We start from the raw sequence: 55,420 nt of genomic DNA, 5'->3' as shown, positions 1-55,420 counted from the left end.
TCCAGGAGGTGGGCGCCTGCCGCAAGAGCGGAATCCTGATCAACACCTTCATGCTGGCGCGCGACCCCGCGCTGGTGGCGTTCGTGAACCAGGTAAGCCAGATCGCGCGCGGCAAGGCCTACTTCACCAGCACCATGACCCTGGGCCAGTACATCATGCGCGACTTCCTCCGCCGCCGGACCAAGCGCGCGGGGTGATCGTGCCGCGAGTCACACAGGTTGACGTCTCGGACGCCGCCCTCACGGTCGAGTTGCTGGACGGGCGAACTGTGGCGGTTCCGCTGCTCTGGTTCCCCCGGCTGGCACACGCCTCACCCACCGAGCGAAACCACTGGCGTTTGATTGGTGGGGGAGAGGGCATTCATTGGCCTGACCTGGACGAGGATATCAGCGTTGCCGGCCTGCTGGCTGGCATGGCGTCGGGGGAGAGCCAGCGATCGCTCAAGCGGTGGCTGGAACTTCGCAGCAGTGCGGCCTGAACATTCGGGCCGGATTCAGAGACGGGTGACAAATGCCCTACGATGATCACGCGGTGGACCGTCTTGTCACGTATTCCGTGGAGTACGAAGGGCGGATCATCATCGTCGAAAACGTACCGGCGAGAGTCGATCCGAAACCGGGGAGCGGTTTTACTCGCCGGAAACCGTAGAGCAGTTGCAGGCGCTCGTCTGGAGCGGCCGCCAGCCGGACCGTGTGGCACAGACGCCGGTATTTCAGTTCGCCGCCTAGTCCAACATCCATCCCGCCGGTTTATCCGCATCTAACGGAACATATCCGCGCCCCGAGCGTTTCATCTCGCCGCGCAGGCCCTCGCCACGCGCAGAACCCTCTTTCATCCTCCATACTCCACTTCATGGAGCCCACGATGGAGCAGCCCCATACCTTCGACAGCATCTGGTATCGCGAAAAGCCGGCGACCGAATCCAGCAAGGCCGATCCGTTCGTCCGCGAGCGGGGGCGGCTGGTGGTGGAAGGGGATGCGCTGCGGTTCGAGGGGCGGACGGCGAACCTCGTGCTGCGCAACGTGGAGGCGGTGGAGTACGGGGTGTACGGGACGATGACGAACCCGTCCGTCCAGGTGCGCTACCGCGAGGGCGACCAGGTGCGCCACGCGTGGTTCACCGACGGGCGGCTGGGTGGCTACTCCGGGGTGTTCGGCGGCACGCGGCAGCTGGCGCAGGCGATGAGCCACGTGGGCCCCACCACCTTCCAGGACGAGGCGCCCCGGGCCAGCCAGCGGCGCCTGGCCTGGATTCTGGTGGGGCTCGTGCTGGTCTTCATCGCGCGGGCGCTGCGGGCAGGCTGACCCCGCTCCACTCATTCCACCAATTCAAAGGTGCCGATGGACATCGCGACTTCATTCCGCCGCGGATGGATGCTCGCCCTCCTGCTCTCTCTCGCGGCGCCGGCCGTGGCGCTGGCGCAGCCGCGGGAGGTGATCGGGACCAGCATCACCCTGGAGCCGCCGGCGGGGTTCACGCAGGCGGAGCGGTTCCCGGGCTTCGGGCAGGAAGCGACGCTCGCGTCCATCATGGTGACGGAGCTTCCGGGGCCCTTCAGCGAGATGGACGCACGGCTCACACCGGAGGCGCTTGCGGGGGGCGGGATGACGGTGCGCAGCGCCGACTCGCTGACGGTGGGCGGCCGGCCGGGACGCCTGTTCGCGCTGACGCAGCAGGTGGACGGCGTCGCCTTCGAGAAGTGGGTGCTGGTCTTTGGCGATGACGAGGGCACCGCCTTCGTGACCGGCGCCTACCCGCAGGCATCCGCCGCGTCGCTCAGTGAGCCCATCCGGCTGGCTGTGCTCTCCGCCCGCCGCAGCGGACGCCCCGTGGGAGATCCGTTCGAGGGCATCGGCTTCTGGGTCGATCCCGGCTCGCGCCTGCAGATCGCGGAGCGGATGGGGAACGTGCTCGCGATCAACGACACCGGCACGCTGCCCAACGTCGACGCGGGCGCGCCGTTCCTGGTGGTGGGCTCGTCCATCAGCGAGGTGGAGCTGGATGACGTCGAGGCCTTTTCGCGCACCCGCGCGGCGCGGCTGGGCGACAAGGTGCGGCTTTCCGCCATCACCGGCGGCGGCCCCGTCACCATCGACGGCGGCGCGGGGTGGGAGCTCTTCGCCGACGTCGTCCAGATCGATGACGAGATGCCGATCAGGATGTACCAGGTGGTGATTCCCGAGGGAAACCACTACATCCTGGTGCAGGCCTTCGTGGACGACGCCCGGGCCGCCGAGTTCATCCCCGAGTTCCAGTCCATCGCCCGCACCCTGCGCCGGACCCGGTAAATCCCCAACCCTGAAAAAGAATAATCGTACAGAGGAACAGAGTCAGACAGAGGAAGCGAGATCATGCCTCCACTCGCTTTCTCTGTCTGACTCTGTTCCTCTGTACCCAAAAGATGTTTGTTTTTCCGGATCTGGGCACTCACTCCCGCACTCCCGCACTCCCGCACTTCCGCACTTCCGCACTCCTACCGCTCCACCTCCACGCCCTTCCAGAACGCCACGTGGCCGCGGATGTTGGCGGCGGCGTCCATGGGCTCGGGATAGTACCAGGCGGCGTCGGCGTTCTGCCGGCCGTCCACCACCACGTCGTAGTAGCTGGCGGTGCCCTTCCACCCGCAGACGGTGTGCGTGGCGCTTTCCCGCAGGTAATCGCGGTTCACGGCCTCCGCCGGAAAGTACACGTTGCCCTCCACCACCTCGCAGCGGTCGCTCTCGGCGATCACGGCGCCGTTCCACGTTGCACGGGCCATCGGCTCCTCCCGGTTTTCGGTTCAAAGGGGTTGATGATGATGATCAGCGCCGCAGGATCTGGCCCGCGCGCGCGGCGGCCGAATCCAGCGCGGCGTACGGCGAAAGCCGGCCGGACGCCACGTCGTAGATGAACGCGCGCTGCCGCATGCGGTCTTCCTCCACCTCCGCGCCGGCCGGGGGCTCCAGGGCGTACACCAGCATTCGCCCGGCGTCCAGCACATGGTGCGATTCGTAGCGCAGCGGGGGCCTGAGCACGGGGCGGAGGTTCTTTCCATCCAGATCGGAGACGTACAGCGCGGAGGCGTCGCGCTCGTCCAGACGGCCGTTGCGGTTGGCGTCGTCCAGCGACAGCACGTACGAGATCCACGGAGGACCGGCGGGCAACTCCATCCCCGGCGCTGGATCCGGCTGTGGATAGGACACGCGGTGGATGAACGCCGGCCGGTCCAGCAGCAGCCGCGCGCCTGCCGCATCCAGGAACATCACGTTCACCTCGGCGCCGGGACGCCGGCCCTCGTCGTCGTAGTCGCCGCTCAGACCCGGGCCGTAGGTGTGCCCGGTTCCGTACCCCACCATCACGATGCGCGTGGCGGTCCCGCGGATGGGCATCGGCGGCCCGTAGCGCACCGCCCGCGGCTCCTCGCGCGGCGCGCGGTTCTCGCTGGCAACTTGCACCGCCGCGTCGCCCGCGCCCCGGTTGCCGATCCACTGCGCCAGGATCATCACGCCCCCGGCAGCCAGGAGCGTCAGCAGCAGGACGCCGATGGCCAGCCAGAGCAGCTTGAGGGTGCGGTCCAGCGACGGCTTCATCATGGGATAACGAGGAGGGATGTGGGAGCCGCCGAAAGGTGAGCGGGGCGCGGCACCCCGGCAAGGAGGGCCGCGCCCCGCACGTCGTTCATCGGCCAGCCTTCATCGCGAGGCGGCGGGGGTGACGAAGCGGGCCAGGTACGGCTCCGCCAGGACCAGGTCCAGGTCCGGTGAATCGTCCACGAACTCGCGCAGCAGGGGGCCGTGGCCGCTGCCCATGATCACCAGCACCCGCTCGCCCGGCTGCGCCACCCGGGCGATGTTGGCGAAGATGTACAGGTTGCGCGCGTACCAGTTGGCCACTTCTTCCGCGCCCTTGTACGCGGTGTCGCGTCCAACCGTCGCCATCACCATGTACCAGCCGTGCATGCTGTCCGCGCGCGCCCCGTTCGCCTCGGCCAGGATGCCGCCCATGGGCGTGGTGGCCATGCGCGCGTTCATCTCGGCGATCACGCGCTGCACGGTCGCGCCCATGCGCTGCGCCATCTCGCCCTGCCCGTTCTGCGCGGCAAACTGCATCACCCCGCCCACGTCCATGTCCATCCGGTAGTCCACCGGGTACACGCGCTCGTGCCCCAGCATGCCGGCCAGCCGGTAGCCCAGCTGGTCGATCTCGTTTCGCCTCAGCGTGTAGCTCCCCGCACGGTAGGCACGGTACTGCGCGTTGACCGCCGAGTCGCGGCTGGGCGGCACCTCGATGGCGATGCGGGTGGGCCGGAACTCCGCCAGCGCCTGCGCCACCGCGGCGATCTCGGCCTGCCGGTGCGGGGCCAGCACGTCGTCCACGGCGGGGTTGGCGTAGTCCAGGCCGGGGTTGTCCATGTGGTGCGTGCCCAGGATCATCACCTGCGCCCGCGGCGGGGCGGATTGCGCGTGCGCCGGCGCGGCGGCGGAAAACAGCAGAACGGCAAGAACGGCAGCCCTGGTCGGCATCGGATCGGCTCCGCAAACGTGAGGTTGGATGATGAGATGCGCCGCGGCCCTCCCGGCGTGACGCGGCGTACGGGCGAGGCGCGCGGCGGGTTTCGGACCCTCCCCGCGGACGCTGGTGTGCTTCGGCAGGATGCGGCGCGTTCGGCGGGCGTGCCGTCCAGCACGCCTCATCCTCGGGCGGGTAAACCCGCGGCTGGAAAAGCGGGAAGCCCCGCAAACTGCGCGGGGCTGCGCGAGAAGCCGGGATTGGAGCGGCTGGAATCTCCCTGTCGCTAACGGATGCGGCATATCCTTCACCCCTTCACCCCTTCACCCCTTCACCCCTTCACCCCATCACCCCTTCACCCCATCACCGCACGAACACGTACAGCCCGCGATACACGGCCATGTTGCGCGTGAGAATCTTCACGTAATCGCGCGTCTCGGTGAAGGGAATGCGCTCCGTGAACAATTCCTCGTCGCGGTACTCGGGGTACTGGCTCCAGGTGCGGATGCGCCCCGGTCCCGCGTTGTACGCCGCGAACACGCTGGGGAGCGAGCCGTCGTACGCGCGCATCTGGTCCGCAAGAAAGCGCGTGCCCAGCGCCACGTTGATCTCGGGGTTGAAGAGCAGGTCCGCGTCCCAGTCGCGGATGCCGGCGCCCGACGCCAGCCCGCGACCCGTTTCCGGCATCACCTGCATCAGCCCGCGCGCGCCGGGGCCGGAGACGGCCGTGGCGTTGAACCACGACTCCTGGCGGATCATCGCCGCCACCTGCGCCGGATCCAGCCCGCGCAGCTTCGCCTCGCCCTGGATGATCCCGCGGTAGGGAAGGGGATACAGGATGCGCAGGAAGCGCGCGCCCACCGGCTCGTCGCGCTTCTGCATCTCCAGCGCGATGCGGATGCCCTGCGAGGTGTAGCCGCGCTCGTTGATGGACTCGGCCAGCGGGTACAGCAGCGCGCGGTTCTCGCCCGCCTCGCGGACGCGCCGCTCCACCTCGGCCTTCGCTTCCGCGTCCAGCCCCGCCGCGCGGAGAAGGTCCACCGCGTACATCCACTGCGCCACCGTCCGCCGCGACGCCGCGTCGTCCGGCACGGAATCGCGCAGGGGGATGGGCCAGAACGCCTGCTTCAGCCGCTCCGCCGAGCGCAGCGCGTAGTACGACAGCGGCTCGCGCTGGCGCACTTCGCGATAGAGCGCGGCGGCCCCGGCGGTGTCGCCCCGGGCGGCGCGGGCGCGGGCGGCCCAGTACGTCGCCTGCGGCCAGTACGCCTCGACCGAGCGCCCGCGGTCGAACGCGGCCTGCGCGCCGGCGTAGTCGCGCGCGTTCATCTGCATCCCGCCCAGCCGCATCAGCGCCAGCCCCGCGCGCTCCGTTCCCGGCGCGAGGTCCGCCGTGCGCTGGTAGCCCGCGCGCGCGCCGGCCGCGTCGCGCGCGTCGTGCGCCATGTCGGCCACCAGGAACAGCGCCTCCGCCGCGCCGCTGGTCCCCGGATAGCGGTCCGCCGTGCGCAGGAACGTCGCCCGCGCCTGCGCCCGGGCATCGCGGCGGTACTGCGCGCGCCCCGTCAGGAACATCGCCTCGGCGCCCACGGCCGGCGCGGCGGCGTACAGCGGCGCCGCGGCCGCATCCACCTCGGCGTAGCGCCCGGCGGCGAACAGCGCGCGCACCATCCGCAGCCGCACGTCCTGGTTCCCCGGGTTCGCCGCCAGAAAGGCGCGGTAGCCCTCGAGGGCGCGCGGCTTGTTCCCCGCGCGGTCGTACACCGTGGCGATGGCCAGGCGGTCGTTGACGCCCAGCCCGCCCAGCCCGTTCAGCAGCCGCGCGGCGTCCACCGACGGCGACGCGGCGAGGGCGGCGCGGAGCGCCTGGCGGGCGGCCGCCGTGTCGCGCAGCTGCAGCATGGCCTGCGCGGCGGCCACGTCCAGCGCGGCCCGCTCCGCCGGCACGTCCGTCTCCCGCGCGAACTCGACCGCCAGCGCGCGTGCGCCGGCCACGTCGCGCGCGGCCAGGTGCGCGCGCAGGCGGGCGGCGCGGGCGCGGGCGGGGACCGGCAGCTCGTCCTCTTCCGCCGCCAGGAAGGCGCGGACGCGGGCGGTGTCGCCCCGCTCCGCCAGCGCCTCGGCCGCCAGCGTCGCCACCCAGCCGGCGACGGCGGGGATCTGCCCGCGGGCCTGGTCCAGCGCGCGCACGCCCTCGTCCTCGCGCCCGGCGCGCATCAGCGCCAGCGCGTGGCGCAGCTGGCCCACGGCCCGCTCGCCGCGCAGCTGGGCGTTCCCGGTGTCCGGCCGCAGCGAGACGTACTTGCCGTACGCCTGCGCCGCGCGGTCCCACTGGCCGGCCTGCTCCCAGGCGCGGCCCAGCAGGTACCAGCCGTCGCCGCCGCCGGTGCGGTCCAGCCAGGGCTTGTCGCGCAGCAGGTCGAACACGTTCTCCCAGCCGCCCCACGCCGCCTCGGCCTTGGCGGCCACCAGCAGCAGCTCGGGGTCGCTCTGCGGCGTGGTGAGCTCGCGCAGGCGGCGGGCGGCGCGCCAGTTACGCTCCTGCGCCAGCAGGCCGGCGACGTCGGCCGGCAGCTCGGGGCCGCGCACCAGCGCGGTGGCGGCCGCCGCGGGCGCGCGGGGGCGCTCGGCGGGCGGGTCGGGATCACCCAGGCGGGTGGCGGCCCACACCAGTACGGGCACCAGCACGACCCCGGCCGCGGCGATGATCTGGTTGCGTTGCGTCATCATTGCCGCGCGCAGGCTGCGAATCGTGTGCCTTGAGGGGCAGGGAATAGGGAACAGGGAATAGGGAATAGCGGGAAACGGCACCGGGGTTGCCGTTTGGGACGGCGGGATCAAGGGTGGGATGACGCCGGATTCAGGAGCAGGGGATGATCCAGGCCGCGCAGAAGCCGGAGATGGTGGAGCAGGCGGTGCACGCCATCGCCCTGGCGGTGGAAATCGGCGGGGTACTGATGCTGGTGCTCACCGCCATCGTCGCCACGGCGCTGCTTTTTCGCGACTGGCGGCGAGAGGGGACCTTCGCCCCGGCGTACCACGCCTACCGGCGCAATCTGGGGCGGGGAATTCTGCTGGGACTGGAGTTCCTGGTCATCGCCGACATCATCGGCACCGTCGCCATCGAGCCCACCTTCCGCAACCTGGGCGTGCTGGGCCTCATCGTTCTCATCCGCACCTTCCTGAGCTTCTCGCTGGAGGTGGAGATCGAGGGCAAGCTGCCGTGGAAACAGCGCGACAGCGGGGGCGGACCGCGCGGCGAGGTCCACACGGTGTAGACCCTCAGGCAGGGGCCGGGCGCATCGAAGAGTATCGTGCCGCGCCCGAGGCGGCCCCCTCCCCCGGCCCCTCGTTCCTCGGGAGAGAGGAGAATTCGATCCGCTCTGAGAAACCTGTGGGTCGCGTCACCCTCCCCCGCGCAGTTTGCGGGGGAGGGCCGGAGGGGGGCGCCGGCCGACGCGCCGGAATCGTGTTCCGACGCGCCGGAGCCTGCCTCTGTCTTACTGGGCCGAGCTGCTGGTGACGTTGCTGACGTCGCGGTGAATCTTCCACTCGCCGCCGGGCTGGCGCTTCCATCCCACCATGTACTTGCCGCGGTCGACGATCGTTCGGCCGCCCACGTCGTACGTCATCACCGTGGTGCCCGTCTCCAGCGCGTAGTCGCCAAAGAACTGCACCTCCTGCACGTTCGCCACGATGCCGCGGTACTTCACGAATCCAAAGAAGCCGGCCAGCGCCTGCTCGATGGCCGCCTTGCCGGCGACCGGCTCCACGCCGGGCAGCATCAGCACGGCGTCGTCGGCGAACAGCGCGGCGGCGGCCACCGCGTCGCCGGCGACGAAGGTCTTGATGAGCCGGGCGTTGTTCTGGTCGATGACCCGGCGGATGTGGGCGGGATCGGCCGCCTGCGCGGCGAGGGAAGGGGGCGCATCGGGTGCGCGGGTGGACTCGGTGGGCGCGGTGTCGCAGGCCGCCAGCAGGACGAACGGAAGCACGCGGCCCCAGCGGGCCACAGGGAGTGCGATGGACATTTCGAGAGGCTCCAGAAAGGCAGGATTGAGGCGGCACTGGCCCGGCGGGGTGCCGGCGCCTCTTGCGTGCCGGCCATGGGACGGCTGGAGCCTAGAGAATGTTCGATGGCGGAAACAGCGTTAATCCAAGCATAATCCCCGCGCCTCCGCCCAGCGTAACCCGCACGTTGTCGTCCAGCGGCAGCGGCGCGAACTCGATGGCCGCCGCGACCGCCGCGCCCAGCAGCGCCGCGCCCAGCGAGACGGCGGAGGGCGCCAGCATCCACATCGCCACCCCCACGCCCACGTCCACGGCGAGCCCGGCGGCGAAACCCTCCCAGCTCTTGCCCCAGCCCGTGCGGTGGCGCCCCCAGCGCTTGCCCGCCAGCGCCGCGGCCGCATCGCCCAGCCCGTTGAACAGCATGGCCGCCACCGCCACCGGCTTGGGAAAGAGCAGCAGGGCCGCGGCGTAGGCCAGCGCCATCCACGTGGCCCCCGCCAGTCCGTGCCGCTCGTGATGCCGCAGCATCGTCCGCGTGTGGCGGAGGAAGTGGTAGCGGAACGGGCGAATGCGGTGCCGCGCCAGGTCGATGGCCAGCGCGAGCAGCGCCACCGGCACCAGCAGGCTGATGGCGACGGGGCGGGGAAGCAGCCACACCAGCAGCGGCACCGCCGTGGACGACACGTGGATGGCCTTGCGGGCCAGCTCGCGCTTCATCCGCGGCGGCGGGTCAGGAGGTTGGGACGCATGGGCGCCAAGCTAGGCGCTCACGGCCGGATGAGGAAGTCCGCCAGCAGCGCGTTCACGCGGTCCGGCACCTCCGCGGCCACCCAGTGGCTGGCTTCGGGAATGCGCTTGATGCGCAGGTTGGGCACCCACTCCTCCAGCCCGTGCGTGTTGCGGATGGAAAGCGCCTGGTCGCGCTCGCCCCAGATGAGCAGCGTGCGATGGTCGATGCGCCGCGTGGGCGGGCCGGGATAGCGCGCGGCGGCGCGGTAGTAGTTCAGCATGGCCGTCAGCGCCCCCGGCCGCCCCGCCGACGCCTTGTAGCGGCGGATGTCGTCGTCCGTGAACGCGCCGGGCCGCACGCTGGACGCGCGAAAGATGCCCTCCAGCATCGCGAAGTCGTTGCGCCGGATCGCCATCTCCGGCAGCACCGGCACCTGGAAAGCCGCCGCGTACCAGGAGCGCAGCATCTGGTCCGGCTTGCGGATCTCGCGCCGGAACACGGCGGGATGGGGCGCGTTGAGGATGGCCAGCCGGTCCACGCGCTCCGGCGAGATCATCGCCAGCCACCAGGCGACGATGCCGCCCCAGTCGTGCCCCACCACGTGCGCCCGCTGCAGCCCCGTCTGGCGGATGAGCCCCTCCACGTCCGCCACCAGGTTCTCCATGCGGTACGCCGATACGCCGGACGGCTTGTCCGACAGGTTGTAGCCGCGCAGGTCCGGCGCGATCACGCGAAAGCCCGCGTCCGCCAGCGGCTGGATCTGCCGCCGCCATTCCCACCAGAACTCGGGGAAGCCGTGCAGCAGCAGCACGGGCGCGCCGGACCCGGCCTCCACCCAGTGCAGCCGTACGTTGTTCACCAGCGCCTCGTGGTGCGCCCACCCCGCCTCGTCCGCCGCCGCCATTGCCTGCCTCCGCGTCTCGTGCGCCCCGCCATCGCTTCCCCGACGGCAGAAGCAACGACGGGGCCGGAGGGTGTTGCGCGCCGGCTCAGCGCCCGATGCCCGAAGGGCTTGACACCGGCCGCGCGGCGTAGTACACTTTGTTCAGTTACACCCCCTCGCCTGCTGGTTGAGGTGAGCATTACAGCCCCGGGGAGCTTCGGCTCCCCGTTTTTTTGCCCCACCCCGGCCTTCGCTCCTTATGCTCCCTCGCGTAAAGATCTTCATCGACTTCTGGAACTTCCAGCTGTCCTGGAACGAATTCCACGCCCGGCACGGCAGCAGCCAGCTGGTGCGCATCCCGTGGTCTCCACAGCTCCCCGACGTGCTGGTGCGCCGCATCGGCCCCGAGGCGGTGTACGCGGGAACGCACGTGTACGCGTCGTGCAGCCCCGGGCACATGGCCGATCAGAAGCTGCGGCGGTTCTTCAACGTGATGGACGGGTTCACCGGCTACGACGTGCTGCTGAAGGAGCGGGCGCCGCGCAGTCCCGCGCGCTGTCCCAACCCCGCGTGCCGCCTGCCCGTCTCCACCTGCCCTCACTGCCACGAGCCCATCCAGCGGACAGTGGAGAAGGGGATCGACACCGCGCTCGCGACGGACCTGATCCGCTTTGGGCTGGATGGACACTACGACCGCGCGATCCTCATCGCCGCGGATGCCGACCACGTGCCTGCGGTGGAGTTCCTGGGCAACCGCGCCAAGCAGATCACGCACGCGTGGTTTCGCGGGCAGGCCACGGAGTTGCGGAACGCCTGCTGGGAGCACGTGCACCTGGATGACATGATGCCCGAGCTGCTGGGATGGAGATCGCCCCATGCGGAGCGCGAGAACCGCGCGGCTTGAGGCACGTCATGCTGGATGGTGCCTGAGAGGGTGTTGCCAAACCTCCCAGCGTGATTGACTTCCTGAGGGAGGCTCCACCCGTAACTCGCTTGTACACTGCACCCTGGCGCCGACCGAAGGACCTCGCCAGCACAACGACGGGGCTGGTGCCGTGCCCTGATCTGGCCCCTGCGCCACCGAGACGAGGTCCTTCGGTCGCGCGCAGGTGATTGTGTGGAATCGGGTTACACGTTGTGCGCTCCCTCAGGAAGTCATCGCTTCTTTGTGAGTTTGGGGGCTTGGCAACACCCTCTGAGAGCAGCAAGGTTACTGCCGCACCTGTGGCGATTCGGCGCGCGGCAGGGTCAAAAGAGATGGAGGAGCAGACCGTCCTCCCAGGCACCTCGAAAACGAGCCCGCCCGGCAGCTGCCGGGCGGGCTCGTTTCGTAGGCCATCCATCGTGCTCCCGGCGGATCAGCCGTCGCCACCGAAGACGGGGAGGTCGGGGATCACCCGCAGGGCGCTCGGGTCCTCCGGCTGGCCGTTGGTGGCCGGCGCGGCGGCGGCGGCCTGCTGCTGCTGCATCATGGCGGTGGCGGCCATGATTCCGGCCGGCCCCATGCTCTCTACCATGGTGCTGGGCACCACCATCATCCCGCCCTTCTGCTTGAGGCCTTCGTACAGGATGTTCATCTGCCGCAGCTGCAGGGCCACCGGGTTGGCCTGGTAGGGCTCCGCCGCCTTTTCGAACAACCGCGCGATCTCCACCTCGGCCTCGCCCAGGATGATGCGCGCCTGCTTTTCGCGCGCCGCCTGCGCCTCGCGCGACATGGCGTCCTGCAGCGACGCGGGGATCACCACGTCGCGCATCTCCACCGAGTGCACGCTTACGCCCCAGGGGGTGGTGCGCTCGTCGATCAGCGCCTGCAGCTCCTTTTCGATGTGCATGCGCCCGCGCAGCAGCTCCGTAAGGCTGGTGCGGCCGATGATGTCGCGCAGCGCCGTCTGCGCCGCCCAGCTGACCGCCTGCCGGTAGTCCTGCACCTCCAGCGCCGCCTTCTCGGGGTCGTACACCGTCCAGAACAGCACCGCGTCCACGTTTACCGGCACGGCGTCGCTGGTCAGCGTCTGCTCGGCCGCAAAGGGGCTGGTCACGGTGCGCTGGTCTATCCATGCCGCCACCTGGTGTACGCCGGGGATCACCCAGAACACGCCGGGGCCCTGCATTCCCACGTAGCGCCCGAACTTCAGGACCACCGCGCGCTCCCACTGGTTGGCGATCTTGGGCGAGAACATGGCCACCGCGCCGATGGCCACGCCCGCCACCGCGGCCATGATGCTGCCGGTGGCGGCGGCGGTGGCCAGCCCGGCCGCCGCGGGGCCCGCCAGCGCCAGCGTGGCCAGCACGTTGCCGCGCGGCGCCTTGATTTCGGGCGCCACGATGCCCGCGCTGGACGTCTTGAAGGGAACCAGGTCGGTTGCCATGTATGGAACTCCTTGGGGGTTACGGCCTGCGCCGGCTGTCCAGGTGGATGATGACGTCGTCCAGCGAAAAGCCCAGCTCCGAGGCCTGGCGCAGGAACGCGTCCTCCAGGGCGCTCAGCTCGCCGAACCGCTCTTCGCGGCGAATGGCCTCGGGCGACGCCCTCACTACGATACCTACCCCGCCCACGGTTTCGAGTACCCGCTGCTGCTCCAGCTCCGCGTACGCGCGGGCCACGGCGCTGGCCGCCACGCGCAGGTCCACCGCCAGCTGCCGCACCGTGGGCATGGGCTCGCCGGGGCTCATCAGCCCGGCCGCCACCGCCGAGCGCACCGTGCGGACGATCTGCGCCTCGACGGGCGTGGGGTCTGAGGGATCGATGCGGAACATGCGTGAGCGGTGCGGGACGATGAAGGGATGCGGCTGTGGCGCGTGCGCGTCAAGGTGCACCGCATTCGTGTGCAACGAGTTCACGACGATACGGACGGCCCCGGGTTGCGGACGCGCAGGCGGACTTCGTGTGGATGTTGCAGCGAAGCAGCGAATATGCTCGTTGCGAATCCAACCTGGTAACGTGCCGTCCGCCCGCTGGAGCGAATGAATTCGCCGCTGGAAAATCGCAAAGTCCGCCTGCGCGGACTCGGCGGCCAGGAAGCATGCGGCGTCCAAGGCACCTGCGCGTCCGCTACCGGGACGATTACCAGATCAGGTTCGCAATGGGCATTATTCGCCCGTGCAGGCGGACGGCACGAAATCCGGCGACTCCCTTTCGCACTCCCGCACTCCCTACCGAACCACCAGCTCCCCCTCCGCCGGCCTCTCCCCCGTGGCCGCCCAGGCGCGCAGGGCGTCGAACGCGGCGCCCACCTGCGCGGGCGTGTAGGCGCAGTGGCCGTCCGCCACCACGAACGTGGCGGCAAAGCGGTCCGCCGTTCCCGCCAGCTGCGTCTGCGCGCGGTAGCGGTCCATCTGCTGCGGCTCCACCGTGGCGTCGTAGGTGGTGTGCATCGCCAGCACGGGATCCTCCACCCGCCCCGTCGGCGAGTACCAGGCGCGCAGGTACGCCACCGCCTCCGCATCCGCCGCGTAGCGCCGCACGCCGCGGCTGCTGGCCGCGTCGTCGCCCAGGCCGGCGTAGACGGTGCCGCGGTTGTCGAACGGGTTGCCGCCCGCGCGCTGCTGCAGCTCGCGCAGGATCACGGAATAGAACCACACCAGGCCCGGAATGCTCTGCGGGCGCAGCGCAAAGCGGCGGGCCAGCGCCTCCGCGCGCTCCGGGTGCGCCTGCGTGGCGGCCACGATGGCGTCGCGCGTCGCGGGCGGCGCGGAGGGAAGGTCGCCCAGTCCGCCGGGCGCGGCGGTCAGCACGCCGGGATACAGGTACTCGTACGCCGCCAGCAGGTCGAACATCCGCAGCTTCAGCACCTCCAGCGGCGGGCTCAGCACGCCGCAGAGGGGAAGCGCCCCGTCGTAGTCCCCCGGCTGCCGCTCGATGATGCCCAGCGTGATCAGCCCGCCCATCGAGTTGCCGGTGACGAAGGTGCTGTCCGGCGCACCGTAGCGGCCGACGAAGCGGCGGCGCAGCGCCTCCGTATCTTCCAGCGCCTCGCGCACGGCCCATCCCTGCGCGCGGTACCACGACTGCGCAAAGGCGAACCCCCGCGAGGTGAACGCTTCCCGGAAGCCCGCGTGGCGCGGCGCCATGGGCTCGAAGGGCGTCCCCACGATCTCGTAGCCGTGCGCGTACATCACCAGCCCGCCGTTCCACCCCGCCGGGATCTCGATGCGGTACGGCGCCCCGGCGATGGTGCCGGTGTCGACCACCGTCTGCGCAAAGCGAGCGGCGGCGGGGGCGCGGGGCGACGCGGATGCGCAGCCGGCGGCGGCGAGCGCCAGCAGGGCGGCGGTCAGGCGGTGTGGGCGCATGGGGTGCGGAACGGCGGATGGACGGGAGGCGTGGAGCGGGGAGGATAGGGCGCCGCGCGGGCGCGGGGCAATCACGCCTGCTCGGGATGGTCTTCGCCGAGGGCCAGGGTACGCAGCGCGGCTTTGCGGCGGATCTCCATCGGTGCGTTGTCCAGCGCCTCGATCCCCTCCATGGTGAACCCGTCCGCCGGGTCGAAGCCCAGCGTGGCCATCAGCTCGCGGATGTAATCCTCCTCAAGCCCGCGGTCGCGGATGCGCTCCCCGATCTCGTCGTCCGTCATCATCTGCCGATTCTCCGTTCTCATTGCTCCCTTACGCCCCGTACACCGCGGCTTCCGGGCCGTGCCCGGGACAGGTGAAAGGGTGAACGGGTGAACGGGTGAACGGGTGAACGGGTGAACGGGTGAACGGGTGAACGGGTGAACGGGTGAACGGGTGAACGGGTGAACGGGTGAACGGGTGAACGGGTGAACGGGTGAACGGGCGACGGCGCAGCCCCGGGCTTCGTCCACCACACGGCCCCCGCACCCCCGGGGATTGATAGCCGGGGCTGGTTTGCGAGCCCTGGGCAGGCTTGCGGCCGTTCTAGCCCAGGATTTAGCCCGGGGTGGCTCCCCACGTCGGATCCATCGCGGATTCCCGCGCCCACCCACAATGCCATCGCACCCCTTCACCCCTTCACCCCTTCACCCCTTCACGAAGAAAAGCGCCGCGCGCCCGAGCGGGCACGCGGCGCCTTCCAATCCGCTCCGGAGCCGCGGCTCAGGAGCTCGTCGCCGGGCGCTCCTGCATCATGCGGCGGATGGGGATGATCAGCGCGGCCAGCAGGGCGGCGGCCACCATCAGCGACAGCGTGGTGGTGGTGAACAGCCGCGGCATCTGGTCCAGCTTCTCGGGATCCACGTGGCCGCCCACCAGGCCGCCGATCAGCGTTCCCACCGACGAGGCCAGGAACCAGATCCCCATCATCTGCCCCACGAACTTGCGCGGGGAAAGCTTGGTCATCGAGCTCAGGCCCACCGGGCTCAGGCACAGCTCGCCGACCGTCTGGAAAAAGTAGCTGCCCACCAGCCACCAGGGCGAGACCAGCACCGTGCCGCCGCTGGCGACCACGCGGTTGGCCGCAAAGATCATCAGCAGAAAGCCCAGGCCGGCGAAGAACAGGCCGGCCGAGAACTTGGCCGGGCTGCTCAGGTCGCCGCGGTTGCGGGCCAGCGTCACCCACAGCGCCGCGAACACGGGGGCCAGCAGGATGACGAACGCCGAGTTGATGGACTGGAACCAGGTGGCCGGCATCTCGAAGCCGAAGACGGTGCGGTCGGTGAAGTCGGCCGCGAACAGGTTCAGCGAGGTGGGCGCCTGCTCGAACGCCGACCAGAAGATGGCGGCGAACACGAACAGCACCACGATCACCGCCACCCGCTTCTTCTCGTCGCCGTTCAGCCCGCCGAACATGAAGATGTAGGCAAAGTATACCACGGCCGTGCCCACCAGCACGAAGGTCATGTATCCGCCGATGACCTGCGCGTCCAGCGCCAGCATGCCCATGGCGCCCAGGATGAAGACCAGGGCGATGATGGCCGCCATGGCCCACAGCACCATCTTGATCTGCCCCTCCTGCCGCGCCTGTACGGCGGGGTCGGGGTGCAGCGTGGGCTTTTCGCCAAGGTCGCCCAGCGTGCTGGGGGCGCGCATGGTGTAGATGACCAGCCCGGCCAGCATGCCCACGCCCGCCGCGCCGAAGCCCCAGTGCCAGCCGATGCGCTCGCCCAGGAAGCCCGTGATGAGCTGGCCCGCGAAGGCGCCCAGGTTGATGCCCATGTAGAAGATCGAGAAGCCCGCGTCGCGCCGGGCGCCGCCCTCGGGATAGAGGTCGCCCACGATGGCGCTGATGTTGGGCTTGAGCAGCCCCGTGCCGCAGACGATGAGCAGCAGGCCCAGGAAGAAGCAAACCTTGCCCGCCGTGCCCTGCCCCGCGAAGCCGGAGAGGCCGATGGAGAAGTGGCCGGCGGTGATCAGCACGGCGCCCCACCAGATGGCGCGGCGCAGCCCCAGCAGCCGGTCGGCCACCCACCCGCCGGGAAGCGAGGCCAGGTACACCAGCGAGCCGTAGATGCCCACGATGGCCGACGCCTGCCCGCGGTCGAAGCCAAACCCGCCCTGGGCCAGCGACGCCGCCATGAACAGCACCAGCAGGGGGCGCAGCCCGTAGTACGAGAAGCGCTCCCACATCTCGGTAAAGAACAGCGTCGACAGGCCGCGCGGATGGCCCATGAAGCCGGTGTCCTGCGAAGCCGCGTGCGGCGTTCCGCCGCCGCCTGCGTACGCCTGGGAGGGGTGCTTGCTCATGCGGGTAGAAAAGGTCGGGGTTGGCTGGCGCGCGCATGGATGCGCGCGTCCGCGGCAGGGAGCCGCGGTGTTGGCTGCAAGTGGATGCCGGGTTTTTCTTGCGTGCGGACCGCGCAATGTACAGTATGCCCGCGCCCCGCGCCACCGCCGCGTGGGGCGGCGCGATCGGCGCTCTGCGTACCGTCGGCGGAGGACGGGAGTTCCGGAATGTCTGAAGTGGATGCGCCGTTCGCGGCGGAGCTGGCGGTGGCGATGGACGCGGCGGCCGCGGCGGCGGAGCTGATCCGCGCGCGCGGCGGGGCGCTGGAGGTGCGCGAAAAGGGCCGCGCCGACCTGGTGACGGCCGTGGACGAGGCGGCGGAGCGTGAGATATCCGCCCGCATCCGCGCCCGCTTTCCGTCCGACGCCATCGTGGGCGAGGAGCTTTCGTCCGCGCGGGTGCACGCGGGGCGGCGCTGGTACGTGGACCCGGTGGACGGCACCACCAACTTTGTCCACGGGCACCCGTTCGTCTGCGTCAGCATCGGCTTCGCGGACGACGAGGGGGTGGCGGCGGCGGTGGTCCACGCGCCGCTGCTGGGCGAGGTGTACCATGCCGTGCGCGGCGGCGGCGCCTGGATGAACGGCGAGCCCATCCATGTGACGGAGGTGGACGACGCCCGCCGCGCCCTGCTGGCGACGGGCTTTCCGTTCAAGAGCGGCAAGGGCGACCTGGATGCCTACATGCTGCTGGTGGCCGACGCGGTGCGCGGCACGCACGACGTGCGGCGGGCGGGGAGCGCGGCGCTGGACCTGGCGTTCGTGGCGGCGGGGCGGGTGGAGGGCTTCTTCGAGATCGGCCTGGCGCCGTGGGACGTGGCGGCGGGGATGCTGCTGGTCACCGAGGCCGGCGGCCGCGTGACCGGCTGGCCCGGCGACGCCGATTCGCCCCTGGAGTCCGGCCGCGTCCTCGCCAGCAACGGCCGCATCCACGGCTGGATGGAAGCGCTCGCCGCCAGGCACCTGCCGCGTCTGGGCTCCTGAGGTCTCTCGGGCTGATCTCCACCAAAAGCCAAGCCGTGACTTCCTGAGGGAGCGCACCGCGTGCACCCAGAAGTCCCGCCACCCCCTGCGCGCGACCGAAGGACCTGCTCTCCGCCTGCAAGGGGCCGGCTCTTCGGCAGAGATCCAGCCCACACTCCTGCCGGCGAAAATCGGTCGGCGCCCTGACTCGTACGGCGCTCGGTGGGCAGGTAAAACGCCGGCTGCACCCAATCTGTCATTCCGAGGGAGCGCCGCGCGATCCCATCCTCACCACCGCACCCGGCGCGCGACTGAGGAATCTACTTTCCGCTTCCTCGTGGCCTGTCGCGACGCCCCGGACCGGCCCTGTCCGGCGGTTTCGCCGCCGCCGGCTGCACCCAATCTGTCATTCCGAGGGAGCGCCGCGCGATCCCATCCTCACCGCCGCACCTGGTGCGCGACCGAGGAATCTACTTTCCGCTTCCTCGTGGCCTGTCGCGACACCCCGCACCGGCCCTGACCGGCGGTTTCGCCGCCGCAGCGATGTTGCGGGCTACCGCGTCAGGGCTCGCGCGAGCAGACGGTAGATTCCTCGGCCCTGCAACGCGCGGTGTGATCGTCCGGTCGCGGTGTGACCGGGCCTCGGAATGACAGACCTGAGTCCGGTCTAAAAAGTCCGGAGCGGCGGCGGATGCCTCGGATTTGAGGGTCCTCCGCAGTATCCCCAAGTCGAGATCGTGCGTCGAAGGGCATCCTCCGAAGCCGACTTCTCCACACCTGTGTGGATCAAGCGGCATAGGCGACTTCTTGGACCGGACTCAGACCTGGTTTCCACCCCTCGTTTTCATCGAGCAGCGTGTGCACCGCGCTGCACTCGAGATCAGGGTGCCCGCAGCGACAGGTTGTGGCGCACGCTGTCCGGCGGATGCCGCTGCGGGGTGGGCACGGTGATCCGCGTCGTGTCGGAGCTCGCCAGCCCGCTTCCGGCGGGCGCCAGCGCCACCAGGCGGATGCACGTCTGCGCATCGCCGCCCGATCCGCCGGTCAGAAGGCGGTAGCGGCCGGCGGCGTCGGTCTGGACGTCGCGGCTCTCCACCGCCGTCTGGCATCCGGGCGGGCCCGCGTCCGCGTGCACCGTGGCGTCAGCCACCGGCGCGCCGCCGGGCGTGCTGACGGTGCCGTACACGATGACGTAGGGCGGCGGAAGTGAACAGCCGCACAGGCTCACCGGATCGGCGGTGCACGCCACGGCGGCGGCAAGCGCGAGGGCGGCGTACGGGCGGCGAAGGCGGATGCGAGGCATGGAGCGGGACGGGTGCGAGCCGGGTGGGTCGATGCCGGGGCCGCGCTGAGAACGCGCCACCCGGCCTCTCCCGGACGCTTACGGCGTGGCGGACGCGGAGAAGACGCGGGGGGCCAGGCAGGTGACGCGGCTGGGGCCGGGCTGTAGCGTCATGTAGTCCACCACCAGGCGAACCCCCGGCACCAGCCCGGCGTTGGCCAGCGCGCACTGCAGCGCGCCAAAGCCGGGCGCCGCGCCGTGCAGGTGCACGTCGCCGTCGTTCACCTCGGCGCGAATGCGGCCCGCGCCGATGGAAGGCTCCGCATCAAGCCGCGCCTCCACCTCGCGGCGGATGGCCTCTTCCTGGACGGCGCGCTCCTGCACCTGCGCGGGCGTCAGCGGCGGCTCGCCGCCGCCGAACAGGGCGCACCCCTGGACGAGCGCCGCCGTGGCAGCCACCATCATCATCCTGACCGTCTTCGGGAGGAGCCGCGCCATCCGATCATCATCCGGGGAAACTTTTTGCCACCGAGCCCGTCTTAATCTAAGGTGGATGCGGGTCTCCTGAAACGGGTGGATTTCGCAATCGGCAGGCCAGCCGCGGAAACGCCGCGGAATTCGCGCAGAGCCAGGCATGAACAGATACTTCGACACCACGCGCACGCACACCTACTCGCTGCTGTTCGCGCTCCCCCTTCTCGTCCTCTACGAGCTGGGGGCGATGATGATCGCGGACCGCGGGGGAGGCATGCGCAACGGCGCCGACGTGCTGCTGCGCACCCTGCTGGCCGCGGGCGGGCTGCAGGGAACGCTGGCCTTTACGGCGGCGCTGGCGCTGGGCGCCGGGGTGCTGGTGGGGCTGGAGCGCAAGAAGAAGCGTGTGCCGCTGCGCACCGGCTACTTTGGGCTGATGATGGCGGAGAGCGCCGCGTATGCCCTGCTCTTTGGCGGGATGATCGCCATGGCCACGCACGCGCTGCTGGGCGGCGTGGTGCGCATGGCGGCGGACCAGGGCGCCATCGAAAAGCTGCCGATGCTGGACGGCGTGGTCCTGTCGCTGGGCGCCGGCATCTACGAGGAATTGCTGTTTCGCGTGCTGCTGACGGGCGGCCTGTTTGCGCTGCTGGTGGCCGCGGGGATGCGCAAGTCCACCTCCGGCGTGGTGGCGGTCGTGGTATCGGCCTTCATCTTTTCCGCGTTCCACTACGTGGGGCCGTACGCGTATCCGCTGGAGCTGAACAGCTTTACCTTCCGCTTCCTGGCGGGGCTGGCGTTCAGCGCGCTGTACATGGTGCGCGGCTTTGGCGTGGCGGCGTGGACGCACGCGCTGTACGACGTGTTCCTGGTGGTGGCGGGGCAGGGGTAGCGCTTCCGGCCCCGCGCGCCGGATGATACCTTCTGTTTTCCAGAACGCATCGTCCCCCGCCGGGAGCACGCCGTGGACCAGATGGAAACCCAGTTCTACACCGAGCGCCAGATCCGCGACCTGAGCGGCGCCGTGGAGCAGCTGCGCGCGGGGCGCGAGACGGTGCTGCGCGACTGGATGGAGCGGGTGCGCGCCAACCAGACCATGGTGACGGGGCAGGCGCTGAGCGAGCCGCTGCTGCTGGACCACGTGCCGCAGCTGTTCGACGCCATCCTGGACCGGCTCGAGATCAACCGCTCGCGCGAAGACGCCGAGCAGTTTGCCACGGTGCACGGCTTTGCCCGCCGGCTCACCGGCTACAACATCGCCGAGACGGTGCTGGAACTGCTGATGTTCCGGCGCGCCATATGGGCGCACCTCACGGCGGTGGGCGCGCAGGTGGAAGGCGCCTACGCCGCGATGGAGCAGATCGACGGCATGGTGGACCGCGCCGTGCTCGCCTCGCTGAACGCCTTTCTGGACCCCTCCGCCGCCATGCTGGAGCGCGAAGGCGGCGCGTCGGGAGATTCGGCGGATGCGGGAGACGCGGCGGCTTCGGAGGAGGGCGGCGGGAAGGCGGGCTGAGTTCACGCTGCGTCGGCCGGGCGCCCCCTCCGGGCTCGCATTACTCGCCCACCTCCCCCAAAACTGCTGGGGGAGGTTGATGCAGAGCAGGGGATGGAGGTTCATCGGATGGATCGCGCTGCGTCCGCTGGGCGGCCCCCCACCCCGGCCCTCCCCCGCAAACTGCGCGGGGGAGGGTGACGCGGCCGACAGGCCTTTCGGAGCGGGATCGAATTCTCCCCTCTCCCCGAGGAACGAGGGGGCCGGGGGAGGGGGCGCCCAGCGGACGCAGCCCGATCCATGCGGTCGAGCCTCGGGACCATCGGTCTCCCAACCTCCCCCAGGGTTTTTGGGGGAGGTGCGAGCCTAAGCGAGCGGAGGGGGCGCCGGCCGACGCAGCTCGATCCCGTCCGCCGAGCCCGGCGTTTCAAACCCGGCCGTGGTGGAATGCATCCACTGCTGTGACAAAACGATGGAACCGTTCCGGACCCCTCGCGGGTACGTACCGCTCCGCGGAGTGGTCCGCGCTGTGATCCGGAATCACAAAACGACAGAAATCCTCGACAGAGAAGCCGTGCCCATGCGCCGTACCCTTGTCCTGCTTCCCGCGTTCGCCCTGCTGGCCGCCTGTGACGGCGACGGCGGCGGAACCGGATCCGACCCGCTGCGCCCGGAAGAGGTGGCGGGCGTGTACAGCCTGTGCACGCTGCGCTTTCAGCCGTCGCAGACGGCGCTTCCCGTGGCCGACCTGCTGGCGACCGTGGTCGACACCACGCCGCCCGCCGGGCGTCCGGAGGCCACCATCGCCCTGGCGCCCAACGGAACGTACGACCTGGCGTACACCGCGCAGCAGACGTCCTTCCTGGAGCAGTTCCGCGGCTCCATCCACTACCGCCAGGACGCGGTGGTGCTGAGCGTGCCCCTGCAGGAGCAGGCGTCCATCCTGCTGCTGCCGCGCTCGCTGACGCTGAACTACAACGCGGGTGCCCGGCGGCTGACGTCGGACACCAGGGTTCCCCACGCCGTGGCGCGCGCGGAGTACGCGCGGGCGGCGGGGATCAGCGAGGAGGGGCTGCAGAACTCCATCAACGGGACCACGGCCGCGGTGTTCTCCGCCGGCGCCTGCCCCTGACGCGGCGACCGGATCCGTCAACCGAGGGTAACAACGCCGGGCCCGTCGCGATGGCTGCGCGGGCCCGCTTGTTCATCCATGCAACGATGCGGGAGTGATTCGTTTGCGACGCAAGCTGATGGGCGCCGCGCTGGCGCTGGCGGCGCTCGCCGGGCCGGCCGCCCTGGCCGCGCAGGACGGCGACTGGAACTCCGGCCGCGCGCTGGAGCTGGTGCAGCGCGCGCAGGAGCGCCGGCAGGTGGCGCTCAGCGACACGGGGATGGTGGACTACCAGGCCGACGCGCGCGGGTACATCTACTTTTACCTGGACCGCCGCGACACGGGCGAGCGCACGCTGGTCAAGACCGACCAGGTGGCGCTGGACGTGTTCTGGAAGGCGCCCAACCTGGCCAAGCAGCGCATCGTGGGGCTGCGCGACGAGCGCAACCTGCCCACCAACATCCGCTACCACGAAGACCACCTGACGGTGGTGCAGGACAACTTCGGCGACCTCATCCGCCTGGGCGACGGCGACGAGGTGGCCGACGTGCTGCACCCTGCGGCGGCCAGCGGCCCCGCGGCGTACGACTACCGCCTGGCCGACTCCACCACCATCCGCCTGCCGGGCGCCGGAGAGCCGGTGCGCGTCTACAAGGTGCAGGTGCGGCCGAAGGATGCGTCGCGCCCGGCGCTGGTGGGCTCCATCTTCGTGGACCGCCGCGGCGGAGACATCGTGCGGATGGAGTTCACGTTCACGCCGGTGTCGTACGTGGACGAGCAGCTGGACTACATCAACGTCCTGCTGGAGAACGGGCTGTACAAGGGCCGCTTCTGGCTTCCCAACCGCCAGCAGGTGGAGCTGCGGCGGCAGGTGCCGGAGCTGGGCCTTCCCGCGGGGGGGATGATCCGCGGGACCATGCGGATCAGCAACTACCGCTTCAACCAGGACCTGCCCGCCGGCCTTTTCGCCGGCCGGCGCGTGGTCTCCGTCCCCGTGGCGGAGCGCGAGGCGTTCGCCTTCGAGCAGGGGATCGACGCGGAGCTGCGCGAGGCGGGGCTGGCCGCGTCCGGCGAGCTGGGCGACATCCGCCGCGAGGCCGCGGAGCTCGTCGGGCGCCGGCTGCTGAGCGGGTTGCCGGGAACGCGCATCGACCTGTCCAGCGCCAGCGGCACGCTGCGCTACAACCGCGCGGAGGGGCTGGCCGTGGGCCCCGGCCTCCGCTTCAGCCCGGGGGAGCGGCTGTCGATCGGCGTTCGCGGCGGCTACGCGACGGGGGCGGAGCACGCGTTCGGTGAGGTGGACGTGTGGCGCGGGGCGCTGCCGGACCGCTTCGGCCTGGGCGTGTACGCCAACCAGCCGCGCGACGTGGGCGTGGGCCCGGTGATCTCGGGCGCGATGAACTCGGTGACGGCGCTGCTGGCCGGCTACGACTTCACGGACCCGTACTTCGCCACCGGCGCGGAGCTGCGGGTGGACCGGCCCGTGGGCCGCGGCTGGAACGGCGCCCTGCGCCTGCGGGGCGAGGAGCATCGCCAGGCGCAGCTGGAGACGGACTTTTCGCTGCTGGGCGGCGGCGGCCACTTTCGCCCCGTGCGGCCGATCGCGGAGGGCGAGTTCTACGGCGGCTCCCTTTCTGTCCGCCGCGGGGTGCCGGCGGAGATGGCGCGCGGCCTGGCGCTGGGGGTGACGGTGGACGGCGGCGTGCTGGCTTCGGGCGACGTTCGCTACGAGCACTGGCGGCCCCGGCTGGACGCGGGATGGATCTCGCGCGGCACGGGCGGGTCGGAGCTCACCGTGGACGCGTCCGCGGGGGCGGCGTTCGGCGACGTGCCGCCGCAGGGCGAGTTCCTGCTGGGCGGCCGTGGAACGGTGCCGGGGTACGCCTTCCGCGCGTACGGCGGCCACACGTTCGCCTTTGGGCGGGCGGCGTACGCGGCGGACCTGTTCCGCCCCTTCATCCGCGGCCGGGTGTTCGCGGCCGCCGGTTGGACGGAGCGCACCCCCGACGCGGTCCCGTTCCAGACGGCGACGAGCGTGATACCGCCCGTGCCGCCCATCCCGCCCCTGCGCACGGGATCGATGTTCTCCATCGGCGCGGGGGTGGGGCTGCTGTTCGACATCATCCGCATCGACGTGGCGCGCGGGCTGGGTGACGATGGGCAGTGGGAGGTGATCGTGGAGGCCAATCCGTCGTTCTGGGACTTTCTGTAAAGAAGTGCGGAAGTGCGTGAGTGCGTGAGTGCGGAAGTGAACTGCACCTTCGCGCACATGCATCCACTCCCGCACTAACGCACTAACGCACTAACGCACTTACGCACTCACGCACTCACGCACTTTCCCGATGCGGCCGGACGTCATCGACGCCTTTCACCTCCCCGCGATCGGACACCCGCGCACCAGCACGTGGGCGTACGGGCGCGGGGACGATGCGTTCGAGGTGCGCCTTCCCCGCCTGTCGCCCGTGGACCTGAAGCGGCAGGTGGAGGCGCTGGCCGCCGCGCGCGACCGGCACCTGGCGGACCGGCCGGTGGCGGAGATCGTGGGGGTGATCGACCGCGTGGCGGCGCGCTTCCAGGACCCGGCGGATCCCCTGCGCCGCGCGGCCGAGCGCGCGCTTCCCGCAGTGACCGCCTACTCGCCCGCGATGATCCGGCTGGTGCTGGACCGCATGGCGGCGGACTGGCGCGCGCCGCGGCTGCGCGAGCTGCTGCGGGCGGAGTTCGGCGATCCGCGGGTGCTGGACGGGTTCATGGCCGCGCCGCGCGCGCACGGGCAGCAGGCGGCGTTCGGACCGCGGCTGGCGGTGCACGTGTTCAGCGGCAACGTGCCGGGGGTGGCGGTAACGTCCATCATCCGCTCGCTGCTGGTAAAGGCGGCCACGCTGGGCAAGGCGGCCGTGGGCGAGCCGCTGCTGGCCGCCCTGTTCGCGCGTGGCGTGGCCGAGGCGGACGCGCGGATCGGCGAGTGCCTGGCCGTGACCTACTGGGCCGGCGGCGACGAGATGATGGAGCGCGCGGCGCTGGAAGGGGCGGACGCGGTGACCGTCTACGGCGGGGCCGAGGCGGTGGCGTCCATCCGCGCCCGCACGCCGGCCACGGCGCGGTTCCTGGGCTACGGGCCCAAGGTGTCGTTCGGCGTGGTGGGGCGGACGGCACTTTCGGGGGATGCGGCCCGGCAGGCTGCGCGCGGGGCGGCGCTGGACGCGTCCACCTTCGACCAGCAGGGGTGCGTGTCGCCGCACCTGTTCTACGCCGAGGAGGGCGGCGACGTGGCGCCGGAGGTGTGGACGGGGCTGCTGGCGGAAGAGATGGCGGCGGTGGAGGGCGAGCTGCCGCGCGGCACGCTGGCCCCCGGCGAGTCGTCCGCCATCCGGCAGCTGCGCGCCGAGGCGGAGTTCGCCGAGGCGGGCGGCGGTGGCCTGCGCCTGCACGCCTCCGGCGAGGGGACCGCGTGGACGGTGCTGTACGATCCCAGGCCCGACTTTACTGCCAGCTGCCTGAACCGCGTGGTGCGGGTGAAGCCGGTGGCGTCGCTGGCGGAGGTGCCGGCGCTGGTGGAGCGGTACGCGCCCGTACTGCAGACGGTGGGGATCGCCGCGGGGGCGGACGAGATGCGCACGCTGGCGACGGCGCTGGCGCGGGTGGGGGCCAGCCGGTTCACGCCGCTGGGGCGGATGGCGTGGCCGCCGCCCTGGTGGCATCACGACGGCCGGCCGCCGCTGCGGGACCTGGTGCGGTGGGCGGATCTGGAGGAGTAGCGGTGAACGGGTGAAGGGGTGAAGGGGTGAAGGGGTGAACGGGTGAACGGGTGAACGGGTGGTGGCGGGCGGCAAGTCCCGCGGATGAGCGGATGAATCCGCTGCTGGGAAAGCGATAAGCCCCGTCTCCGCTCGCTTGCGCTCGCGGAACGGGGCTTCACCTTCTCGGGCCGGCGCGGCCCGCACTCCGGCGCGAGGTTGGTCGTGGGGCCGGCGAGATCCTTCGGTCGCGCGCCGGGTCCGGAGAGTGGGAATGTGCAGCGCGGCGCTCCCTCAGGAAGTCACATCGTGGTGTTCATGCAGTTGAAGCCCCGTTCGGCGAGCGCAGCGAGCCGAAACGGGGCTTGTCGCTTTCGCAGCAGCGGGTTTACCCGCTCATCACCACCGCTCATCCCACACATTCGTCGCCATCGCTCATCTTCACCCTCTCCACACCTTTACACCAAGACCTTTGCGGACGGGCCGCGGCGGCGGCATCTTTGGATATCCGCCCGTTTCCGTCCGTCCGTGAGCGTTCGTTTGATCCTCCACACCCGGCGCCTGCTCCTGCGCGAGTTCACCGCCGAAGACTGGCCGGCGATCTTCGCGTATCAGAACGATCCGCGGTACCTGCGCTTCTACGAGCGCGACTCGGTCACGGAGCGCCAGTCGCAGGCGCTCACCTACCACTTCATCCTGTGGCAGGGCGAGCAGCCGCGCAGCAAGGTGCAGCTGGCCATCACCCTGGCGGCGACGGGCGAGGTGATCGGCAACGTGGGCGTGCGGCGCGAGACGGCGGACGAGCCGGTGGCCGACATGGGGTTCGAGCTTTCGCCGGAGCACTGGGGGCAGGGCTACGCCTCCGAGGCGGCGCGGGCGATGGTGGACTGGGGGTTCGGCGAGTGGGGGCTGGAGCGCATCCACGCGCACTGCGTCAGCGAGAACGCGGCCTCCGCGCGGGTGCTGGAGCGCGCGGGGCTGCGCCAGGAGGCCCGGCTGCGCGACCACCAGTTCTTCAAGGACCGCTTCTGGGACCTGACCCTCTACGGCATTCTGCGGGCGGAGTGGGAAGCGTCTCGAGGCACGAACGGATTGATCCGATGAACGAATCCGCGTACGCCCGCTCGGCGGAGTTTTACGACCTGATCTACGGCCAGAAGCCCTACGAGGCCGAGGCCGAAACGGTGCACGGCGTCATCCAGCGCCACCTGCGCTCCGGCGGAAGCACGCTGCTCGACGTGGGCTGCGGATCGGGGAACCACCTGGCCCACCTGCGCCGTCACTACCAGTGCGACGGGGTGGACCTGGATGCCGGGCTGCTGGAGATCGCGCGGCAGCGGTACCCCGGCAGCCGCTTCACGCAGGGCGACATGGCGGAGTTCGGCCTGGGCCGCCGCTACGACGCGCTCACCTGCCTGTTCAGCGCCATCGGCTACGTGCGCACGCCGGAGCGGCTGGAGCAGACGATGCGGACCTTTGCGCGCCACCTGGCGCCCGGCGGCGTGGCGGTCGTCGAGCCGTGGCTTGCGCCGGGGGTGTTCTCGCCCGGCTACGTGCACGTGGATACGTCCGATCATCCCGAGGTAAAGGTCGCGCGGATGTCGCACAGCGGCATGCACGACGGCCTGTCCGTCCTCACCTTTTCGTACCTGATCGGCCGCGCGGAAGGCATCGAGCACTTCGAGGAGCGCCACGTGCTGGGCCTGTTTACGCCCGAGCAGACGATGGAGGCCATCCGCGCGGCCGGCCTGGAGGTGGTGGAGCACGATCCCCATGGCCTCACCGGCCGCGGCCTGTACGTCGCGCGGCTGCCGGACTGAGTGCCGCGCGAGCCACATCCTCCCGATTCCCACCCGCGCTGGAAGAAATCAGAAATTTCTGCCCGTCCAACAAGGGGACTGCCGCACTCCCACCCCACCTCCGCGGCCCCTTCGTCCCACCACACTGTGAGGAACCATGTTCGGCCTGGAGATCCTGGACGTCGTGATCGGGCTGACGTTCGTGTACCTGCTGCTGGCCCTGCTGGCGACGGCCATCAACGAGTACATCTCGGCGGTGATGAACCTGCGCGGAAAGGAGCTGGCGCGCGGCCTGGGCCGCCTGCTGGACGACTTCGACGAGCGCGACGCGCTGACGCGTGCGTTCAACGGAGTGGGGCCCAAGCTGACGGCGGCCAGCGACTCACTCACGGAGCGATTCTACAACCACCGGCTCATCCGCCCGCTGGCGACGCGGCGGGGCGGCCTCTTTCAGCCGTTGAACAACGAGCCGCGCCTTCCGTCGTACATCCCGGCACGTACGTTCGCCATGGCGCTGCTGGACGTGCTGGGGATCGACACCAAGGAGGCGAACCTCCGAGCCGCGCTTCCCGGTGCCGGTACGGACCCCGCGGCGCCGGCGCCCGTGTCCGCGGCGGACGTGGAGGCGGCGGAAAAAGCCGCGAAGGAAGCCGACGCTGCCGCGAAGGCTGCCAGGACCGCGGCGGACGCCGCTTCGGGCAACACCGCACTGGTCAGCGCCGCCGCCGACGCCGAACAGGCCGCCGCGACCGCCGCGGCGGCCGTGGGCCGGGCCCGGCTGGTGAAGGTGCTGCAAATCCTGAAGCTGGAATCGCCCTTCGACGTCAAGGAGCACCTGCAGAACCTGGATTCGCTGCTGGCGCAGCCCGCGGTTCCGGCGGAGGTCCGTACGCAGATCGTGACCGCGCTTACCGGCACGCAGACACAACTCCAGCAGTTGCACGACAGCGTCGAGGTGTGGTTCAACAACTCCATGGACCGCGTGTCCGGCGCCTACAAGCGTACGGTGCAGGGCTGGCTTTTCCTGATCGGGCTGTTCATCGCATCGTGCTCCAATGCCGACACCATCGACATGTGGCGCCGGCTTTCGGAGAACGACAAGGTCCGGGACGGAATGGCGGCGCGCGCGATCGCCTCCGTCGGCGTGCTGGACTCGGTGGTGCGCCCTCGTACCCGGGCGGAGACCGTTCCACAGCCGGGCAACGCGAATTCCACCGCGCTGACTCAGGGCGTCAACGGCCCGACGACAGGTTCCTCGAACAACCCTCCGGCCAACCCCGCGGCGACACCGGTAACCGGCAGTGCTTCGGGTGGAACCTCTGGTGGTCAGGAAAAGGGAGGTAGTCCCGCCACGCAGGGAGCGCTGAATGCTCCCCCCAAACCTGATTCCGCGAAGCCGCTCACCCCGCTGGACAGCGCGCAGCTCAACTACCAGAGGGCTCGCGCACGGCTGGACAGCATGGAGCTGAAGCTGGGCTGGACGCGAGAGAACCTGATTGCGATCGGGTTCCTGGACACCCTGAAGGCCAGGCGGCAAACGCAAGCTCTCTTCAACGCGGCGAAGAAGAAGGCTGACAGTGTCGCCGCCGCGCGGGCGAGCCAGCAAGCGCGCCCTCTTGTTCCCGCGTGGAGCAAGGAGGACAGCGCCGCGGTCGCGAAGGCGAGCAGCGGCAAGTGGTGGTACGGACTCAACACTGCCTCCACGCGCCCGGGGCCGTTCTTCAGCAAGCTGCTGGGCCTGTTCCTTACGGCCATCGCCATCTCACTCGGTGCGCCGTTCTGGTTCGACCTGCTGAACAAGGTCATCAGCATCCGCGCGGCGGGCAGATCGCCCGAGGAGAAGCCCAAGTCACCCGAAGGCGGGCCCAAGCGCATCGCGGAGCGCGCACCGAAGTAACGCTCCCCGCCTGATCCACGAAACGAAGAACGGCTGCGCGATCCGCGCAGCCGTTCTGCATCCGTCTCTGCAAGCGTCGGGATTCACGGCCTCCCCTTCACCTGCGATCCAGGCACGTTCCCGAATCGTAGTGCTACGTACCGCCAGGGGCGCCATGGCAGCGTAAACCGCAACGTCCGGCTGCGCGGCTGCGGCACCTGCGCGGGCGCGAGCGCCGGCGGCACGTCGCCCAGACGCTCGAGCGCCGCATCCAGCTTGGCTTCACCGCGCTGGGAGAGCACCACTTCGTACCGTTCGAATACCGCGTTCTGGATGTCCTCTCCCTCGATCACCAGGTAGCTGTCCAGCAGCCGGTCGTCGCCGTCCATGCCGAACCCCCCGACGCCCAGCTCGTGATCCCTCACGGACGCGGAGCGGGGGGCGTGGCGAAAGTGCATGTACGACCTGCTGGCCTCCGTCAGGACGATGTACGAGAACCTGCCGTTCGCCAGCAGGCCGAAGTCCTCCAGCCTGCCCCGGTACAGCAGGACGAAGTCTCCCACGGACACGCCGGAGACTACGTGCACGAACGTCCACGCCTGCTTTCCCTTTGCCAGCCCCGCCACCCAGCCGTGCTGGGCAAGGCCGCGCAGCCGCGTCCGTACGAAGATCCAGCCCCACACCCATCCGATCCCTCCACCCAGCGCGCACGCCGTGAAGAAGTAGGCCAGGATCTGCGGCAGCGAATCCGTGATCTGCTCTCCAAGGTCAGGCAGCGCCTCCGGCCTGGAGGGAGTGACCTGCAGCAGCGCGAGCACCGCTCCGAGGTCGGCGCAGCCGATCAGCCCGGAGCAGCTGCGCTTGGGCAGCAGGAGCAGGAGAATCCCGTGCACGAAGAGCGAAACCAGGACGGCCGTCGCCGCCTGCCCGATCGGGTTGAGAGGAGACGCCTCACGGCTGAACCGCCCGGGAAGGTAAACCGTGGCAAAGAACACGAACCCGGGAAGAAGCAGCACCAGGACCGAGATGGTCCCCCATGCCAGCGACATAGACGTGCCTCAGGTGGCAAAAAGAGAGCGGCCGGGCGTTTGCCCGGCCGCTCAGGCTGCCCCGGCGGGCTGCCTTTGTGCGACGATGTAGTCTACGACCTCTTCCAGATCGGGTGCTGCCTGGCGCCTTCGGCTCAGTTCGCGCAGCGCTTCCTCGACCAGCGCGGATCCGCCGGCCAGGCGCACCAGCTTGTGATATATCTGCTTTTCCCGGCGCGACATCGTCACCTCCATGTTGAGCGTGAAAGCTACCGCATCCCCCACGCCACCTCAAGATCCCGCGCTCGCAGGCTACAGCGCCCGGTCGTAGACGCGGTAGCGCTTGTACTGGTCGGCGCCCAGCTTTTCCAGGGCGGTGCACATCTCGTGGTTGTCTTCCAGGATCCACGAGCCCTCGGCGCCCGTGTAGCCCTTGGCCACGCCGATCTGCAGCAGCCGCGTGTACATGGCGGCGCCCAGCCCCAGGTGCTGGTAGCCGGGCTTGAGCCCCAGCGTCAGCAGTCGCGCCGTGTCGATCTTGCGCTTCTGCCACAGGAACTTGAACACGCCGAAGGGGAACAGCCGCCCGTCGGGCAGGTGCTTGAAGGCGCGGTTCAGGTCCGGCAGCGCCAGCAGAAAGCCGATCGGCTCGCCGTCCGCCTTTTCGGCCAGCAGCACCAGGTCGGGGTCCACCACCGGCTTGATCTCCTTCGCCATGTGGTTGAACTCGGCCTCCGTCATGGGGACGAAGCCCCAGTTCTGGCTCCAGGCGGCGTTGTACACCTCCTGCACCCTGGCCACCTCGGACTTCAGCTCCTTCATCCGCACCGAGCGAATGGTGACGCCCGCGCGCTTCGACAGCCGCTCCATGGCGTTGCGCAGGCGCTCGGGGATGCGGTCCGGGATCCAGTACGCCACCAGGTCCTTGGTCTTCTCCATCCCCGCCGCGTCCATCAGCCGGCCGTAGTACCGCGGGTTGTGCGACATCATCACCGTGGGCGGCGTGTCGAACCCGTCGATGAGCACGCCCGGCGAGCTGAACTCGTCGTTGGTGGAAAAGTTCATGGGCCCGCGCATCAGCTCCATCCCGCTGGCGCGCAGCCACCCGGAGGCGGCGTCCAGCAGGGCGGCGGCCACGGCCGGGTCGTCCACGGATTCGAAGAACCCGAAGAAGCCGGTGCGGTCGCCCGCGTGGTGCTGGTTGTACTGGTGGTTGACGCAGGCGGCGACGCGGCCGACGACTTCCGCTCCGCGCTCGGCGAGGAAGTAGGCGACGTCGGCGTGCTGGTGAAAGGGGTGCTTGCCGCGGTCCAGGACGGGCTCCAGCGCCATCCGCAGCGGCGGCACCCACACGGGGTCGCCCGCGTTCACCTTCCAGGAAAGGTCGATGAAGGGCTTCATCGACGCGCCGCGGGGGATCTCGCGGATGCGGACGTCCCGCGCGGCCGGGTGGGCCGCGGGCGCCGCCGTGCTCACGCGGCGCCCCCGACGATCCCCAGGTGGCGGCCCACGCGCTGGAATGCGTCCAGCACCCGGTCCAGCTGCTCGGTGGTGTGCGTGGCCATCACCGACGTCCGCAGGCGGCAGGCGTTCTCGGGAACGGCGGGCGGCAGCACGGGGTTGGTGAAGATCCCCGCGTCGAACAGCGCGCGCCAGAAGATGAACGTCTTTTCCATGTCGCCCGACGCCACGGGGATGATGGGCGTCTCGGACCCGACGGTGTCGAAGCCCAGCGCGTTGAGTCCGTTGCGCAGGTAGGCGGCGTTGTGCCACAGCTGCGCGCGGCGCTCGGGCTCCCGCTCCATCACGTCCAGGCAGGCCAGCACCGTGGCCACGGCGCTGCCGGGCATGCTGGCGCTGAAGATGAGCGGCCGCGAGTGGTGCTTGAGGTAGTGGATCACGTCCTCCGGCCCCGCCACCGCCCCGCCGATGGAGGCGAACGACTTGGAGAAGGTGATCATGGTGAGGTCCACGCGGTCCTGCAGGCCGTAGTGCTCGGCCGTGCCGCCGCCGTTGGGGCCCAGCACGCCCACGGAGTGCGCGTCGTCCACCAGCAGGCGGGCGCCGTACTCGTCCTTGATGTCGACCAGGGTGGGCAGGTCCACGATGTTGCCTTCCATCGAGAACACGCCGTCCGTGGCGATGAGCACGCCGTTGGCGTCGCGGTGGCGCTCCAGCATGCGGCGCAGGGCGCCCATGTCGCCGTGCGCGTAGCGGGCCAGCTCGCCCACGGCCAGCTGGCTGCCGTCCAGCAGCGAGGCGTGGTTCAGCCGGTCCTGCACGATGACGGAGCCGCGGGTCACCAGGCCGGAGATGATGCCCACGTTGGTCTGGTACCCGGTGCTGAACACCAGCGCGGCCTCGGCGCCCATGAGCGCGGCCAGGCGGTGCTCCAGCTGCTCGTGCAGGTCCAGCGTGCCGTTGAGGAAGCGGCTGCCGGTGTTGCCGGTGCCGTAGCGGTACAGCGCGTCGCGGGCCTTTTCCAGCACGTAGGGGTGATGGGTAAGGCCCAGGTAGTTGTTGCTGCCCACCATCACCTTGGTCTCGCCGCGGATCACCACCTCGGTGTCGTGGCTGGCCTCGATGGGCTGAAAGTACGGGTACAGGCCGCGGTCCATCATCTCGCGCGCCGCCGTGAACCGGCGGCACTTGTCGAAGAGGTCCACGGTCTTCCGTACGGTTTCCTCGATCGTCGCCATCAAACCCATCCGTGTTCCTGGTACCAGCGGGCGGTGCGGGCAATGCCCTCCGCCAGCGGGGTGGCCGTTCCCGGCGGCAGCAGTGCGTCCAGTCCCGCAAGGTCGCACAGCCAGGCGGGGGCCAGCATTTCTTCGGCCTTCTCGCGGTTGAACACGCCCAAGCCGCCCATCCAGCCGGCCACCGTTCCCGCGCCGCGGACCAGCGCCGGCGGCAGCGGCACGCGCACGGGCCGTGTCCCCAGCGCCCCGGCGATGGCTCCCACGACGGCGCTCCAGGGGTGCTCCACCGGCTCGGCCACGGCCCAGGTGCCGGGCGGGGCGTCGGCGGCGCGCACCAGGGCGGCGGCCAGGTCCTCCACGAACACCATGTGCGTGCGCGGGCCGGGCCCCGCGGGCGCGGGGGCAAGGCGACGCTTCACCAGGCGAAAGTAGGGGAGAAGGGCGGTGTCGCCGGGGCCGTACACCGGCGGAGCCCGAAGGATGGCGGCCTGCAGGCCGTCCCGCTCCGCCTCGCGCACCGCGGCTTCGCCCTGCAGCTTGGTGCGGCCGTACGCGGTGAGCGGCTCCGGGGTTTCGTCCGTGCCGCGCGGGCGTCCGTGGCGCGCCGGCCCGCACGCGGCGTAGGAGCTCAGGTACACCAGGCGGCGGGGGCGGCGCGTGGCACCAAGTACCCCCTGCACCACGTTGCGGGTCCCCTGCGCGTTGGCCCGCACGAACGGCGCTTCGCCGCGCGCGATGGTGAGGGCGGCCAGGTGGAACACCGTGTCGGCGCCGTCCGCGCCGCGCCGGATGGCGTCGGTGGCGTCCAGGTCGCCCACGATGCGCTCGGCGCCCACCTCGTCCAGCAGGCGGGTGTCGCTGGTGGCGCGCACCAGGGCGCGGACGTGCCACCCCGCCCCCGCCAGCCGCCGGACCAGGTGCCCGCCGACGAAGCCGGTGGCCCCGGTGATCAGTGCGATTCGGCTCATGGACTGTGCAGCAAGATGCACGGCGGTGGACGAAAACGCAACGATCCGCGGCCCGGTTCCCGGGCTGCGTGCACGAAAAGGAGGACCCCGGCGAGGCCGGCCGATCCTCCGTGCGCGTCCTGCTCTGTCGCGGGCCTTTGCCGGGCCCTTACGCTGGCCGCAAACCTAGCCGCGGCGCGGGGTTGTGTCAACGGGGGATAGGGTACAGGGGACAGGTTACAGGGGACAGTGGGATATGGGGGCGGTGGGATGCGGATGTGGAGGGGGCACGACGGAAGGGCGAATGAATTCGCTGCAACGACCACACGAAGGCCGCCTTCGCGGACTGGCGGCCGTGGTGCAGGGGCAGGTGCCTGCCACGTGGCGGGATCGAAGCAGCATCGAAGTTCAACCTCCCCCAGCAGTTTTGGGGGAGGTGGGCGAGTAATGCGAGCCCGGAGGGGGCGCGCCCCACGCACGAAGCCGTCCGGAGCGGGATCGAATTCTCCCCTTTCTCCCGCGCAGCGGGGGAGAAGGGCCGCGTCGAGCGCCAGTTCGATCCCGTTCGTCGAGCCTCTATCTCTGCCTTATCCCCAACCTCCCCCAGCAGTTTTGGGGGAGGTGGGCGAGTAATGCGAGCCCGGAGGGGGCGTGCCCCACGCACGAGCCGTCCGAAGCGGGATCGAATTCTCCCCTTTCTCCCGCGCAGCGGGGGAGAAGGGCCGGGGGAGAGGGGGCCCGTCGGGCGCAGTTCGATCCCGTTCGCCGATTCTCGATCCCAGCCCTACCCCAACCTCCCCCAGCAGTTTTGGGGGAGGTGGGCGAGTGGTGCGAGCCCGGAGGGGGCGTGCCCCTCGCACGAAACCGTCCGAGCACGTCACACCTTGTTCGCCTTCAGCTCGTCCAGCGGGTAGTGGGTGCCGCGCCACTCGATGCCGCGGTTCACCAGCGCGTACAGGGTGGCGTTCCACACCACGACGATGAACATGGTGGAGGCCAGCGGGAACAGGATCCCATGCCACACGGGGGATCCCTGCGCGGCGGCGGCGCCGGCGTACATCAGCAGCAGGATGATGATGGAGACGGCGTACAGCGCGCGCGTCCACCCGTCCGTCATCCACACGGCGGCGAACGGCCACATGAAGAACACCAGCTGCGACACGGTGGCCAGCATCACCAGCGACAGGCGGTAGTCCACCCCCGCAAACCCGTTCTTGCGCAGCCCGCGCACCGCCTCGCGCACGGAGTGGTACCACTCCACCGAAATCTGCTCGGCGGCCACCACGCACTCCTGCGCGCCGCCGTTCTTCTTGACCAGCTTGCCCAGCTTCACGTCGTCGTCCGGGCGCATGGCGATGGCCCGGTGCGTCCCGATGCGCCGGTAGGTGTCGGCGCGCACCAGGTTGAACGCGCCGATGCCCACGTGGGCCCGGCTGCGCGGGTCGCGCACCTTCCAGGGGCGGGTGAAGAGCGAGAACATGATGCCGAACACCACGCCGAACGTCTGCAGCAGCAGGCCCGGCATCACCAGGCGCGGCGCGGCGGTCAGGTGGTCCAGCCGCTCGCCCTGTACGTGGCCGGCGGCGCGCAGCACGGTGTCGGGCTTCATCACCACGTCGGCGTCGGTAAACAGCAGCAGCTCGCCGCGCGCGGCCTGGGCGCCCAGCCACAGCGCGTGGTTCTTTCCCAGCCACCCGGCCGGCAGCTCGGCCACGTGCACCACGCGCAGCCGGGGGTCCTCCGCGGCCATGCGGTCCAGGATGGCGCCCGTGGCGTCGTCGGAGCGGTCGTCGACGACCACCACCTCGATCCGCTCCCCCTGCTGCCGAAGAACGGAGCGCAGGGCGGGCTCGATCCCCCTCTCCTCGTTTCGCGCGGCGATGACGATGCTGACGGACGGCATGGCCGCAGGGTCCGCGGGCGGCAGCAGGTGCATGTGCTTGAGGCTGCGGCCGCCGCGCGCCAGCTCCACGAAGGCGGCGGCAAAGAAGGCGGCGGTCACCGCGGCCAGCCAGAACAGGATCGATTCGGTCATTCCGTGAACCCGGTATCGCGGCGATGCACCTCTTCATGGAGGGGCCCGTCGCGGAATGTAACACACGTCCGCTGCCCCGGCCGTGCGTGGCGGGCAAGGGGCAGACCGGGGCATTCGTGCCCCGCCTGTTCCTGCGTCACTGGCGTGTTCGGCGCGGCCGGCGGGCGTCCGCAGCTCCCGGAATCACTCGAAAAATCGCGTAAACACGGGGCTTGCCTTCACCTGGATAGAACGGTGAACCAACCTGCTTCAGTGTGCCGCAGGACGGGAACGATCCGTGCGGACAGGCGCCCCCCGGTTCTGCTCCACCCGGTCCCCCCACCCAGCAACGTCCCATGGAACGCGCATCCGGTACGGTCAAGTGGTTCTCGCAGGAAAAGGGCTTCGGTTTCGTCACCCGCGATGACGGCACCGACATCTTCGTTCACCACAGCGGCATCTCGGGGCGCGGCTTCAAGACGCTGGAGCAGGGCGAGCCCGTGGAGTTCGAGGTCATCGAAGAGCCCAAGGGTCTCAAGGCCGCCAACCTGGTGCGCCTGAACGCGCCGGAGGGCGACAGCCAGCCGGCCGACATGAGCCAGTCCGGCGGCTACGGCCGCAGCAGCGGTGGATACGCGGACAGCGGCTCCAGCGGCGGATACGGCGGCGGCGGTGGATACGCCGACCGGAGCGGCGGCGGTGGCGGCGGATACAACCGCGGCGGTGGAGCCGGCGGCCGTGGCAACGGCGGCGGCGGTCGCGACAGCGGCGGCTGGGGCGGCGGTGGCGGTGGCCGCGGCGGGCGCCGCGACTACGGCAACGGCGACGACTGGTAGCCGTCGTCCGCATCCGCGGCAGACAATCGACCGAAACACGCACCCGCCGCTCGATGGCCTGAGCGGCGGGTTTTGCGCTTGCGGCATCACCTGTTCGCTCCCGTGGACCCGATCCTGCCGATGTGCATCCCCCGATTAGGACGGTGGATGAACGGCAGGAACGGAGGCGAGCGATGCCGGTCGGGCTTCAGGAGATGCACCCCGCGGTCGTGCACTTTCCCATCGCGCTCCTTCCCCTCTCTCTGGGGGTGGATGCGCTGGGGCGGCTGACGGGCGACTACACGCTGATGGAGATGGGGCGACGCACCATGCCGGTGGCGGCGGCATCGGCCATCAACGCGGCGGCGTTCGGGCTGATGGCGCAGCAGGCGGTGCACGCGGAGGGGCAGGCGCACGACATTCTGGTCACGCACCGCACGCTGAACGCGGGGCTGGTGGCGCTCACCACGGCCATGGCCGTCGCGCGGGTGCGCCGGCGGCGGCCGGGGCTGGGCTACCTGGCCCTGGGGCTTTCCGCGCTGGGGGTGATGGGGTACAGCGCGTACCTGGGCGGGCGGCTGCCGTACGAGCACGGCGTGGGCGTAAAGCCCGCCGGCGGATTGAACGAGGCGCGCGGCCCGGAAGTCGGCCTCGGCAACGTGGGCGAGTCGGCGCGGATCGCGGCGCAGAACCTGGTGGACGGCGTGCGCGGGGCCGCGGCGGAAACCGCGTCCGGCGAGCTGGTCCCGGTCCTCACGTCGCTCGACAAGGCGTTCGACGATCCCGAGCGCCACGCGTCGCTGCCGCGCGACGCGTAGTCTGCGGATGTTTCTACGCCGCTTCGGAGAATGACTTCCTGAGGGAGGCGCCGCGCTGGGCGTGACCGTACGATGTACTGTGGCGCCGACCGAAGGACCTCGCCGGCAGAACCGAGGGGCTGGCTTCCGAGCACGGGAGCCAGCCCCTCGCCAGTCGGCCGCACATCCCCCCTGATCTGTCATTCCGAGGGAGCGCACACACCACACTCCTTCCGATCACAAGACCCGGTGCGCGACCGAGGAATCTACTGTCCGTCTCCTCGTGGCCTGCCGCGATGCCCCGGACCGGCCCCGTCTGGCGGTTTTCGACGCCGCGGCAATCGCGCGGGCTGCCGCGTCCGGCCTCGCGTGGACCGACGGTAGATTCCTCGGCCCTGCAACCTGCGTCGCATTCATCCGGCGACAGCGTGGCCGGGCCTCGGAATGACAGACCGTGTTGCGACCGGGGGATGTGACGCTAGCGGCCCCAGCCGAGGGAGATCGTGGCGACGGCGTGGCGGGGCAGGCCGGGCTCGAACGCCACAGGCTCCCCCTCCACCACGTCGGGGTTCAGGAACGCGGAGGCGACGTAGCGCGCGTTCGCCAGGTTCTCCACGCCCACCGATCCGTGCAGCGTGAGGCCACCGGCCAGGCGCACGGGCCGCAGCCCCACCCGCGCGCTCCATAGCGCGTAGCCCGGCACCCGCACCGCGTTCGCGTCATCCGCCCAGAAGCCGTCCACCCACTGCAGCACCAAGCCCAGTTCCACCTCGCGGCGAAAGGGCGGGGAAAAGCGCAGCGCGGCGGAGCCGTGCAGGTCCGGCACCCCCACCACGCGGTTGCCGCTGAAGTCGGCTACGGCGCCGGGGCGGGCGTAGTGCACGCTGTCCACCGCATAGCGCGTGTAGCGATGGTCGTTCCCCGCCAGCGCCGCGTCCAGCTCCAGCCCGGGCGCCGCCACCACCCGCATCCCCAGCTCCGCGCCGCGGCGGCGCACGGCCCCGGCGCTGAAGTAGAACCGCCCGCCGCGATAGGGGACGATCTCGTCGCGCACCTCCGTCCAGTACAGCGCCACGTCGTAGCTGAAGGCCCGCACGACGCCGTCGCCGCGCGCGTGGAGCCCCTTGGCGCCCGCTTCCCAGGTGGTGGAGCGGATGGGGCGCAGCAGGGGATTGATGCCGTGCACCGTGTCCTGCCCAAAGGTGCTCACGGGGTCGGTTTCGTTCCCCGCGGGCGCCTCCACGCCTCCGCCGACGGCGGCGTACAGGCTGCCTTCCGGCGACGTGCGCCACACCACGCCCAGCTTGGGCGACAGCCGCCGGAAGCTGCGCCGGTCGCTCAACCGTGGATCCAGCACGTCCTCCACGTCGTACGTCACGGCGTCCCACCGCGTGCCCACCACCAGCTCCAGCCGCTCGCCAAGCGACAGCTGCTCCTGCGCGTAGACGCCCAGGTTGGCGCTGCCCTCGCGCTGGTGCGAGCGCACCTCCGTCCCCTTTTCCGCATCCTCCGTGAGCGAGTAGAAGATGCCGGCGCCACCCTGCCGCGCGTGGTCCACGCCGGCGGCAAGGGTGGCGGAGAGCCCAGGTGTGGCGGCGTGCTCCCAGCGCGCGCCCAGGCTGCCGCCCAGGTGGTGGCGGTCGAAGTCGCGGTAAGTGCCGCGCTCGCTGCGCCGCAGGTGCTTGGGCTGCGCGAAGAGCATCGCACTCACCGCGACCCGCTCGCCGGCGCGGTGGTCTACGTGCACGGAGCCGCGCGCCAGACGGTTGTGCCGCCGCTCGCGCCGCTCCGCGTACACGGCGTTCGCCTGCCGCGGATCGGCGTCCAGCGCCGCGCGGGTCAGCGGTCCGGGAATGCCGAAGCGGTTGTCCGCCGCCAGCGCGTGCAGCCGCACCTCCGTCCGCGCGCCCAGCGGTGCCACCATCCCCGCGTTCACCAGCGTGCGCCGCCCCGCGGAGTTGGCGCGCCACCCCTCCTGCTCCGTGCGCGTGGCCGTCACGTACGTCCGCGCCGCGCCCAGCAGGAGCCCGCCGCGAAGGACGTGGCGCATCAGCCCGAATCCGCCGGCCTGCTGCTGCGCCTCCGCAAACGTCCGGTCAAAGGAGGGAACGGAGGAAAAGCTGACGACTCCGCCCGCCGCGTTCCCCCACAGCGCGGACGCGTTGGATCGCACCACCTCCATCTCCTCCACCGCGCCCAGGTCCACCAGGTCCATGGAGGTGCGTCCGTCCGGCTCCGTCTCCGGCACGCCATCCTGGATGATGCGGATGCCGCGCGTCGTCCCCGCATTGGAGCGGTCGCCGGCCCCGCGCGCGCCGAATCCGCGGATGATGATACGCAGGTCCGTGCCGCCCGCACGCGACTGCGCCAGTACGCCCGGCACGGTGCGCAGCGCCTGGTCCACCCGGTTCCCCGCGGCTTCGCGCAACTCGGCGCGATCCACCACCGTCACCGCCAGCGGCACGTCCAGGATGCGCGCCGGGACCCGCGTGGCCGTCACCGTCACCTCCGGCAGCCGCACGGTGTCGGCGCGCGCCGTGTCCGAGGGCACCTGCGCGTGCAGCGGCACCGCGACGGCGGAAAGCAGGAGGAACGAGAGGATGCGTGCGATCGGGCGCATCATGCCATCAGTGTGCGTCAGAGCGGGTGCATGCGTGCAACGTACAGCAACGTACATCGCAAGAGGAAGGCGCAGCGGATAAACACCGGAAAAATGTCTCACGCAGAGGGAGCAGAGGACGCGGAGTGAATTCCTCTGCGGCCTCTGTGGCCTCTGCGTGAGACAAATCTTTTGCCGGGCCGGATGCTATGCCGCCGCGCGCTCCGCGGGACGGGTGCCGTTGACCAGCGGGATCACCTCCTCGGCGAAGCGCTCCATCTCCTCCAGCTGGGGAGAGAACTGCAGGAGCAGCAGGTCCAGCCCCGCGCGCTCGAACTCCAGGATGCGCTCGGCCACCTGCTCGGGCGTGCCCACCAGGCCGGCCTTGAGCCCGCGGTTGCTCACCGAATAGTCCTCCAGGCTCACCTGCTGCTCCAGCTGCGTGTTGCCGATCCAGTCCTGGTAGTTGGCGTAGCCCTTGGCGCTCTGCTTTACGTCGGTGATGCGCGCGATCTCCGCCCGCGCCTGCGCCTCCGAACTCCGCACCACCGCGTACCCCGCCGCGCCGAACTGCATGGGAGGAAGCGACAGCGCGTCCCGCCGCGCGCGCATGTCCGCCACCTTGGCGCCGATGGTCTCCGGCGGATCGCCGTGGGTGAGCCAGGCGTCGCACTTTTGCGCGATCAGCGCCTTGGCCGCGGGGCTTTCGCCGCCGGCGTAGATCGTCGGCCGCGGACGGCGGGCGGGCTTGGGCTCCAGGATGGCGTCATCCACCGAGTAGTACGTGCCCGAGTACGAAAAGCGCGGCTCCTTCCACATCCCGTCCACCACGTCCAGCCACTCGCCGGTGCGCGCGTAGCGGTCGTCGTGCTGGTCGAACTGCACGCCGTACTTCTTTGCCTCCGTGGCCCACCAGCTGGAGACCACGTTCAGCGACAGCCGGCCGCCGCTGATGCGGTCGATGTTGGCGGCCTGCTTGGCCAGCAGCGCCGGCGCGTGGAAGGTGGGGCGGACGGCGGTCATGATCTCCAGCCGCTCCGTGACCGCCGCCAGCGCCGCCGTGGTGCTCCACGCGTCCAGCGACGGCGCGTCCATCCCCTTGATGTCGTTCAGGTTCAGCTCGGCGACCAGGGTAAGATCGAAGCCGATCTGCTCGCTGCGCTGGGCCAGGCGCCTGGCGTACGCCCAGGTGGCCTCCATCCCCTCGTCGTCCACGTTGCGCAGCCAGCCGCCAAAGACGGGCATCCAGTATCCAAAGCGCATCAGGCCGCCTCCTTCTCCACCCGGACAGCCACCGCCGCGGCGGCCTCGCGCTCCAGCCAGTCCGCCAGCCGCGCGAACGGATCGAAGCCGATCACGTTGGGCGCGTCCGCCACGAAGTTGCTGAGCGCGTTGACGTCGTAGTAGTACAGCTGCCCGTCGCGCGAGTCGATCATGTACTCGATGCCGCCCACCTCGATGCGCGCCTCGGCCATGATGCGCTCCACCGCCTCGATCACCGGGCGCGGCGGCTCGTAGCCCTCCACGCGCAGCCCGCGCCTGGGCGCGTCCACCGCGCACACCTGCGCGTCCAGCTCGGCGCCGTCCACGCGCTGGCACACGTCCGCGGGGCACAAGTCGAACGACGTGCCGGGTGTGTAGATGCGGATCCCGTACAGGTACTTGCCGCCCAGCACCTCCACCCGGACGATGCGGCTTTCCTCCTGGGGGATGAACTCCTGCACCAGCCCCGTGCTGTCGATCCCCAGGTCCAGCCCGGCCTCCGCCGCCTCGGCGAGCGCCTCGGCCGTCTCGAACTTGCGCACCCCCGCGCCGCTCCCGCCGATGTTGGGCTTTACCGCAATGGGCCAGCGCAGCCCCTGGGCCGCGGCCGGCGCCTGCGAGCCCCGGTGGATGACGCGCGCCCGGGGATAGGGAAGGCCCAGCGACTCGATGAGCGCCAGCTGCGCCGCCTTGCTGATCTCGTTGGCGAACGCCTCCGTCCCGTTCACCACGCGGACGCCGCGGCGCTCCAGGTGCGCCAGGAAGGCCTGCGTGTAGAAGATGGCGTCGCCGCGGCCGCGCAGGTATGCCGACGGGCTCATGCGGTTGAAGACCAGCGAGTACGCCGGCCTGTCGGCGGGGTCGAAGACGTGCTCGTCGGCGTGCAGCTTTACGTACGGCGTGCCGCGGCGGTCCAGCTCCGCGAACAGCGGCTTGAACCACTCCGGGTGCTCGTAGAAGATGCCGATGGGCCGGTCTGCCGGTACTGTGGACATGGAAACGCGTCTCCGTGTGCGTCGGGTGATGGAAAGCAAAAAGCCGCGGCTCCAGGGGAGTCGCGGCTTTCGGTTTCGTTGCGTTGCCGGGGTTTTTGTCCCGGCCGGTCAGGTCAGCTGATGACCCGTACCCGCGCGCCGATGCCTGCCCTCCCCGTGGTGCGGGAGCGCATGGGACAACAACGGCACATGTGCGCGGCGCGGATGTTCAGCATGGGATGGAGGATACAAACCATCGTCGGAACGCGCAACCCGGCGTCGCGCAATCCGCCTGCAGGGTGACGCCAAAAGAGAACAGATTGAACAGCAACGGATTTCCATGTACCATTGCGCCTTCCTGGTACTCTCGACCCGGCTACGGCGTGCTGGGCAGGAGTGCTCGTCGCGGGTTGACAACCGCATGCCTTGGAGGTGATAATGCCTTTGAAGGCATGCCGTTCGCGAGGAGGGGCATGGAGGCGCCGAAGCAGCACCGGCTTCAAGAGATTTACCGTCGACTGACACAGGCGCCCGCTGCCGGAACGTTCGACGAGATGCGTGCGCAGCTGGCCGATGTCATCAACGCGGTGGAGGACCAGCTGACCGGAATTCCCTACGACCCCGCGAACTGGCGCAATGACGGACGGATCTATCCGGTTTACGATGACAACGTATTCGATGTGGCGGGGCATCCGCGCGTAACCCTGTTACGAGCGCGGAAAAACCTGGTCTACATCGGAGACAACGGATCGGCCGAGATCCGCGACGCGTCGGGTGACGTCACATTCCGAAAGCCAGGAAGAGACGGTCTGGGAGTCTGGGAACTGGACTGACGCGGGCCTCTCACAGGTTCTCACCGCCGGTGAAACCGGGTCGGCGTTCACAGCATCGATCACGCACATCTGGGGGTAGCCAGCCATGGCGGCCAACGACATGGAACGTCTGTGGAAAATGCTCGAGCAGCGTTTTCCGGATGGCTCGTATTCGATCCTGAAGCCTCGCACGGAAACCGGCGGCTGGTTCCTGGATGTGGCCTTGAAGGGGTACGATCTGGTGATCGAATGGCGCCCAGGCAGGGGGTTCGGCCTGTCCACGCCTGCCGACGACGATTTCGGCACGGGCCCCGACGAAGTGTTTGAGGATGTAGAATCCGCATACCATCGTGCCAAGGCGCTGCTCCTGAGCCAGACCCCCACCAAGCCGCCCACGCGGGCTACGCTCCCGGAACTCCGGGAAGCGCGGAAGCTGTCGCAGATGGAGCTGGCACAACGGCTCTGCATAAATCAGGGCGCGTGCTCACGGATGGAGCGCAGGCGCGACATGCTGGTCGGCACGCTCCGCAACGTCGTCGCGGCCATGGGCGGCGAGTTGTACCTGGTGGCCAGGTTTCCGGGTGAGACCGTGTACGTCGACCTCCAGTCTGCGGACACGCGCAGTGGCGGCACGCCAGCGGACACCTCGCAGGCGTAGACGGAGAGGGGCCACGGCCGATGGAGCACAGCGGGCGCCCCGATAACGGAGCGCCCGCGTGCGTTCCGGATGCAGCAGGGTGGCCAAGAACGCGTAGCCGCACCGCCACGCGAAGATTGGCGCCTCTCCAAGCAGGCGCTGCGGACTTGCCTCGTCAGCCCGGCTCGTCAGATTGCGATGCGCCCACCGCGCGCGGAACGGGATGGGGATCATCCCCTCTCGCCCTCGCCGAGCCTGCCGATGATGACCCGCCGGTACAATTTTGCTTGAGCTGATGAACCGGCGCCGACGCGAGCCCGGGCGCCTTTCGCGCGCGCTGAGGGCGTTCGCGTGGGGGCTCGCCGCGCTGCTGGCGGTGCTCGCGATCGGGCGCGTGGTGCTGGCGCCGGACCCGTCGGGCGCGGGCGGCACGCGCGTGGCGCTGGCGCAGCTCGCGCACCTGCGGCCGGAGCTGGAGGCGCGCGCGGACGCCATGCAGGAGCTGTTTCCGGAGGGCCGCGTCTTTACCCTGGCGCTCTATGGGCTCGCCTGGGTGGACGTGGGACGCGGCTCGTCCGATGGGGCCCTGCGCGCGCGGTCGCTGGCGGAGGCGCGCCGGGCGCTCGTGCTTGCGGAGGCGCCTCGCTCGCAAGCCGGCTTCGGGGAGGCGGGCGGGCTTCCGCACGGGATCTTCTACGAGGGATGGACGGCGCACCTGCGCGCCGGGACGCTGCACCTGAGCGGCGAAGACGCGGCGCGGGACACGGCGTTCCGCGCCGCGTGCGGGCGCCTTGACGCCGCGTTCCGGAGCGGCGGGCCGTTCCTGGACTCGTACGCGGGGATGGCGTGGCCCGGTGACAACGCCGTGGGCGCGGCGGCGCTGGCCTCCTGCGGCACGCTGCTGGACGCGCGCTACACCCGGACGGCGCAGGGGTGGCTGCGGGCGGCGCTCCGGCACGCCGACCCGGCCACCGGCCTGCTTCCGCACGACGCCGGGCTTCCGAACCCGCGCGGCGAATCGGTGGCGCTGATGATCCGCTTCATCCACGAGATCGACCCCGCCGTCGCGGCCGCGCAGTACGCCGGGATGGAGCGGACCTTCGCCACGCGGCTGGTGGGGCTGCTGCCGGCGGTGCGCGAGTATCCGCGCGGCGTCCGGGGCTCGGGCGACATCGATTCCGGGCCCGTGATCCTGGGCGTGAGCGCCCCCGCGTCCGTCGTGGGGATCGCCGCGGCGCGCATGACCGGGCACCACCGCGCGGCGGCGGACCTGCGCGCCACGCCGGAGGTGCTGGGCGCACCCCTGCAGTGGCGCGGCCGGCGGTCGTACGCGTTTGGCCGGCTGGCCGTGGGCGATGCGTTCCTGGCGTGGTCGTCCGTGGTGCGGCCGTGGAACGTCCCCGCGGCGCCGCCCTCGTCATCCACCCCCTATACCGGATGGCGGGTGGGCTGGTGTGGGGTGTGGGGACTGCTGCTGGTTCTTGCCCTGACCCGGCTCGTGCGCATCTTCAGGCGACCCGCGGCACCGGCATCCACCTTTCACGGCCCGGCCGCGCGCACGCATCGCGCGGCGCCGGCTTTGCCGCAGACCGAGGAGACGACGTGAACGCCATCAACCTGGCCGAAAAGCTCTCGCTGTTCAGCGACCACTGGCACCCGCGCATCGTGGGAGAGCTGAACGGGCAGCACGTAAAGCTGGCCAAGCTGCAGGGCGAGTTCATCTGGCACGACCACGCGGACGAGGACGAGCTGTTCCTGGTGCTCAAGGGCCGCCTGCGCATGGAGTTCCGCGACCGCACCGTGGAACTGGGCGAGGGCGAGGTGCTGATCGTGCCGCGCGGCGTGGAGCACCGGCCCATCGCGGACGAAGAGGTGCACGTGCTGCTCTTCGAGCCCGCCTCCACCAGGCACACCGGCGACGTGGAGCACGCGCTGACGAAGCACGAGCTGGAACGCATCTGATCTCATGGCCCAGGGACCGGAGCAGGTACGCGCCTTCTACGACACCGTGGCGGCGGAGTATGCGGAGCACTTCGCGGACGAGCTGCAGGGCAAGCCGCTGGACCGCGCGCTGCTGGAGCGCTTCGCCGCGGACGTGCGGGGCGCCGGGCCGGTGTACGACCTGGGCTGCGGGCCGGGCGGGCAGACGACGGCGTTTCTGCACGCGCTGGGCGTGGAGGTGCGCGGGATGGACCTCTCCCCCGCCGCCGTCGCCGAGGCAGGTCGGCGGCATCCGCGGATCGTCTTTGAAGCCGGCGACATGCTGGCGCTGCCGCTGGAGGACGGCGTGGCGGCGGGGATCGTGGCCTTCTACTCCATCGTGCACTTTTCGCCCGCGCAGCTGCGCACCGCGCTCGGCGAAATGCAGCGGGTGATGCGGCCGGGCGCGCCGCTGCTGCTCGCGTTCCACGTGGGCGAGCAGGTGGTGCACGTGGACGAGATGTTCGGCCGGCAGGCGTCCGTGGACTTCGTGTTCCACAGGACGGAGGACGTGGAGGCGGCGCTGCACGGTGCGGGGCTGGGCGAGGTGGAGACGATCATCCGCGAGCCGTATCCGGAGGTGGAGCATCCCAGCGTCCGGGCGTACGTCTTCGCGCGCAAGCCACCCGCGGCTTACCGGGGCTGATGGGTGGATGCGGCTCCGTCCGGATGACGCGCCGCATCTACCGGCATCATCGAGTTCCCCATCGACCGAAAGCGCCTCACGCAGAGACGCGGGAAGAATGATCTCCCCGCGTCTCTGCGTCGTTCTGTTGATGAGTCCGGCCGGATCCGGGGATCAGAGCCGGCGTCCGCCGCGGCGGCGGTGGAGAAGGTGCAGCAGCACCAGCAGCACCACCGCGCCGACGAACGCGGTAAAGATGGTGCCCGCCAATCCGCTGAACGGCGTGGTTACGCCCAGCTGGCGAAAGAGCCAGCCGCCCACGAAGGCGCCCACGATCCCCACCACGATGTCGCCCACCAGCCCCACGCCCCCCACCAGCAAACCGGCGAGCACGCCCGCCACAAGCCCTACGATCAGCCACGTAAGCAGATCCATGGTCCGTTCTTCCCGTGTGATGTATCCGGTCCCCGACGGTGGTCGGCGCAATCGCCATACCCCGGTGCGCGGATCGCGTCTGGAGGCAGCAGAGTGCGCGGTTGAGAATCATTCGCAAGTTGTTGCAGATCGAATACTTGCGTGCAGGAAGAGGTGGCCCGCACCTTGCTGGAAGGTGTGGGCAACCGAACCCGAACCGGAGGATTGGACGATGCAGAACCCGCTTGAAAAGTCGCTGCCGCAGACCTCGGTGGTTGGCGCTTGCACCGTGACGGACTGCAAGTTCAACGAAAACCACGAGTGCCACGCCGGCTCCATCGAGGTGCGCGTGAGCGCGGCCGGCGCCGAGTGCGGCACCTACACCCCGGAGCGCAACACCCGCCCGCGTCCGTAACGCGGCGTGGCGGCAGGCCCTCCAGGGTGAGCGGGCGTCCACACGGGCGCCCGCTTCGCGTTTGTGGATAGGAGACGGATTGGGGCGGTCCGGACAGTGTTGTGCGAGATGGTGGGCCGCCCCCCTCTCCCGGCCCTCCCCCGCAAACAGCGCGGGGAAGGGTGACGCGCACGACCAACGATCCGGAGCGGGGTCGAATTCTCCTCTCCCCCATGCAGTTCATGGGGGAGAGGCCGGGAGAGGGGGGCGGCCTCCGACGCAGCTCGAGGCCTTGCGTCGAGCCGCGATCCCTCCGCACCCCCAACCTCCCCCAGCAGTTTTGGGGGAGGTTGGCGAGTAATGCGAGCCCGGAGGGGGCGCCTGCGACGCAGCTCGAAGCATCCGAAGCCTGATCGATTTTCTCCATCGGGAACCTTGCACCCTGATCGGCGGTTCCACGCACCCGCGCGCTGGCACCCGGCGCGCGGGGGTGCTAAATCTCTCGCAAGCACCACTGGCCCGCTCCCAACCGTACGCATGCGCTTCATCCATCCCCTCCGCCCTGCCGCCGCGGCGGTGCTGCTGGCCCTGGCGCCGGCCGCCGCCCAGCAGAGCGTGGAGTACGACGTCCGCCTGCCCAACCGCGTGCACCACGAAGCGCAGATCACCGCCACCTTTCGCGGCGTGCCCGCCGGCCAGCCGCTGCAGGCGCGGATGAGCCGCAGCTCGCCGGGCCGCTACGCGCTGCACGAGTTCGCCAAGAACGTCTACGGCGTCCGCGCCACCGACGGGCAGGGCCGCCCGCTGGCCTTTACCCGCGCCGACCCGCACCAGTGGGACGTGGCGGGGCACGACGGCACCGTCACTATTCAGTACACGCTGTTCGGCGACCGGGCGGACGGCACCTACGCCGGCATCGACGCCAGCCACGCGCACCTGAACGCGCCCGCCACCTTTTTGTGGGCGCGGGGGATGGAGAACGCGCCGGTCCGCGTGCGCTTCGAGCGGCCGGCGGGGTGGCGCGTGGCCACGCAGTTGGCGCCCACGGCCGATTCGTCCGTGTTCACCGCGCCCAGCCTGCAGTACCTGATGGACTCGCCCGCCGAGGTTTCGCCGTGGGAGGTGCGCGAGTGGACGGTGCCCGGCCCCGACGGGCGCCCGCAGACGGTTCGGCTGGCCGTGCACCACGCGGGGACGGCGGAGGAGCTGGACCGCTACGCCGACAAGGCGCGCAAGGTGGTCGCCGAGCAGATCGGCATGTTCGGCGAGGCGCCGCGCTTCGACTTTGGCACGTACACCTTTCTGGCGGACTACCTGCCGTGGGTGGCGGGCGACGGGATGGAGCACCGCAACAGCACCGTCATCAGCAGCACCCGCCCGCTGCGCACGGGCGAGATGCAGAACCTGGGCACGCTGTCGCACGAGTTCTTTCACGCGTGGAACGTGGAGCGCATTCGCCCCGACGCGCTGGAGCCGTTCGACTTTACCCAGGCCAACATGAGCGGCGAACTGTGGTTCGCCGAGGGCTTCACCAGCTACTACGACGACCTGTTCATCCGCCGCGCGGGGCTGACGACGGACTCGGCGTACGCGGAGGGGATCGGCGGCGGCATCGTCTCGCCGACCTTGGTGGCGCAGGGGCGGCGCTTCTTCTCGCCGGTGGAGATGAGCATGCAGGCGCCGTTCGTGGACGCGGCGGCATCCATCGACCCCCACAACCGGGTCAACACCTTTCTTTCGTACTACACCTGGGGCTCGGGGGTGGCGCTGGGGCTGGACCTTACCCTGCGCACCCGCTTCGACAGCGTTACGCTGGACGACTACATGCGGGCCATGTGGCGCGAGTTTGGCCGCGAGCAGACGGCGGCGCTGGCGCCCGCGCGGCCGTACACGCTGGCCGACCTGCGCCGCGTTCTCGGTGAGGTGACGCGCGACCCGGCGTTCGCGGACGACTTCTTCGACCGGTACGTGGAGGGGCGCGAGGTGGTGGACTACGCCGCGCTGCTCGCGCGGGCCGGGTTCCTGCTGCGTCAGCCGCAGGCGCAAAGCCCCTGGCTGGGCGCGCCGCTCTCCCCGGCCGAGGGGGGCGTGCGGGTGGATGGGTACGCGCCCGCCAACGCGTCGCTGTACACGGCGGGGATCAGCGCGGGCGACGTAATCGTATCGGTTGATGGGCGCGCCGTGGCGGACCCGGACGCGCTGTGGGCGGTCCTGGATGCGCACACCGCGGGCGACGTGGTGCAGGTGGAGTGGATGCAGCGCGGGCAGCGCCGCGCCGAGCCCATGACGCTGGCGGGGAGCCCCGCGCTGGAGGTGGTGGCGTACGAGGTGGCCGGGATGCGGGTGACGCCGGAGATGCGCGCCTTTCGCGAGAGCTGGCTGGGCTCTCGCGCGCGGCGCTGACCCTGGAGGGACGAGACAATGCGAGCGCGGACGATGATGATGGGCGCGTGCGCCGCGGCGATGGCCGTCGCGGTGGCGTGCAGGGAAGGAACGCCCAACCCTACAAAAGAGCCTGAGATGGAGCCCAACGCGCCGACGGTGGCCGTGCAGCAGGTGCGCAGCTATCCGCACGATTCCACCGCCTTTACGCAGGGGCTGGTGTGGCACGATGGCCGCCTGTACGAAAGCACGGGGCGCTACGGCGAGTCGTCGCTGCGCATCGTGGAGCTGCAGACGGGGCGCGTGGTGCAGAAGGTGGACCTGGCGCAGACCTACTTTGCCGAGGGCCTGGCCGCGGTGGGCAATACGCTGTACCAGCTCACGTGGAAGGAAAGCGTCGCCTTCAAGTACGACGCCGAGACGCTGCGGCCGGCGGGCCAGGTAAGCTACACGGGCGAGGCGTGGGGGCTGGCCTCCGACGGCCGCAGGCTGATCGTGAGCGACGGGTCCAGCTACCTGACCTTCGTGGATCCGGCGTCGTTCCAGGTGGACACCACCATCCGGGTAACGGACGGCGGCCAGCCGGTGGACCAGCTGAACGAGCTGGAGTGGGTGCGCGGCGAGGTGTGGGCCAACGTGTGGCACACCAACCAGATCGTGCGCATCGACCCGCAGACGGGGCGGGTGAAGGGGCGGCTGGACCTGTCGGCGCTGGTGCCCGCGGTGCGCGATCCGGAGGCGGTGCTCAACGGCACGGCGTACGATCCGCAGGCCAACCGGCTGCTGGTGACGGGCAAGCTGTGGCCCAAGCTGTACGAGATCAGCGTGCCCTCGCTGGGCATCGGCGGCGGCGGGGCGGCGGCCGGTACGGCGCCGTAGCGGGCGGTTGAAACCATCGGCGGCCGGCGCCCGTAGGATGCGGGCGTGAGAGCAGGCCGTCGAACTTCCTTCAACGCCAACCCGCCATGCTGGTTCTGCGCTTTCTTTTCCGAAGCCTGATCCTGGGCGCCGTGACCCGGCTCCTGGGTGGGTTCTTCCCCCTTGGCCGCAGGTTGCTCCGCTTGATCTGGCGCTGAAGGCGGCGGTTCTGACAGGCCGGCCGGGCCCCGCACTCGCGGTGGTCCGGCCGGCGTTCGTCTGCAGGGGAAGTGCCCAGTATCGAGTGCCAAGTGCGGTCCGCCCGGGATCATCCACGCCGATGCAGTCTCCCATGTCGCAGGCTCCCACGCTGACCACCCGACGGCTGGTGCTGCGGCCGTTTGCGCCGGACGACGCGGCGGCGGTGCACGCGCACCTGGCCGACCACGAGGTGGCGGCCACCACGGCCAGCATCCCGCATCCCTATCCCGACGGCGCGGCGGAGGAGTGGATCGGCACGCACGGCAGGCGCTACGCGGCGGGCGAGGCGGTGGTGCTGGCCATCGCGCTGCGGGAGACGGAGGCGCTGGTGGGATCCATCGAAATTCGCCTGGTGCCGGGGCACCGGCGCGCGGAGCTGGGCTACTGGATCGGCCGCGCCCACTGGGGGCGCGGATACGCCACGGAGGCCGCGGACGCGCTGGTGCGCTGGGGATTCGCCACGCTGGGTTTGCACCGCGTGACCGCCGCGCATCTCACCCGGAACCCGGCGTCCGGCAGGGTGCTGCTCAGGATCGGGATGCGGCACGAGGGACGGCTGCGGAAGCACTTTCTGAAATGGGGCATGCTGGAGGACCTGGACCTGTACGGCATCCTGGAGCACGAGCTTCCGCCGGGGGCTGCGTAGCCGCGAATTCGGAAAAGATTTGTCCCACGCAGAAGCCCCCGGTGCCACGGCGCCGGGGGCTTCGTCGTGTTCATCAGACTGTGCTACCCCTCCCTCTGGCGGGCGCTCCGCACACCCCGATCTGTCATTCCGAGGAGCGCACGCTTCGCGCCTTGCCCGATCACGGAACCCGGCGCGCGACCGAGGAATCTACTTTCCGTTTCCTCGTGGCCCGACGCGACGCCCCGGACTGGCCCTGTCCGGCGGTTTCGCACCGCGGCGATTGCGCGGGCTGCCGCGTCCGGCCTCGCGCGGGCCGACAGTAGATTCCTCGGCCCTGCAACCTGCGTCGCATTCGGCCAGCGGCAGCGTGGCCGGGCCTCGGAATGACAGTCCGGGTTCATCCAGCAAGGGTACGGAGAGCGCCGCTGGAATCGCTTCGGAGATTCCCGAGTGTAAGCAGCCACCCCCTCAGAGGGTGTTGCCCAACCTGACCCTGTGATCGACTTCCTGAGGGAGGCGCCGCCCCGTACCTCGTTTGTACACTGCACCTTGGCGCCGACCGAAGGACCTCGCCGGCAGAACGACGGGGCTGGTCCCGCGGCATGAAGCCGGCCCCGCCTCGCCGGAGAGCAGGTCCTTCGGTCGCGCGCAGGCGGTTGTATGGAATCGGGTTACACGTGGTGCGCTCCCTCAGGAAGTCATCGCTTCTTCGTGAGCTTGGGGGTTTGGCAACACCCCCTCAGGGCCAGTCGCGCAGCTTGAGCACGAGGCCGGCGAGGAGAAGCCAGAACACGCCGTATCCCGCGGCAAAGGCGCTGGCGCCCCACACGATCTCGCCGCGGACCAGGCCGTCGTACACGTCGTTGAACGCCAGCTGCGGGGGGAGCACGATGGAGAGGATGTCGCCCAGCGGCCCCGGCAGCGGCTGCGCGCCGGCGGAGATGGCCAGCAGCCAGAAGTAGTTGAACAGGAACAGCACCAGCGCCACCCACGTGTCCCCGCGCGACAGGGTGACCGAGAGAAAGGCGATCATCCCCCCGTTGGCCACCGCCGCCAGCAGCGCCAGGTACAGCCCGATCCATCCCCCCTCGAACCTGCCCCACGCCACCAGCTGACCGATCACCAGGAACGCGGCGGCCGCCAGCATCGCCATCGCCAGCCCCATGGCCCAGCGCAGCGCGTAAAAGGCCAGCGGCCGCGTGGGATGCGAAAAGAACAGGCGGTAGTAGCCCTGCCGGCGGTCGTTGCTCACGAACCCGCCCAGCAGGATCAGCATCGACAATCCCGCCAGGTTGCTCAGGGTGGCGCTGATCCCCAGCGCGCCCAGGTCCAGCCGGAACTCCTCCGGCGCCGCCTCGTGCGTGTGAAAGCCGGGCTCGATGAAGAAGAAGGCGACGCACAGCAGCGCCACCATCAACACCCGCGGCAGCATTCCGCGCAGCATGATGGGGATCATGCGCCCTCCTCCCCGCCGTCCACGTCCGCCAGGGCCGCGTCGGGAACGCGCGGCGCGCCCTCGGATTTCGGCGCCTCCTCCACCCGGTGCGCCAGGCGGTGGTAGCGGTCGCGCAGCCCGCCGGCGTCCGGCGCCACCGAGCGGACGACGGCGCCCGCCTGGATGAGCGCCCCCAGCCGCCGGGTGAGGTCGCGCGCGCCACCGGCCTCCACCCGGAAAGTGTGGCCGTCGCCGCGCAGGGGAAGCGCGCCGGGAAAGGCCTCGGGCACCCGGCGGGCGGACGCGGTGCCCTCCACCTCCAGCCGGTACGCGGGGACGGGGCCGGCGCCGCCGCGCAGGTCCACCACCTCGCGGACGCGGCCGTTGGACAGGATCACCGCCTGGTCGGCCACGCGCTCCACCTCGTCCAGGTCGTGCGAGGCAAAGACCAGGACGCGCTCCGGGTCGGCGCGGCGCCACTCGGCCAGCATCTCGCGCACGCGGGCCACCCACTCGGGGTCCAGCCCGTCCGTTCCCTCGTCCATCACCATCACCTTGCGGTCGCCGAGGAGCGCCTGGGCAATGGCCAGCCGCTGCAGGTTGCCCTTGCTGAGCGCCGCCACCCGCCGCCCCGCCACCTCGGTAAGCCCCAGCTTGCGGATGATGCGCTGAATGCGCTCGGTGGGCCGCTCCACCTCGCCCAGCGCCGAGAACGCCTGCAGCGCGCCGCGCACCGTCCACGCGGGGGGAAGCGACACGCGGTCGGGGACGTACGCCACGCCGCGCCGCTCGGCGTAGTCGCGCGGCAGCATGCCGCCCACCTGCACCCCGCCGGCCGTGGGGTTCAGGTAGCCCAGCAGCAGGCGGATGAGCGTGCTCTTGCCCGCGCCGTTGGGCCCCACCAGCCCCACGGCCGCGCCGGGCGGCACGTGCAGCGTCACGCCGTCCAGCGCGCGGACGCGCTCGCCGCGCACGCGGGCCAGGGGGCCGCCGTATTCCTTTACCACCTTCTCTAGCCGGATCATGGCCCGGAGCCTACCGCCGCGCGGGGGGCGGACGCAAGCCCGGCATGGACCCTGCGCCTTCGTCCGCTCTATGGCCAACCGACCGCGCTACGACCGCCGCACCCTTCCCCGCACGGGGCCGCTGCGCCCCCTGTACGACGGGCTGTACCGGCTGCTGCGCTGGATCGGCGCGCACGTGCAGGGATTTCACCGGGCCGTCGGCGCGTTCCTGGTGATCGGCATGATGGTGGTGCTGGTGATGTCGATCGGCTTCGCCATGCTGGCCAAGCAGGTGATGGCGGGCGCGACGCTGCACATGGACGAGTCCATCCTGCGGGCGATGGAGCAGATGGGCGCGCCCTGGCTGGACAACGTGGCGCTGGAGGTGACGGCGCTGGGGGCGCGGCTGGTGGTCTGGATGGTGGTGCTGATCGCCAGCGTGTTCCTGTGGTCCAGCCGCCACCACTACTCCGCGGCGCTGCTGTGGGTGTCGATGATCGGCGCGGGGTTCGTGAACGCGGCGCTCAAGGTCTCGTTCAACCGGCCGCGTCCGGACGTGTTTCCCTGGCGCACCACCCACGTGGGGCTGGCGTCGTTCCCGTCCGGGCACGCCATGACGTCGGTGGTCGTCTACGGCACCCTGGCGTTCCTCATCGCCCGGCTGGCGCCCACCAAGCTGCTGCGGCGGATTACCTGGGCCACCGCCATCGGGGTGATCCTGCTGATCGGCTGGTCGCGGCTGTACCTGGGGGTGCACTACCCGTCCGACGTGCTCGCCGGCTTCGTGATGGGCGCCGCGTGGGCGATCATCTGCGCGCTGGGGATCGAGGCCGTGCGCTACTTCCGGACCCGCCGGCCGGAGGTGGTGGTGGAGGAAAAGGACCTGGGCCCCGGCGGCCCCGTCGCGCCGCCGAAGCCGGTGTGAGAGTGCGGGAGTGCGTGAGTGCGGAAGTGCGGAAGTGCGGAAGTGCGGAAGTGCGGAAGTGATCGGGGGCATGTGCCGTTGGTCGGCGATTGCAGGTGATTTCAGTGCAACACCGATGGGCGGATCATGGCGTTGACGACGCGGGGTTTGGCGCGCGGCCCCGCCCGTTTCCGATGGAGATTCTTCGGTCGGCGCACAGGGCTGCTGAGCGTTTCGGACGGCTCGGGGAGGCGCCTTCCTCAGAATGACAGTGTCGTTCACGGGGGAGACAGGATGGAGCGGCGTCCGGATCTTCGGAGCCGCTCCGTTTTATCACACCCCTTCACCCCTTCACCCCTTCACCCCTTCACCCCTTCACCCCTTCACCCCTTCACCCCTTCACCCCTTCACCCCTTCAC

Annotated in this window: 54 protein-coding genes (1 of these 54 cut by a window edge); 28 read left to right on the top strand and 26 right to left on the bottom strand. The window is 70.4% G+C overall.

The window, feature by feature from the left end:
• The 5 genes from VGC13_RS21750 to VGC13_RS21735 form a co-directional block, all read left to right on the top strand.
• Positions 1-197, top strand: the final stretch of a protein-coding gene (locus VGC13_RS21750; protein ID WP_331127395.1) for a vWA domain-containing protein. 1,102 nt of this gene lie to the left of the window's left edge; the window shows 197 of its 1,299 coding nt (coding positions 1,103-1,299); the start codon falls outside the window, past its left edge; its stop codon occupies positions 195-197.
• Positions 194-478 (top strand): DUF2442 domain-containing protein, encoded by a 285-nt coding sequence (locus VGC13_RS21745; RefSeq protein ID WP_331127394.1) that lies wholly within the window; start codon positions 194-196, stop codon positions 476-478. Before VGC13_RS21750 ends, VGC13_RS21745 begins: the two co-directional genes overlap by 4 nt.
• Positions 479-510: 32 nt before the next feature.
• On the top strand, positions 511-648 hold the full coding sequence (locus tag VGC13_RS33520; protein WP_349264253.1) for a YgiT-type zinc finger protein: 138 nt from the start codon (positions 511-513) through the stop codon (positions 646-648).
• A gap of 216 nt (positions 649-864) precedes the next feature.
• Positions 865-1,305, top strand: a complete 441-nt coding sequence (locus tag VGC13_RS21740) for a hypothetical protein (protein ID WP_331127393.1) — start codon at positions 865-867, stop codon at positions 1,303-1,305.
• A 69-nt stretch (positions 1,306-1,374) separates the two neighbouring features.
• On the top strand, positions 1,375-2,289 hold the full coding sequence (locus VGC13_RS21735) for a hypothetical protein (RefSeq protein WP_331127392.1): 915 nt from the start codon (positions 1,375-1,377) through the stop codon (positions 2,287-2,289).
• A 185-nt stretch (positions 2,290-2,474) separates the two neighbouring features.
• Here the strand turns inward: VGC13_RS21735 and VGC13_RS21730 are convergent, their stop codons facing one another.
• From VGC13_RS21730 to VGC13_RS21715, 4 genes are all read right to left on the bottom strand, one after another.
• A complete protein-coding gene (locus tag VGC13_RS21730) occupies positions 2,475-2,759 on the bottom strand; it encodes a DUF427 domain-containing protein (RefSeq protein ID WP_331127391.1) in 285 nt (94 codons plus the stop codon).
• 43 nt (positions 2,760-2,802) lie between these two features.
• A complete protein-coding gene (locus VGC13_RS21725) occupies positions 2,803-3,573 on the bottom strand; it encodes a hypothetical protein (RefSeq protein WP_331127390.1) in 771 nt (256 codons plus the stop codon).
• A gap of 99 nt (positions 3,574-3,672) precedes the next feature.
• Positions 3,673-4,503 carry a DUF5694 domain-containing protein gene (locus VGC13_RS21720; RefSeq protein ID WP_331127389.1) on the bottom strand — a complete coding sequence of 277 codons (831 nt, stop codon included), beginning with the start codon at positions 4,501-4,503 and terminating at the stop codon, positions 3,673-3,675.
• Between the two features lie 349 nt (positions 4,504-4,852).
• Complete coding sequence (locus tag VGC13_RS21715; RefSeq protein ID WP_331127388.1) at positions 4,853-7,216, bottom strand: lytic transglycosylase domain-containing protein; 2,364 nt, start codon at positions 7,214-7,216, stop codon at positions 4,853-4,855.
• A gap of 146 nt (positions 7,217-7,362) precedes the next feature.
• Here VGC13_RS21715 and VGC13_RS21710 point away from each other — a divergent pair, with 146 nt between their 5' ends.
• Complete coding sequence (locus tag VGC13_RS21710; RefSeq protein WP_331127387.1) at positions 7,363-7,767, top strand: DUF1622 domain-containing protein; 405 nt, start codon at positions 7,363-7,365, stop codon at positions 7,765-7,767.
• 222 nt (positions 7,768-7,989) lie between these two features.
• Here VGC13_RS21710 and VGC13_RS21705 read toward each other — a convergent pair whose 3' ends face one another.
• From VGC13_RS21705 to VGC13_RS21695, 3 genes are all read right to left on the bottom strand, one after another.
• Positions 7,990-8,520 (bottom strand): nuclear transport factor 2 family protein, encoded by a 531-nt coding sequence (locus VGC13_RS21705; RefSeq protein WP_331127386.1) that lies wholly within the window; start codon positions 8,518-8,520, stop codon positions 7,990-7,992.
• Positions 8,521-8,611: 91 nt separating this feature from the next.
• Complete coding sequence (locus VGC13_RS21700; protein WP_331127385.1) at positions 8,612-9,217, bottom strand: hypothetical protein; 606 nt, start codon at positions 9,215-9,217, stop codon at positions 8,612-8,614.
• Between the two features lie 50 nt (positions 9,218-9,267).
• Positions 9,268-10,134: an alpha/beta hydrolase gene (locus VGC13_RS21695; RefSeq protein ID WP_331127384.1), complete on the bottom strand. Its 867-nt coding sequence runs from the start codon at positions 10,132-10,134 to the stop codon at positions 9,268-9,270.
• A 238-nt stretch (positions 10,135-10,372) separates the two neighbouring features.
• Between VGC13_RS21695 and VGC13_RS21690 the strand changes: the two genes are divergently transcribed.
• The gene (locus VGC13_RS21690; protein ID WP_331127383.1) at positions 10,373-11,017 is read left to right on the top strand and encodes an NYN domain-containing protein; all 645 of its coding nucleotides are present in this window, start codon (positions 10,373-10,375) and stop codon (positions 11,015-11,017) included.
• A gap of 454 nt (positions 11,018-11,471) precedes the next feature.
• On the opposite strand, the gene VGC13_RS21685 is transcribed toward VGC13_RS21690, so the two are convergent.
• The 5 genes from VGC13_RS21685 to VGC13_RS21665 all read right to left on the bottom strand — a co-directional run bounded on the left by VGC13_RS21685 (position 11,472) and on the right by VGC13_RS21665 (position 16,755).
• Positions 11,472-12,482 carry a slipin family protein gene (locus VGC13_RS21685; protein ID WP_331127382.1) on the bottom strand — a complete coding sequence of 337 codons (1,011 nt, stop codon included), beginning with the start codon at positions 12,480-12,482 and terminating at the stop codon, positions 11,472-11,474.
• Between the two features lie 19 nt (positions 12,483-12,501).
• Entirely contained in the window at positions 12,502-12,870 is a 369-nt protein-coding gene (locus VGC13_RS21680) for a GntR family transcriptional regulator (RefSeq protein WP_331127381.1), read from the bottom strand.
• Positions 12,871-13,266: 396 nt separating this feature from the next.
• Positions 13,267-14,406, bottom strand: a complete 1,140-nt coding sequence (locus VGC13_RS21675; RefSeq protein WP_331127380.1) for a DUF6351 family protein — start codon at positions 14,404-14,406, stop codon at positions 13,267-13,269.
• 71 nt (positions 14,407-14,477) lie between these two features.
• Positions 14,478-14,711 (bottom strand): hypothetical protein, encoded by a 234-nt coding sequence (locus VGC13_RS21670; RefSeq protein WP_331127379.1) that lies wholly within the window; start codon positions 14,709-14,711, stop codon positions 14,478-14,480.
• A gap of 457 nt (positions 14,712-15,168) precedes the next feature.
• Positions 15,169-16,755 (bottom strand): peptide MFS transporter, encoded by a 1,587-nt coding sequence (locus VGC13_RS21665; RefSeq protein ID WP_331127378.1) that lies wholly within the window; start codon positions 16,753-16,755, stop codon positions 15,169-15,171.
• A gap of 207 nt (positions 16,756-16,962) precedes the next feature.
• On the opposite strand from VGC13_RS21665, the gene VGC13_RS21660 reads away from it, so the two are divergent.
• A complete protein-coding gene (locus VGC13_RS21660) occupies positions 16,963-17,778 on the top strand; it encodes an inositol monophosphatase family protein (RefSeq protein WP_331127377.1) in 816 nt (271 codons plus the stop codon).
• Positions 17,779-18,637: 859 nt separating this feature from the next.
• On the opposite strand, the gene VGC13_RS21655 is transcribed toward VGC13_RS21660, so the two are convergent.
• Entirely contained in the window at positions 18,638-19,120 is a 483-nt protein-coding gene (locus tag VGC13_RS21655; protein ID WP_331127376.1) for a carboxypeptidase-like regulatory domain-containing protein, read from the bottom strand.
• Between the two features lie 18 nt (positions 19,121-19,138).
• On the bottom strand, positions 19,139-19,537 hold the full coding sequence (locus VGC13_RS21650; RefSeq protein ID WP_331127375.1) for a BON domain-containing protein: 399 nt from the start codon (positions 19,535-19,537) through the stop codon (positions 19,139-19,141).
• A 136-nt stretch (positions 19,538-19,673) separates the two neighbouring features.
• Between VGC13_RS21650 and VGC13_RS21645 the strand changes: the two genes are divergently transcribed.
• The 8 genes from VGC13_RS21645 to VGC13_RS21610 all read left to right on the top strand — a co-directional run bounded on the left by VGC13_RS21645 (position 19,674) and on the right by VGC13_RS21610 (position 29,552).
• On the top strand, positions 19,674-20,405 hold the full coding sequence (locus VGC13_RS21645; RefSeq protein ID WP_331127374.1) for a CPBP family intramembrane glutamic endopeptidase: 732 nt from the start codon (positions 19,674-19,676) through the stop codon (positions 20,403-20,405).
• Between the two features lie 81 nt (positions 20,406-20,486).
• On the top strand, positions 20,487-21,029 hold the full coding sequence (locus VGC13_RS21640; protein WP_331127415.1) for an RsbRD N-terminal domain-containing protein: 543 nt from the start codon (positions 20,487-20,489) through the stop codon (positions 21,027-21,029).
• A gap of 559 nt (positions 21,030-21,588) precedes the next feature.
• Positions 21,589-22,140: a hypothetical protein gene (locus tag VGC13_RS21635; RefSeq protein WP_331127373.1), complete on the top strand. Its 552-nt coding sequence runs from the start codon at positions 21,589-21,591 to the stop codon at positions 22,138-22,140.
• A 103-nt stretch (positions 22,141-22,243) separates the two neighbouring features.
• The gene (locus tag VGC13_RS21630; protein ID WP_331127372.1) at positions 22,244-24,331 is read left to right on the top strand and encodes a hypothetical protein; all 2,088 of its coding nucleotides are present in this window, start codon (positions 22,244-22,246) and stop codon (positions 24,329-24,331) included.
• A 130-nt stretch (positions 24,332-24,461) separates the two neighbouring features.
• Positions 24,462-25,877, top strand: a complete 1,416-nt coding sequence (locus VGC13_RS21625) for an acyl-CoA reductase (RefSeq protein WP_331127371.1) — start codon at positions 24,462-24,464, stop codon at positions 25,875-25,877.
• A gap of 519 nt (positions 25,878-26,396) precedes the next feature.
• Positions 26,397-26,960: a GNAT family protein gene (locus VGC13_RS21620; RefSeq protein ID WP_331127370.1), complete on the top strand. Its 564-nt coding sequence runs from the start codon at positions 26,397-26,399 to the stop codon at positions 26,958-26,960.
• The gene (locus VGC13_RS21615) at positions 26,957-27,676 is read left to right on the top strand and encodes a class I SAM-dependent DNA methyltransferase (protein ID WP_331127369.1); all 720 of its coding nucleotides are present in this window, start codon (positions 26,957-26,959) and stop codon (positions 27,674-27,676) included. Before VGC13_RS21620 ends, VGC13_RS21615 begins: the two co-directional genes overlap by 4 nt.
• A gap of 136 nt (positions 27,677-27,812) precedes the next feature.
• Positions 27,813-29,552: a hypothetical protein gene (locus VGC13_RS21610; RefSeq protein ID WP_331127368.1), complete on the top strand. Its 1,740-nt coding sequence runs from the start codon at positions 27,813-27,815 to the stop codon at positions 29,550-29,552.
• Positions 29,553-29,635: 83 nt separating this feature from the next.
• Here VGC13_RS21610 and VGC13_RS21605 read toward each other — a convergent pair whose 3' ends face one another.
• The 6 genes from VGC13_RS21605 to VGC13_RS21580 form a co-directional block, all read right to left on the bottom strand.
• A complete protein-coding gene (locus tag VGC13_RS21605) occupies positions 29,636-30,580 on the bottom strand; it encodes a hypothetical protein (protein WP_331127367.1) in 945 nt (314 codons plus the stop codon).
• A gap of 51 nt (positions 30,581-30,631) precedes the next feature.
• On the bottom strand, positions 30,632-30,802 hold the full coding sequence (locus VGC13_RS21600; protein ID WP_331127366.1) for a hypothetical protein: 171 nt from the start codon (positions 30,800-30,802) through the stop codon (positions 30,632-30,634).
• Positions 30,803-30,871: 69 nt separating this feature from the next.
• A complete protein-coding gene (locus VGC13_RS21595; RefSeq protein ID WP_331127365.1) occupies positions 30,872-32,035 on the bottom strand; it encodes a GNAT family N-acetyltransferase in 1,164 nt (387 codons plus the stop codon).
• Positions 32,032-33,258, bottom strand: a complete 1,227-nt coding sequence (locus VGC13_RS21590; protein ID WP_331127364.1) for an aminotransferase class I/II-fold pyridoxal phosphate-dependent enzyme — start codon at positions 33,256-33,258, stop codon at positions 32,032-32,034. Before VGC13_RS21590 ends, VGC13_RS21595 begins: the two co-directional genes overlap by 4 nt.
• Entirely contained in the window at positions 33,258-34,226 is a 969-nt protein-coding gene (locus tag VGC13_RS21585; protein ID WP_331127363.1) for an NAD-dependent epimerase/dehydratase family protein, read from the bottom strand. The genes VGC13_RS21590 and VGC13_RS21585 overlap by 1 nt, the downstream gene beginning before the upstream one ends.
• 856 nt (positions 34,227-35,082) lie before the next feature.
• The gene (locus tag VGC13_RS21580) at positions 35,083-36,240 is read right to left on the bottom strand and encodes a glycosyltransferase family 2 protein (protein ID WP_331127362.1); all 1,158 of its coding nucleotides are present in this window, start codon (positions 36,238-36,240) and stop codon (positions 35,083-35,085) included.
• A gap of 335 nt (positions 36,241-36,575) precedes the next feature.
• On the opposite strand from VGC13_RS21580, the gene VGC13_RS33515 reads away from it, so the two are divergent.
• Together VGC13_RS33515 and VGC13_RS21570 are read left to right on the top strand one after the other, a co-directional pair.
• Complete coding sequence (locus VGC13_RS33515) at positions 36,576-37,055, top strand: cold shock domain-containing protein (protein ID WP_349264252.1); 480 nt, start codon at positions 36,576-36,578, stop codon at positions 37,053-37,055.
• Between the two features lie 173 nt (positions 37,056-37,228).
• Positions 37,229-37,852: a DUF2231 domain-containing protein gene (locus VGC13_RS21570; RefSeq protein ID WP_331127361.1), complete on the top strand. Its 624-nt coding sequence runs from the start codon at positions 37,229-37,231 to the stop codon at positions 37,850-37,852.
• Positions 37,853-38,309: 457 nt separating this feature from the next.
• On the opposite strand, the gene VGC13_RS21565 is transcribed toward VGC13_RS21570, so the two are convergent.
• The 3 genes from VGC13_RS21565 to VGC13_RS21555 form a co-directional block, all read right to left on the bottom strand.
• A complete protein-coding gene (locus VGC13_RS21565) occupies positions 38,310-40,451 on the bottom strand; it encodes a TonB-dependent receptor (protein ID WP_331127360.1) in 2,142 nt (713 codons plus the stop codon).
• 186 nt (positions 40,452-40,637) lie between these two features.
• Positions 40,638-41,693, bottom strand: coding sequence for an LLM class flavin-dependent oxidoreductase (locus tag VGC13_RS21560; RefSeq protein ID WP_331127359.1), 1,056 nt, complete (start codon positions 41,691-41,693; stop codon positions 40,638-40,640).
• Positions 41,693-42,688, bottom strand: a complete 996-nt coding sequence (locus VGC13_RS21555; RefSeq protein WP_331127358.1) for a hypothetical protein — start codon at positions 42,686-42,688, stop codon at positions 41,693-41,695. Before VGC13_RS21555 ends, VGC13_RS21560 begins: the two co-directional genes overlap by 1 nt.
• Positions 42,689-43,140: 452 nt before the next feature.
• On the opposite strand from VGC13_RS21555, the gene VGC13_RS21550 reads away from it, so the two are divergent.
• The 5 genes from VGC13_RS21550 to VGC13_RS21530 all read left to right on the top strand — a co-directional run bounded on the left by VGC13_RS21550 (position 43,141) and on the right by VGC13_RS21530 (position 46,742).
• Positions 43,141-43,500, top strand: a complete 360-nt coding sequence (locus tag VGC13_RS21550) for a hypothetical protein (RefSeq protein WP_331127357.1) — start codon at positions 43,141-43,143, stop codon at positions 43,498-43,500.
• An 85-nt stretch (positions 43,501-43,585) separates the two neighbouring features.
• Positions 43,586-44,137: an XRE family transcriptional regulator gene (locus tag VGC13_RS21545; protein ID WP_331127356.1), complete on the top strand. Its 552-nt coding sequence runs from the start codon at positions 43,586-43,588 to the stop codon at positions 44,135-44,137.
• A 274-nt stretch (positions 44,138-44,411) separates the two neighbouring features.
• Complete coding sequence (locus VGC13_RS21540) at positions 44,412-45,722, top strand: hypothetical protein (protein ID WP_331127355.1); 1,311 nt, start codon at positions 44,412-44,414, stop codon at positions 45,720-45,722.
• Positions 45,719-46,078 carry a cupin domain-containing protein gene (locus VGC13_RS21535; protein WP_331127354.1) on the top strand — a complete coding sequence of 120 codons (360 nt, stop codon included), beginning with the start codon at positions 45,719-45,721 and terminating at the stop codon, positions 46,076-46,078. Before VGC13_RS21540 ends, VGC13_RS21535 begins: the two co-directional genes overlap by 4 nt.
• Before the next feature lie 4 nt (positions 46,079-46,082).
• Positions 46,083-46,742, top strand: a complete 660-nt coding sequence (locus VGC13_RS21530) for a class I SAM-dependent methyltransferase (RefSeq protein WP_331127353.1) — start codon at positions 46,083-46,085, stop codon at positions 46,740-46,742.
• 153 nt (positions 46,743-46,895) lie between these two features.
• Here VGC13_RS21530 and VGC13_RS21525 read toward each other — a convergent pair whose 3' ends face one another.
• A complete protein-coding gene (locus VGC13_RS21525; protein WP_331127352.1) occupies positions 46,896-47,156 on the bottom strand; it encodes a GlsB/YeaQ/YmgE family stress response membrane protein in 261 nt (86 codons plus the stop codon).
• A gap of 211 nt (positions 47,157-47,367) precedes the next feature.
• Between VGC13_RS21525 and VGC13_RS21520 the strand changes: the two genes are divergently transcribed.
• The 4 genes from VGC13_RS21520 (at position 47,368) to VGC13_RS21505 (ending at position 51,676) form a co-directional block, all read left to right on the top strand.
• The gene (locus VGC13_RS21520; protein WP_331127351.1) at positions 47,368-47,550 is read left to right on the top strand and encodes a DUF1540 domain-containing protein; all 183 of its coding nucleotides are present in this window, start codon (positions 47,368-47,370) and stop codon (positions 47,548-47,550) included.
• 516 nt (positions 47,551-48,066) lie between these two features.
• Complete coding sequence (locus VGC13_RS21515; RefSeq protein WP_331127350.1) at positions 48,067-49,932, top strand: M61 family metallopeptidase; 1,866 nt, start codon at positions 48,067-48,069, stop codon at positions 49,930-49,932.
• An 18-nt stretch (positions 49,933-49,950) separates the two neighbouring features.
• Positions 49,951-50,790: a glutaminyl-peptide cyclotransferase gene (locus VGC13_RS21510; RefSeq protein WP_331127349.1), complete on the top strand. Its 840-nt coding sequence runs from the start codon at positions 49,951-49,953 to the stop codon at positions 50,788-50,790.
• Between the two features lie 319 nt (positions 50,791-51,109).
• Positions 51,110-51,676 carry a GNAT family N-acetyltransferase gene (locus VGC13_RS21505; protein ID WP_331127348.1) on the top strand — a complete coding sequence of 189 codons (567 nt, stop codon included), beginning with the start codon at positions 51,110-51,112 and terminating at the stop codon, positions 51,674-51,676.
• Positions 51,677-52,397: 721 nt separating this feature from the next.
• On the opposite strand, the gene VGC13_RS21500 is transcribed toward VGC13_RS21505, so the two are convergent.
• Both VGC13_RS21500 and VGC13_RS21495 read right to left on the bottom strand, forming a co-directional pair.
• A complete protein-coding gene (locus tag VGC13_RS21500; protein WP_331127347.1) occupies positions 52,398-53,114 on the bottom strand; it encodes a hypothetical protein in 717 nt (238 codons plus the stop codon).
• Positions 53,111-54,118: an ABC transporter ATP-binding protein gene (locus VGC13_RS21495; protein WP_331127346.1), complete on the bottom strand. Its 1,008-nt coding sequence runs from the start codon at positions 54,116-54,118 to the stop codon at positions 53,111-53,113. The genes VGC13_RS21500 and VGC13_RS21495 overlap by 4 nt, the downstream gene beginning before the upstream one ends.
• 70 nt (positions 54,119-54,188) lie before the next feature.
• Here VGC13_RS21495 and VGC13_RS21490 point away from each other — a divergent pair, with 70 nt between their 5' ends.
• Positions 54,189-55,022, top strand: a complete 834-nt coding sequence (locus VGC13_RS21490) for a phosphatase PAP2 family protein (RefSeq protein ID WP_331127345.1) — start codon at positions 54,189-54,191, stop codon at positions 55,020-55,022.
• The last annotated feature ends 398 nt before the right edge of the window (positions 55,023-55,420 follow it).

It is taken from the genome of Longimicrobium sp. (assembly GCF_036399255.1).
Taxonomy (GTDB): domain Bacteria; phylum Gemmatimonadota; class Gemmatimonadetes; order Longimicrobiales; family Longimicrobiaceae; genus Longimicrobium.
Note: the sequence above shows the minus strand (reverse complement) of the source record. Positions and strands in the feature narration are given on the sequence as shown.

Bases quoted from the DNA above. Each gene is read 5' to 3' on its own strand.
- VGC13_RS33520 (WP_349264253.1), top strand. From the start codon at position 511: ATGCCCTACGATGATCACGCGGTGGACCGTCTTGTCACGTATTCCGTG.
- VGC13_RS21740 (WP_331127393.1), top strand. From the start codon at position 865: ATGGAGCAGCCCCATACCTTCGACAGCATCTGGTATCGCGAAAAGCCG.
- VGC13_RS21735 (WP_331127392.1), top strand. From the start codon at position 1,375: ATGCTCGCCCTCCTGCTCTCTCTCGCGGCGCCGGCCGTGGCGCTGGCG.
- VGC13_RS21730 (WP_331127391.1), bottom strand. From the start codon at position 2,759: ATGGCCCGTGCAACGTGGAACGGCGCCGTGATCGCCGAGAGCGACCGC.
- VGC13_RS21725 (WP_331127390.1), bottom strand. From the start codon at position 3,573: ATGATGAAGCCGTCGCTGGACCGCACCCTCAAGCTGCTCTGGCTGGCC.
- VGC13_RS21720 (WP_331127389.1), bottom strand. From the start codon at position 4,503: ATGCCGACCAGGGCTGCCGTTCTTGCCGTTCTGCTGTTTTCCGCCGCC.
- VGC13_RS21715 (WP_331127388.1), bottom strand. From the start codon at position 7,216: ATGACGCAACGCAACCAGATCATCGCCGCGGCCGGGGTCGTGCTGGTG.
- VGC13_RS21710 (WP_331127387.1), top strand. From the start codon at position 7,363: ATGATCCAGGCCGCGCAGAAGCCGGAGATGGTGGAGCAGGCGGTGCAC.
- VGC13_RS21705 (WP_331127386.1), bottom strand. From the start codon at position 8,520: ATGTCCATCGCACTCCCTGTGGCCCGCTGGGGCCGCGTGCTTCCGTTC.
- VGC13_RS21700 (WP_331127385.1), bottom strand. From the start codon at position 9,217: ATGAAGCGCGAGCTGGCCCGCAAGGCCATCCACGTGTCGTCCACGGCG.
- VGC13_RS21695 (WP_331127384.1), bottom strand. From the start codon at position 10,134: ATGGCGGCGGCGGACGAGGCGGGGTGGGCGCACCACGAGGCGCTGGTG.
- VGC13_RS21690 (WP_331127383.1), top strand. From the start codon at position 10,373: ATGCTCCCTCGCGTAAAGATCTTCATCGACTTCTGGAACTTCCAGCTG.
- VGC13_RS21685 (WP_331127382.1), bottom strand. From the start codon at position 12,482: ATGGCAACCGACCTGGTTCCCTTCAAGACGTCCAGCGCGGGCATCGTG.
- VGC13_RS21680 (WP_331127381.1), bottom strand. From the start codon at position 12,870: ATGTTCCGCATCGATCCCTCAGACCCCACGCCCGTCGAGGCGCAGATC.
- VGC13_RS21675 (WP_331127380.1), bottom strand. From the start codon at position 14,406: ATGCGCCCACACCGCCTGACCGCCGCCCTGCTGGCGCTCGCCGCCGCC.
- VGC13_RS21670 (WP_331127379.1), bottom strand. From the start codon at position 14,711: ATGAGAACGGAGAATCGGCAGATGATGACGGACGACGAGATCGGGGAG.
- VGC13_RS21665 (WP_331127378.1), bottom strand. From the start codon at position 16,755: ATGAGCAAGCACCCCTCCCAGGCGTACGCAGGCGGCGGCGGAACGCCG.
- VGC13_RS21660 (WP_331127377.1), top strand. From the start codon at position 16,963: ATGTCTGAAGTGGATGCGCCGTTCGCGGCGGAGCTGGCGGTGGCGATG.
- VGC13_RS21650 (WP_331127375.1), bottom strand. From the start codon at position 19,537: ATGGCGCGGCTCCTCCCGAAGACGGTCAGGATGATGATGGTGGCTGCC.
- VGC13_RS21645 (WP_331127374.1), top strand. From the start codon at position 19,674: ATGAACAGATACTTCGACACCACGCGCACGCACACCTACTCGCTGCTG.
- VGC13_RS21640 (WP_331127415.1), top strand. From the start codon at position 20,487: ATGGAAACCCAGTTCTACACCGAGCGCCAGATCCGCGACCTGAGCGGC.
- VGC13_RS21635 (WP_331127373.1), top strand. From the start codon at position 21,589: ATGCGCCGTACCCTTGTCCTGCTTCCCGCGTTCGCCCTGCTGGCCGCC.
- VGC13_RS21625 (WP_331127371.1), top strand. From the start codon at position 24,462: ATGCGGCCGGACGTCATCGACGCCTTTCACCTCCCCGCGATCGGACAC.
- VGC13_RS21615 (WP_331127369.1), top strand. From the start codon at position 26,957: ATGAACGAATCCGCGTACGCCCGCTCGGCGGAGTTTTACGACCTGATC.
- VGC13_RS21610 (WP_331127368.1), top strand. From the start codon at position 27,813: ATGTTCGGCCTGGAGATCCTGGACGTCGTGATCGGGCTGACGTTCGTG.
- VGC13_RS21605 (WP_331127367.1), bottom strand. From the start codon at position 30,580: ATGTCGCTGGCATGGGGGACCATCTCGGTCCTGGTGCTGCTTCTTCCC.
- VGC13_RS21600 (WP_331127366.1), bottom strand. From the start codon at position 30,802: ATGTCGCGCCGGGAAAAGCAGATATATCACAAGCTGGTGCGCCTGGCC.
- VGC13_RS21590 (WP_331127364.1), bottom strand. From the start codon at position 33,258: ATGGCGACGATCGAGGAAACCGTACGGAAGACCGTGGACCTCTTCGAC.
- VGC13_RS21585 (WP_331127363.1), bottom strand. From the start codon at position 34,226: ATGAGCCGAATCGCACTGATCACCGGGGCCACCGGCTTCGTCGGCGGG.
- VGC13_RS21580 (WP_331127362.1), bottom strand. From the start codon at position 36,240: ATGACCGAATCGATCCTGTTCTGGCTGGCCGCGGTGACCGCCGCCTTC.
- VGC13_RS33515 (WP_349264252.1), top strand. From the start codon at position 36,576: ATGGAACGCGCATCCGGTACGGTCAAGTGGTTCTCGCAGGAAAAGGGC.
- VGC13_RS21570 (WP_331127361.1), top strand. From the start codon at position 37,229: ATGCCGGTCGGGCTTCAGGAGATGCACCCCGCGGTCGTGCACTTTCCC.
- VGC13_RS21565 (WP_331127360.1), bottom strand. From the start codon at position 40,451: ATGCGCCCGATCGCACGCATCCTCTCGTTCCTCCTGCTTTCCGCCGTC.
- VGC13_RS21560 (WP_331127359.1), bottom strand. From the start codon at position 41,693: ATGCGCTTTGGATACTGGATGCCCGTCTTTGGCGGCTGGCTGCGCAAC.
- VGC13_RS21555 (WP_331127358.1), bottom strand. From the start codon at position 42,688: ATGTCCACAGTACCGGCAGACCGGCCCATCGGCATCTTCTACGAGCAC.
- VGC13_RS21550 (WP_331127357.1), top strand. From the start codon at position 43,141: ATGGAGGCGCCGAAGCAGCACCGGCTTCAAGAGATTTACCGTCGACTG.
- VGC13_RS21545 (WP_331127356.1), top strand. From the start codon at position 43,586: ATGGCGGCCAACGACATGGAACGTCTGTGGAAAATGCTCGAGCAGCGT.
- VGC13_RS21540 (WP_331127355.1), top strand. From the start codon at position 44,412: ATGAACCGGCGCCGACGCGAGCCCGGGCGCCTTTCGCGCGCGCTGAGG.
- VGC13_RS21530 (WP_331127353.1), top strand. From the start codon at position 46,083: ATGGCCCAGGGACCGGAGCAGGTACGCGCCTTCTACGACACCGTGGCG.
- VGC13_RS21525 (WP_331127352.1), bottom strand. From the start codon at position 47,156: ATGGATCTGCTTACGTGGCTGATCGTAGGGCTTGTGGCGGGCGTGCTC.
- VGC13_RS21520 (WP_331127351.1), top strand. From the start codon at position 47,368: ATGCAGAACCCGCTTGAAAAGTCGCTGCCGCAGACCTCGGTGGTTGGC.
- VGC13_RS21515 (WP_331127350.1), top strand. From the start codon at position 48,067: ATGCGCTTCATCCATCCCCTCCGCCCTGCCGCCGCGGCGGTGCTGCTG.
- VGC13_RS21510 (WP_331127349.1), top strand. From the start codon at position 49,951: ATGCGAGCGCGGACGATGATGATGGGCGCGTGCGCCGCGGCGATGGCC.
- VGC13_RS21505 (WP_331127348.1), top strand. From the start codon at position 51,110: ATGCAGTCTCCCATGTCGCAGGCTCCCACGCTGACCACCCGACGGCTG.
- VGC13_RS21500 (WP_331127347.1), bottom strand. From the start codon at position 53,114: ATGATCCCCATCATGCTGCGCGGAATGCTGCCGCGGGTGTTGATGGTG.
- VGC13_RS21495 (WP_331127346.1), bottom strand. From the start codon at position 54,118: ATGATCCGGCTAGAGAAGGTGGTAAAGGAATACGGCGGCCCCCTGGCC.
- VGC13_RS21490 (WP_331127345.1), top strand. From the start codon at position 54,189: ATGGCCAACCGACCGCGCTACGACCGCCGCACCCTTCCCCGCACGGGG.